General features: G+C 43.8%; 50 protein-coding genes and 1 pseudogene. 9 read left to right on the top strand and 42 right to left on the bottom strand.

The window, feature by feature from the left end; genetic code table 11:
* The 29 genes from BFN00_RS12770 to BFN00_RS12630 form a co-directional block, all read right to left on the bottom strand.
* Positions 1–190 (bottom strand): transposase (locus BFN00_RS12770; RefSeq protein ID WP_143115429.1); only part of this gene is annotated, 190 nt, incomplete at its 3' end.
* A gap of 124 nt (positions 191–314) precedes the next feature.
* Entirely contained in the window at positions 315–995 is a 681-nt protein-coding gene (pyrF, locus tag BFN00_RS12765) for an orotidine-5'-phosphate decarboxylase (RefSeq protein WP_005263339.1), read from the bottom strand.
* Between the two features lie 37 nt (positions 996–1,032).
* The gene (locus tag BFN00_RS12760; protein ID WP_004278852.1) at positions 1,033–1,392 is read right to left on the bottom strand and encodes a lipopolysaccharide assembly protein LapA domain-containing protein; all 360 of its coding nucleotides are present in this window, start codon (positions 1,390–1,392) and stop codon (positions 1,033–1,035) included.
* A gap of 24 nt (positions 1,393–1,416) precedes the next feature.
* Complete coding sequence (locus tag BFN00_RS12755) at positions 1,417–1,722, bottom strand: integration host factor subunit beta (protein WP_004278853.1); 306 nt, start codon at positions 1,720–1,722, stop codon at positions 1,417–1,419.
* A gap of 163 nt (positions 1,723–1,885) precedes the next feature.
* The gene (rpsA, locus tag BFN00_RS12750) at positions 1,886–3,562 is read right to left on the bottom strand and encodes a 30S ribosomal protein S1 (RefSeq protein WP_004278854.1); all 1,677 of its coding nucleotides are present in this window, start codon (positions 3,560–3,562) and stop codon (positions 1,886–1,888) included.
* 110 nt (positions 3,563–3,672) lie between these two features.
* Positions 3,673–4,356, bottom strand: coding sequence for a (d)CMP kinase (gene cmk, locus BFN00_RS12745; protein WP_004278855.1), 684 nt, complete (start codon positions 4,354–4,356; stop codon positions 3,673–3,675).
* Positions 4,357–4,373: 17 nt separating this feature from the next.
* Complete coding sequence (locus tag BFN00_RS12740; RefSeq protein ID WP_005247314.1) at positions 4,374–4,805, bottom strand: SRPBCC family protein; 432 nt, start codon at positions 4,803–4,805, stop codon at positions 4,374–4,376.
* Positions 4,806–4,865: 60 nt separating this feature from the next.
* Positions 4,866–5,381, bottom strand: coding sequence for a tRNA adenosine(34) deaminase TadA (gene tadA / locus BFN00_RS12735; protein WP_005106574.1), 516 nt, complete (start codon positions 5,379–5,381; stop codon positions 4,866–4,868).
* Positions 5,382–5,387: 6 nt separating this feature from the next.
* Complete coding sequence (locus BFN00_RS12730) at positions 5,388–6,509, bottom strand: enoyl-CoA hydratase/isomerase family protein (protein WP_005247315.1); 1,122 nt, start codon at positions 6,507–6,509, stop codon at positions 5,388–5,390.
* Positions 6,506–7,219, bottom strand: coding sequence for a uracil-DNA glycosylase (ung, locus tag BFN00_RS12725; RefSeq protein ID WP_005247316.1), 714 nt, complete (start codon positions 7,217–7,219; stop codon positions 6,506–6,508). Before ung ends, BFN00_RS12730 begins: the two co-directional genes overlap by 4 nt.
* A 46-nt stretch (positions 7,220–7,265) precedes the next feature.
* Positions 7,266–7,862: a 6-pyruvoyl trahydropterin synthase family protein gene (locus BFN00_RS12720; RefSeq protein ID WP_005247318.1), complete on the bottom strand. Its 597-nt coding sequence runs from the start codon at positions 7,860–7,862 to the stop codon at positions 7,266–7,268.
* Between the two features lie 152 nt (positions 7,863–8,014).
* Positions 8,015–8,986, bottom strand: coding sequence for a type II secretion system minor pseudopilin GspK (gene gspK, locus BFN00_RS12715; protein WP_082180572.1), 972 nt, complete (start codon positions 8,984–8,986; stop codon positions 8,015–8,017).
* 6 nt (positions 8,987–8,992) lie between these two features.
* The gene (gene gspJ / locus BFN00_RS12710) at positions 8,993–9,634 is read right to left on the bottom strand and encodes a type II secretion system minor pseudopilin GspJ (RefSeq protein ID WP_071852013.1); all 642 of its coding nucleotides are present in this window, start codon (positions 9,632–9,634) and stop codon (positions 8,993–8,995) included.
* Entirely contained in the window at positions 9,631–10,167 is a 537-nt protein-coding gene (gene gspI, locus BFN00_RS12705) for a type II secretion system minor pseudopilin GspI (RefSeq protein ID WP_502686045.1), read from the bottom strand. Before gspI ends, gspJ begins: the two co-directional genes overlap by 4 nt.
* A 31-nt stretch (positions 10,168–10,198) precedes the next feature.
* Positions 10,199–10,750 carry a type II secretion system protein gene (locus BFN00_RS12700; protein WP_071852008.1) on the bottom strand — a complete coding sequence of 184 codons (552 nt, stop codon included), beginning with the start codon at positions 10,748–10,750 and terminating at the stop codon, positions 10,199–10,201.
* A gap of 9 nt (positions 10,751–10,759) precedes the next feature.
* Positions 10,760–11,374, bottom strand: coding sequence for a TetR/AcrR family transcriptional regulator (locus BFN00_RS12695; RefSeq protein WP_004278873.1), 615 nt, complete (start codon positions 11,372–11,374; stop codon positions 10,760–10,762).
* 41 nt (positions 11,375–11,415) lie between these two features.
* On the bottom strand, positions 11,416–12,189 hold the full coding sequence (locus BFN00_RS12690) for a TatD family hydrolase (RefSeq protein ID WP_005106566.1): 774 nt from the start codon (positions 12,187–12,189) through the stop codon (positions 11,416–11,418).
* 27 nt (positions 12,190–12,216) lie between these two features.
* Positions 12,217–12,558 (bottom strand): PilZ domain-containing protein, encoded by a 342-nt coding sequence (locus BFN00_RS12685; RefSeq protein WP_004278877.1) that lies wholly within the window; start codon positions 12,556–12,558, stop codon positions 12,217–12,219.
* A gap of 15 nt (positions 12,559–12,573) precedes the next feature.
* Entirely contained in the window at positions 12,574–13,554 is a 981-nt protein-coding gene (locus tag BFN00_RS12680; protein WP_071852006.1) for a DNA polymerase III delta subunit-related protein, read from the bottom strand.
* A 14-nt stretch (positions 13,555–13,568) separates the two neighbouring features.
* Positions 13,569–14,330: a 3-deoxy-manno-octulosonate cytidylyltransferase gene (gene kdsB, locus BFN00_RS12675; protein WP_071852003.1), complete on the bottom strand. Its 762-nt coding sequence runs from the start codon at positions 14,328–14,330 to the stop codon at positions 13,569–13,571.
* A gap of 12 nt (positions 14,331–14,342) precedes the next feature.
* Positions 14,343–15,347 carry a tetraacyldisaccharide 4'-kinase gene (lpxK, locus tag BFN00_RS12670; protein ID WP_071852001.1) on the bottom strand — a complete coding sequence of 335 codons (1,005 nt, stop codon included), beginning with the start codon at positions 15,345–15,347 and terminating at the stop codon, positions 14,343–14,345.
* Between the two features lie 3 nt (positions 15,348–15,350).
* Positions 15,351–17,078, bottom strand: coding sequence for a lipid A export permease/ATP-binding protein MsbA (gene msbA / locus BFN00_RS12665; protein ID WP_071852000.1), 1,728 nt, complete (start codon positions 17,076–17,078; stop codon positions 15,351–15,353).
* Positions 17,078–17,500, bottom strand: coding sequence for an ExbD/TolR family protein (locus BFN00_RS12660; protein WP_004278885.1), 423 nt, complete (start codon positions 17,498–17,500; stop codon positions 17,078–17,080). Before BFN00_RS12660 ends, msbA begins: the two co-directional genes overlap by 1 nt.
* A 10-nt stretch (positions 17,501–17,510) precedes the next feature.
* The gene (locus BFN00_RS12655) at positions 17,511–18,149 is read right to left on the bottom strand and encodes a MotA/TolQ/ExbB proton channel family protein (protein WP_004278886.1); all 639 of its coding nucleotides are present in this window, start codon (positions 18,147–18,149) and stop codon (positions 17,511–17,513) included.
* 33 nt (positions 18,150–18,182) lie between these two features.
* Entirely contained in the window at positions 18,183–19,070 is an 888-nt protein-coding gene (locus BFN00_RS12650; RefSeq protein WP_071851999.1) for a ParB/RepB/Spo0J family partition protein, read from the bottom strand.
* A complete protein-coding gene (locus BFN00_RS12645) occupies positions 19,067–19,849 on the bottom strand; it encodes a ParA family protein (RefSeq protein WP_005170377.1) in 783 nt (260 codons plus the stop codon). Before BFN00_RS12645 ends, BFN00_RS12650 begins: the two co-directional genes overlap by 4 nt.
* Before the next feature lie 25 nt (positions 19,850–19,874).
* The gene (gene rsmG, locus BFN00_RS12640) at positions 19,875–20,507 is read right to left on the bottom strand and encodes a 16S rRNA (guanine(527)-N(7))-methyltransferase RsmG (protein ID WP_071851998.1); all 633 of its coding nucleotides are present in this window, start codon (positions 20,505–20,507) and stop codon (positions 19,875–19,877) included.
* Between the two features lie 85 nt (positions 20,508–20,592).
* Positions 20,593–21,282 carry an N-acetylmuramate alpha-1-phosphate uridylyltransferase MurU gene (gene murU, locus BFN00_RS12635; RefSeq protein ID WP_005247326.1) on the bottom strand — a complete coding sequence of 230 codons (690 nt, stop codon included), beginning with the start codon at positions 21,280–21,282 and terminating at the stop codon, positions 20,593–20,595.
* Positions 21,283–22,296 carry an aminoglycoside phosphotransferase family protein gene (locus tag BFN00_RS12630; protein WP_071851996.1) on the bottom strand — a complete coding sequence of 338 codons (1,014 nt, stop codon included), beginning with the start codon at positions 22,294–22,296 and terminating at the stop codon, positions 21,283–21,285. It lies immediately after the preceding gene.
* Positions 22,297–22,417: 121 nt separating this feature from the next.
* On the opposite strand from BFN00_RS12630, the gene BFN00_RS12625 reads away from it, so the two are divergent.
* Both BFN00_RS12625 and BFN00_RS12620 read left to right on the top strand, forming a co-directional pair.
* Positions 22,418–24,871 (top strand): LPS-assembly protein LptD, encoded by a 2,454-nt coding sequence (locus tag BFN00_RS12625; RefSeq protein ID WP_004278895.1) that lies wholly within the window; start codon positions 22,418–22,420, stop codon positions 24,869–24,871.
* Positions 24,871–26,178 (top strand): peptidylprolyl isomerase, encoded by a 1,308-nt coding sequence (locus BFN00_RS12620; RefSeq protein WP_071851994.1) that lies wholly within the window; start codon positions 24,871–24,873, stop codon positions 26,176–26,178. Before BFN00_RS12625 ends, BFN00_RS12620 begins: the two co-directional genes overlap by 1 nt.
* A gap of 119 nt (positions 26,179–26,297) precedes the next feature.
* Here BFN00_RS12620 and hfq read toward each other — a convergent pair whose 3' ends face one another.
* The 4 genes from hfq to tsaE all read right to left on the bottom strand — a co-directional run bounded on the left by hfq (position 26,298) and on the right by tsaE (position 30,305).
* Positions 26,298–26,825: an RNA chaperone Hfq gene (gene hfq / locus BFN00_RS12615; RefSeq protein WP_004278899.1), complete on the bottom strand. Its 528-nt coding sequence runs from the start codon at positions 26,823–26,825 to the stop codon at positions 26,298–26,300.
* A 92-nt stretch (positions 26,826–26,917) separates the two neighbouring features.
* A complete protein-coding gene (miaA, locus tag BFN00_RS12610; RefSeq protein WP_004645483.1) occupies positions 26,918–27,862 on the bottom strand; it encodes a tRNA (adenosine(37)-N6)-dimethylallyltransferase MiaA in 945 nt (314 codons plus the stop codon).
* A gap of 6 nt (positions 27,863–27,868) precedes the next feature.
* Positions 27,869–29,836: a DNA mismatch repair endonuclease MutL gene (gene mutL, locus BFN00_RS12605; RefSeq protein WP_071851993.1), complete on the bottom strand. Its 1,968-nt coding sequence runs from the start codon at positions 29,834–29,836 to the stop codon at positions 27,869–27,871.
* Entirely contained in the window at positions 29,826–30,305 is a 480-nt protein-coding gene (gene tsaE / locus BFN00_RS12600; protein ID WP_071851992.1) for a tRNA (adenosine(37)-N6)-threonylcarbamoyltransferase complex ATPase subunit type 1 TsaE, read from the bottom strand. Before tsaE ends, mutL begins: the two co-directional genes overlap by 11 nt.
* 126 nt (positions 30,306–30,431) lie before the next feature.
* Here tsaE and BFN00_RS12595 point away from each other — a divergent pair, with 126 nt between their 5' ends.
* From BFN00_RS12595 to BFN00_RS12585, 3 genes are all read left to right on the top strand, one after another.
* Positions 30,432–31,340, top strand: a complete 909-nt coding sequence (locus BFN00_RS12595; RefSeq protein ID WP_071851990.1) for a pseudouridine synthase — start codon at positions 30,432–30,434, stop codon at positions 31,338–31,340.
* Positions 31,341–31,454: 114 nt separating this feature from the next.
* Entirely contained in the window at positions 31,455–31,802 is a 348-nt protein-coding gene (locus tag BFN00_RS12590) for a type II toxin-antitoxin system RelB/DinJ family antitoxin (protein WP_071851988.1), read from the top strand.
* Positions 31,803–31,899: 97 nt separating this feature from the next.
* Complete coding sequence (locus BFN00_RS12585) at positions 31,900–32,343, top strand: GNAT family N-acetyltransferase (protein ID WP_005106546.1); 444 nt, start codon at positions 31,900–31,902, stop codon at positions 32,341–32,343.
* 43 nt (positions 32,344–32,386) lie between these two features.
* Here BFN00_RS12585 and BFN00_RS12580 read toward each other — a convergent pair whose 3' ends face one another.
* The gene (locus tag BFN00_RS12580; RefSeq protein WP_071851985.1) at positions 32,387–33,094 is read right to left on the bottom strand and encodes a pseudouridine synthase; all 708 of its coding nucleotides are present in this window, start codon (positions 33,092–33,094) and stop codon (positions 32,387–32,389) included.
* A gap of 140 nt (positions 33,095–33,234) precedes the next feature.
* Between BFN00_RS12580 and BFN00_RS12575 the strand changes: the two genes are divergently transcribed.
* Positions 33,235–33,687 (top strand): DUF441 domain-containing protein, encoded by a 453-nt coding sequence (locus BFN00_RS12575; protein WP_004645490.1) that lies wholly within the window; start codon positions 33,235–33,237, stop codon positions 33,685–33,687.
* 259 nt (positions 33,688–33,946) lie between these two features.
* Here BFN00_RS12575 and BFN00_RS12570 read toward each other — a convergent pair whose 3' ends face one another.
* The 6 genes from BFN00_RS12570 to hrpA all read right to left on the bottom strand — a co-directional run bounded on the left by BFN00_RS12570 (position 33,947) and on the right by hrpA (position 44,167).
* A complete protein-coding gene (locus BFN00_RS12570; protein ID WP_071851983.1) occupies positions 33,947–34,273 on the bottom strand; it encodes a gamma-glutamylcyclotransferase family protein in 327 nt (108 codons plus the stop codon).
* 30 nt (positions 34,274–34,303) lie between these two features.
* Complete coding sequence (locus BFN00_RS12565; protein ID WP_071851981.1) at positions 34,304–36,019, bottom strand: DEAD/DEAH box helicase; 1,716 nt, start codon at positions 36,017–36,019, stop codon at positions 34,304–34,306.
* 90 nt (positions 36,020–36,109) lie between these two features.
* Entirely contained in the window at positions 36,110–38,128 is a 2,019-nt protein-coding gene (locus tag BFN00_RS12560; protein ID WP_071851980.1) for a hypothetical protein, read from the bottom strand.
* 196 nt (positions 38,129–38,324) lie between these two features.
* Entirely contained in the window at positions 38,325–39,077 is a 753-nt protein-coding gene (locus BFN00_RS12555) for a 1-acyl-sn-glycerol-3-phosphate acyltransferase (RefSeq protein WP_071851978.1), read from the bottom strand.
* 26 nt (positions 39,078–39,103) lie between these two features.
* Positions 39,104–40,213: a beta-ketoacyl-ACP synthase III gene (locus BFN00_RS12550; protein WP_071851976.1), complete on the bottom strand. Its 1,110-nt coding sequence runs from the start codon at positions 40,211–40,213 to the stop codon at positions 39,104–39,106.
* A gap of 30 nt (positions 40,214–40,243) precedes the next feature.
* Positions 40,244–44,167, bottom strand: a complete 3,924-nt coding sequence (gene hrpA, locus BFN00_RS12545; RefSeq protein ID WP_171260802.1) for an ATP-dependent RNA helicase HrpA — start codon at positions 44,165–44,167, stop codon at positions 40,244–40,246.
* Positions 44,168–44,656: 489 nt separating this feature from the next.
* Between hrpA and ahpC the strand changes: the two genes are divergently transcribed.
* Both ahpC and BFN00_RS12530 read left to right on the top strand, forming a co-directional pair.
* A complete protein-coding gene (gene ahpC, locus BFN00_RS12540) occupies positions 44,657–45,220 on the top strand; it encodes an alkyl hydroperoxide reductase subunit C (RefSeq protein WP_004278916.1) in 564 nt (187 codons plus the stop codon).
* A gap of 292 nt (positions 45,221–45,512) precedes the next feature.
* Positions 45,513–45,719: a KTSC domain-containing protein gene (locus BFN00_RS12530; RefSeq protein WP_004645498.1), complete on the top strand. Its 207-nt coding sequence runs from the start codon at positions 45,513–45,515 to the stop codon at positions 45,717–45,719.
* Positions 45,720–45,730: 11 nt separating this feature from the next.
* Here the strand turns inward: BFN00_RS12530 and BFN00_RS12525 are convergent, their stop codons facing one another.
* Both BFN00_RS12525 and BFN00_RS12520 read right to left on the bottom strand, forming a co-directional pair.
* Complete coding sequence (locus BFN00_RS12525) at positions 45,731–46,321, bottom strand: O-methyltransferase (protein WP_071851972.1); 591 nt, start codon at positions 46,319–46,321, stop codon at positions 45,731–45,733.
* Between the two features lie 24 nt (positions 46,322–46,345).
* The gene (locus BFN00_RS12520; RefSeq protein WP_034438283.1) at positions 46,346–46,564 is read right to left on the bottom strand and encodes a DUF1653 domain-containing protein; all 219 of its coding nucleotides are present in this window, start codon (positions 46,562–46,564) and stop codon (positions 46,346–46,348) included.
* Positions 46,565–46,797: 233 nt separating this feature from the next.
* Here BFN00_RS12520 and BFN00_RS12515 point away from each other — a divergent pair.
* A pseudogene (locus BFN00_RS12515) lies at positions 46,798–47,313 on the top strand (alkyl hydroperoxide reductase subunit F); the annotation flags it as partial.

Raw genomic sequence — 47,313 nt, 5'->3', positions numbered from 1 at the left:
TAAAACGTTTGAAAATAGAGTTTGAATGACCAAAACAGGAAGGAATATCTCGCCACGGACAGCCTGTTCTAATTCTATAGAGAATAGCTTCAATAAAATTGCGTAAATTTGAGTTGTGGTGAATGGATAAATTACGCAGAATAACTTTCAACTTTTGCCAGTGTTGATCTGTCAGCATGGTACGAGGCATAGCGAATAGTAACATTGGGTTTGGCGATTTGATTTTACTACTTCGCTATTTTTTTAAACTAAAAGTGTCAACACACCCTAAAAAAAGCCTTTCGACTGAAAGGCTTTTTGTCATTCAAACCGTATTAAAGCGTTGCCAAAATATCTTTTAAGGTTTGGCGCATATTTTTAGACTGGGTAATCGGGCGACCAATTACCAGATGTGTTGAGCCATCTATCATTGCCTGTTTCGGTGTCACAATACGTTTCTGGTCATCTGCATTCGACCCTTCTGGACGAATGCCGGGTGTCACCAATGCAAAGTCTTTTCCAATCGTTTCACGCAACATTTTCGCTTCTTGAGCTGAGCAGACGACACCATCTAGACCACTATCTTTTGTCAGTTGTGCCAGACGTTTTACATGCTCATTTGGTTCAATATCCAGACCAATATCTTTCAAGTCTTCACGGCCCATTGACGTCAATACAGTTACTGCAATCAACTGAGTCTTATAATTACCCGCTTGCAAACGCTCTACACAGGTTTCCATCATCTTGCGGCCACCTGAGGCATGCACATTCACCATCCACACACCCAAATCTGCTGCCGCGCATACAGCCTGTGCTGTTGTATTTGGAATATCATGAAATTTCAGATCCAGAAATACATCAAAGCCTTTATCTTGAAGTGCTTTGACAATGATTGGACCTTCATGGGTAAATAACTCTTTACCAACTTTTAGTCGACACAAGGCAGGATCTAACTGTTCTGCAATGGCTAAGGCATCAAATTGGCTTTTGGCATCTAGTGCGACGATGATACTCAAGAGATTACCCCTTCATATAGGCAAAAAAATAAGCCCATTATAATGGGCTTTGATTTTCATTGGTAATATCTAATACAGTTTTTTCATGCCGGGTATGGGCTGCTGCTTCAGCGGCCATTAACTTGGCTGTATTCAACTGTTCCTTACGTAGATGTTCAATGTCTTTACGCAGTCGTTTTATTTCCCAATTCGTCTGAAAAACCCGGAAGATCTGAACGCCCAATAACAGGCCCAAAACGACACCTAAAGATAACGTGAGGAGAAGTAATAATCCCAGGCGCATTGCGGGAACTTGAGTAAATAACAAGTCCACTGACAATTCGGTACCGTTTTGCAAAACCAAAGCTAATGAATAACCAAACAGTACCAATAAAAGAATGACCAGAACGTAACGCATGAACACCCCGCAAAATATTTACAATTATTTTTGTGCAGACTCGTTCACAGCGTCACGAAGTGCCTTGCCTGGTTTAAAGTGCGGAACTGCTTTTGCAGCCACTTCTACAGATTTACCAGTTTTAGGGTTACGACCTACACGCGGTTCACGGTGATGCAATGCAAAACTACCAAATCCACGAATCTCGATACGGTTGTCAGTTGATAATGCTTCTATCATTTGATCGATCATAATTTTAACGGCTTCTTCCACTAAAGGCTCAGCCAAATGCGGATTTTTTAACGCAATACGCTCTATTAAGTCAGACTTATTAAGTGCTTCAGTAGTCATCTGCGACCTCTTTAATTATCAAGCTACTTGGGATCTATTTCCCGATAATAACCTGTTTAAATACAAAACGGTAGCGCAATAATTAAATACTACGCTACCGTTTACAGTATTTGTATAAAAAGTATTAGTTAACTTACATTAACAATACAATTCAAACGCTTACTTAGTTGCCCATTTGAGCTTTGATCAGGTCACCAATCGTCTTAGGACCATTGTCTTGACCAGCAGGAGCTGTTTTCAAGTTAGCAACTGCTTCTTTCTCTTCAGCTTCGTCTTTCGCTTTGATAGACAAGTTGATTGCGCGAGATTTACGATCTACGTTGATGATCTTCGCTTCAACTTCTTGACCAACTTCAAGGAACTTAGTTGCATCTTCAACGCGGTCGCGGTTGATCTCAGATGCTTTCAGAGTCGCTTCAACTTCGTCAGCTAACTTAACAGTAGCGCCTTTAGCGTCAACTGCAGTTACAGTACCTTTAACCAACGCACCGCGTTCGTTAGCAGCAAGGAAGTCATTGAACGGATCGTTGTTCATTTGCTTGATGCCAAGGCTGATACGGTTGCCTTCAGCGTCTACAGAAAGGATAACCGCTTCAACAGTGTCGCCTTTCTTGTAACGACGAATCGCTTCTTCGCCTTGTTCGTTCCAAGAAATATCAGACAAGTGAACTAGACCGTCGATACCGCCTGGTAAACCGATGAAGATACCGAAGTCAGTGATAGATTTGATCGTACCAGAAACTTTTTCGCCTTTGTCGTGGTCTTTAGCAAACTCTTCCCATGGGTTAGCACGAGTTTGTTTGATACCAAGAGAAATACGACGACGTTCTTCATCAACTTCAAGAACCATAACATCAACTTCGTCACCAATCTGAACAACTTTAGATGGGTGGATGTTTTTGTTCGTGTGATCCATTTCTGAAACGTGTACTAAACCTTCAACGCCTTCAGCGATTTCAGCGAAACAACCATAGTCAGTCAGGTTAGTTACGCGCGCTTTAACGATTGAACCTTTAGGGTAACGGTTCATGATCGCTAACCATGGATCTTCGCCAAGTTGTTTAAGACCTAGAGAAACACGGTTACGTTCGCGGTCGAATTTAAGTACTTTAACAGTAACTTCTTGACCAACTTCAACAACTTCTGAAGGGTGCTTGATACGTTTCCAAGCCATGTCAGTGATGTGAAGAAGACCATCAATACCGCCAAGGTCAACGAATGCGCCGTAGTCAGTAAGATTTTTGATAGTACCAGTAACTGTTTGACCTTCTTCAAGCTGAGCAAGAAGAGCTTCACGGTCAGCTGAAGATTCAGCTTCCATAACAGCACGACGTGAAACAACAACGTTGTTACGTTTAGCGTCAAGTTTGATTACTTTGAATTCTAACTCTTTGCCTTCTAGGTGAGTAGTATCACGAATAGGACGAGTATCAACTAAAGAACCTGGAAGGAACGCACGTACTGGACCGATGTCAACAGTGAAACCACCTTTAACTTTACCAGAGATAACACCAGTAACGATTTCGCCGTCTTCAAAGATTTTTTCAAGTTTAGTCCAAGTTTCTGCGCGTTTAGCTTTTTCGCGAGAAAGAACTGTTTGACCCATACCGTTGTCAAGTGCTTCAACAACTACGTCTACAGTGTCGCCAACTTGAACTTCAAGTTCGCGCTGTTCATTTAAGAACTCAGCACGGTCAACAACGCCTTCAGATTTAAGGCCAGTGTCAACAGTTACCCAATCAGAGTCAATGCTTACTACAACGCCCTGGATAACTGCACCCTTTTCAACGTTGAGGTTTAATTCGCTTGCTTCAAAGAGGGCTGCAAAAGATTCGGTCATGATATTTCCGATAAAGTCAGCGGTCTTGGATCAGACAAGGCCGGTTTAATTAAGCATCTACATAGTCCATATAAAACTGATCAAGCTATGCGTTTGCTGATAAAATTGGGTTAATTTGCTAACTGCTGATCCACATAAGTGGTCATCAGCTGGAATACTTCATCGATATTCAAATCTGAACTATCAATAATGTAAGCATCATCCGCAGGCTTGAGTGGAGCGACGGCGCGTTCCGTATCTCGTTTATCGCGAGCGATGATATTAGCTAAAATGTCGCTTATTTTAACATCCAGTCCCATGCCCTGCAACTGCTTTACACGTCTTTGCGCGCGTGATTCAGCCGAGGCCGTCAAATATATTTTTGCCTGAGCATTCGGGAAGATACTTGTCGCCATATCACGTCCGTCTGCTACCAGACCAGGCGCCTGTGCAAAGGCATGCTGACGTGAAACCATCGCTGTTCTAAGCTCAGGAATTGCTGCAACTTTTGAAGCAAACTCTCCTACCCGTTCAGTTCGAATAGTTTGGGACACATCTTCACCATCCAGCCACACCTGCACCCCGGTGTCGGTACTGACAAACTGGATATCTAAATTTGTTGCGATTTGTACGCATTCTGGCAATTTCGTGTCTAGCGAATCCAGCAAATCATGGTGATGCAATGACAAACCCAAAAGGCGGTAGAGCGCGCCAGAATCCAATAAGTGAAACTGATAATGTGCAGCCAGTTTCGCTGCTAACGTGCCCTTGCCAGACCCACTTGGACCATCAATGGTAATAATTTGAACTGTCATTGCTTTCCCGTTGTTGTTTAAACAGATTTTGCGAGTTTTGTCAGGCCTAGTTTAATCGCTGCCTGTAACTGTGCAAGGATTAATTTACTCACAAAAGGCGCACGTGCCTGCAATTCAATCGTATAAGTTACTAACGTTTTGTCATCAGCCAGTGCTTCAAATTCAATAATGCCTAAATGATGCTTGATCAATGGATTTTTAATAATCTGATATTCGATGCGATTATTTGGCTCGAACAAGGTAATTTGTTCTTTCAGCGGCTTCACTGGCCCCATACCCATTGCACGTACTGAACCGAGTCCATCAGGATATTCAGCATCCGCAGAATCCTTGATTCGTTCGACCTGCATCGGTGCGAAGGCAATATTATAGGTGGCATGCTTGGACATCAAATTGAAGACATCATCAAGGGCTGCTGGGAATTCTTTTTTTACTTGGATGCTGTTCATTATTGTTCCTGAAGATTGCAGATATTTGAAAGTGGGAAAATTTTAGCGGATAAAGTAAATTTACTTCTGCGTATTTAATAACTTTTCTTGTAACTTGAATTGTCGTTTCTGCTCGCGACGCAACTTAAAAAATGCACTGAGCTGTTCAGAGCATTGCTGCTGCATGCAGCCTGCCTGGAAAGAAAATACGTGATTATAATAACCGGTTTCAAACAGTTGACGCGCACTCACCAGTGAACCTGCTTTCGCTTCAAATGCGCCAAATACTACCCGTGAAACCCGTGAATGCACCAGCGCACCAACACACATGGTGCACGGCTCTAAAGTCACATAAAGCACTGCATCATCAGGTAAACGATAATTCTGGATGTTTTGACAGGCATCACGTAGTGCAACAATTTCAGCATGCGCAGTCGGATCATTCAACGAGATGGGCGCATTAAATCCCTGACCAATGATCTGATTCTGACTGACGATAATTGCCCCGACGGGGATTTCTCCCTGTGCAGCAGCAAGTGCAGCCTGCTCGTAAGCACGCTGCATCCAGTATTCATCTGTAAATTGTGTTTCGGACATTGAGGCTTAAATCACACCATAATGCTTGAGCAGCTCATTCCAGCTTTCAATAGTCGTAACTGGAGGATTTCCAGACAGGATACCTTTTAAGCTCATATCTACACCTTTTTTCCACTCAGGACTAAGGTCTTTATCGACCAGACGCGCTCGCACTCCCTCGACAAAATCATGATGACGGATTTTCCAGTCAGAAATTTGAACTTCCAGCTCGAAAACTTCATTCCAGGAATGTACCTGCTTACCCCATTGCCATAATAGCCAGGTCAAGGCTGCGGTAGTCGGCGAACCTTTTTTCAGGTTTTCACTGGCCTGACGCAACCAGTCACTACGCGCATCACTCAGGCCAATAATCGACTCATAATCATGCTCAAAGTTGATACCACGGCAAACACTATGAATCACATCCAAGGAGTTTTGCAGCGGTCCTGGGCCGACTGGACGGTGCATACTATTCAGGGTATCATCAATGGCACGAAAGTCACCTGCAGGATAATGCTCCCAGTCGATATTAATGACTTTATCCAAAACTGAATCACGCTGTGCATCACAAATATGCGTTGCCCAGCCAATCCCATAAGCGCCCGCAGCGGTCATGATCGAACCGGTCAAGCCAGTAAATAGACCAATCGCACCACGATCTGCTAAGAAGCGGGTTGCACCCACGTCTGGATACAAACCGATATTAATTTCAGGCATCGCCAAACGCGAATACGGCGTCACTAAACGGAAAGGCGCTGCCATAAACAGGCCCAAGCCACCACCCATCACATAACCTTCACCCCAGACTAAAACGGGTTTGGCATAATTATGCAATAACAGATCGAGTGCATATTCTTGTTCAAAAAACTTATTGGCAGCCGCCACTTCATCATTAATCACTAACTGACGCAGTTTACGCACATCCCCACCCGCACAGAACGCTTTCGGTGTGGTTGAATCGAGCCAGATGGCTTTTACGCTGTCATCATGATGAAAGTCCTGAAATACTTCCAAGAGTGCGGAAGCGATCGACTCATCCAGCGCATGCAAAGATTTCGGGCGATTTAAACGAACGATACGCCAACCATTGTGCGCTTCTTCAACAATCAAATCCGGATGATAATGTTTAGTAAGGGGAGAATATTTCATGCGTCCAGCTGCCAATCTATAGGCTCAATGCCATGTTGTTTGAGGTAGTTATTCGATTTTGAAAATACTTTACAACCAAAAAAACCACCACGGTTTGCGGCCAAAGGCGATGGATGTGCTGCCTTTAACACGAGATGCTTGTCTTGATTAATGCGCTGTCCTTTACGCTGTGCGTATGCGCCCCAAAGAATAAAGACAATATGTTCACGCTGTTCATTTAATACATCAATGACGTGATCGGTAAATTCTTCCCAACCACGCTTTTGATGCGAAGTCGGCTGACCTGCTTCGACGGTCAGTACTGCATTTAACAGAAGTACACCCTGCTCTGCCCAATGCGTCAAGTCACCATGCTTCGGTCTTTCAACCCCGACATCAGCATGTAACTCATGAAAAATATTACGCAAAGATGGTGGTAATGCAACCCCCTTTTGCACGGAAAAGCTTAATCCATGCGCCTGATTTGGGCCATGATAAGGATCTTGCCCTAAAATCACCACTTTTACCCGATCTAGCGGTGTGGTATTCAAAGCATTAAAAATCAGATGATTGGGAGGATAAATGATTTTATCTGCTTTTTTTTCTTCAACGAGAAATGCTTTTAATTCATCCATTTTCGGACTGAGCAAAAATTCACTCAATCCATATTTCCAGCTTTCATCCAGCTGAACTTTATTCAGCTTGGCCAGTTGCTGTTCATTTAAAGACATTCTTCAATCCTAAATCTATGTCAATGGATTTAAAGTCACGCAGACTTTAAATCTGTACCTGTAAATCTACTGTAGGGTTATGAAATGGTGTGCCCTGTTTGAGCTTGGCAAACATGTCCGGATCTGTCCATTCAGCTTGCACTTGTTCAGAGAACTCAAGTTGCTCCAGACTCAAAATTCCCATCTGTTCATTTTGAATATCTTCTAAAAAGCTTTGTGCATAGCCGGTATCGGTTTCATGCACAATCACAGAATAGACTTCGACATCGCCTTCACCATTTTGTGTCACCGTCGATGCCAGCACCTGCTGTGCCAGAAAGAAGAAAATACGAGAAAACTGTTCTGCTGATGGCGATACCGGCAAAGACACCCAGCGCGCACTAAAATCCTTGCAGGCCTGAATATATTCCGGATCGTCATTTTGCCAGAAGCAGATAGCATGATCGAAAGAATCAAAGAAATCCTTAATCACACTTTTAAGCAGACCAAAGTCATAGACCATTTGACCATGATCTAGCTTCGAGGCTTTTAGCAATAACTCGACTTTATAACTATGGCCATGGATCGAACGCTTACAGCGATCTGACGTGCAGTTACGCACAATATGAGCATTCTCAAACTTAAATAACTTACGAATTAACATATGCCGTAATGTCGTCAAAAAATAGGTGAATTAATTTTGATTATAAAGCAAAAGTAAAGCTTTGAGGATTAATTTTGCTGTTTAGCATGATAGGAAAAAGGCATCAGCCCGGCATTTTCGCTTATACAGCCTGTACAATTCATGAGCTAAAATTAAAATGGTGCCATGCTACGGTAGGCCACATAAACCTGTTTGTCCTGACGGACTAGATCACTGCTAAATTGGCGCTTGCGCTCACTTAAAACCACTTCAATCCGAGCTTTAAAATAATTGGATTGCACCCCGAGCTGACTATTTAACAGATTGCGCTTGCCCGCCTCCACTTGGGCGAAAGGCTCAAGTGACCATAGCTCAGAAACATTAGAGAAGTGCTCCAGATTGGCCTGTCGCTGATCCAGCAATTGCTGCACGGCATTTACGTCCAGTTTTTCATCCATACTGGCCAAAAGAAAAGCTGAAGCTGTATTGATATTCACTGGACTCTCCTGCAGCGGCGCTGCAGTTAAATAAGGTTCAACCAGCTTGTATTTATTCTCTTCAAAACCGCGTACCAGCTTTAACTCTTCGATACTATGAAATTTGGCATTCGGTGGCAAAGCAGCATTGGGTATACCCTGATAATAATTTGACTCAGCGCCCATAGCCCCACTGGTCAACTCATCCTGATCCTGCCAGTCAATGACTGCTTCACTGAGCTGTTCCGGCAAACCGGCACGTTTTAGAATCAGCTCGAACAATGCCTTGGCATTTTCATTCACCGTACCTTCGGCGGTGATCAGGCTATTTAAATTAAACTTTCCCGATTCATCCTGCACAATTCCGGAGACATAACCGTCATCTACCGGAAAAGCCGGCATGGGTTGCGCCCAGGTTTCCTGCAGATGGTCGACCTCTGCAGCATTTTCAGCATCATCGACCAGCAATTCAGAAAAAAAGGCCTCGGCACTTTTGGCATACATAAGGGACTGGTTTTGTCGCATCAAATAGGCAGTGCTTTCAGCAGTTGCAGCCTGACGTTGGGCAATCGTAGCCGCCAAAATAGTCGCTAGCGCTACCATCACCAGAATGGTAATCAGTGCAATGCCCTGCTGCTGCTTGATCATGATCGCTTTATTCATTTTCATTTCTTATTATTCTGCGCTGGGTTGACCGGTGTTCTGAGTATCAAGCAAAAAGTCAGTATTTAATAAACTAAACATCCATTCATAACTGACGCCATTCACGGTTAAATTGATTTTAATCCCTTTAGGCAAACGCTGTTTATGCTCTAACTGATTCAGATCAGCAGAAGTATCCGGCCATTGCGTGAGTTCATTCGGATTAAGTACGACGATCTGGAATTGTTCCACTTCCGACAATAAAACACTGGATTCGGGCTGATCTTGACCTGTCTGATTTAGATTCCGGTATTTCAAGCGATAAAGTTTCTGCTCATCGGCTCGATACTGATATTCAATGCGTTCATCTGGGGAAATCCCCTCTTCCAAAGGGTCAGTTACCCCGGTTTTACTGAAATTAAAGCGTCCGTTCTGCAGCACCAGAGCCGGCTGAATATCCCCATTGATGTTGGCCGTTAAGGGTACTGCCTGTACGGTATCTCGCAGAATCTGCTGATAGGTTTGCTGTAACTGACCTAAACGCTGTTCATGAATCACATTCTGATCTTTGGTTTTGACAATATAATCAAAAACTTTCCAACCTAAGGCAGACAGCACCGCAAAGATCGCAATTGCGACCATTAATTCAACCAGGGTAAATCCTTTAGGCTTCATGGAGTATTGTTCATGCGATGATTAAAGAACATCAGGCTGCTAATCCCAGATTCAACTTGACCACTGTCCTGATTAACCAGACTAATCTGCAATTCGATTCGCTGCACATTCGGACTGACCGTCGGCTCACTGCGTTTATCAATCTGCCAGGTTTCACCTTGCTGGGTCAGCTGTTTAGAAGCCGTACCCTCCATCCATTCCTTATTGATTTCCATTTGTGCCACTTCATTTAAAGCAACAAACTGTGCTTTGGTACGTAGAATGGCATTCGAGGTCGACTGGGTATACTGCATTGCGACTTTGGTCAAAGTCATGGCTGCGGTCGCAAAAATTGCCAAGGCCACCATAACTTCCAACAAAGTAAAACCTGAGGCACGATTAAGTCGAGTAACACTCGACCGTGCCGCAAGTCCGAAAGCTATGCTTGAGGAGCAGCGATAAACGAAACAACGTTTCGTCCGAGCGCAAGATGACGAACTCTGTTTGGAGTACACACGATGAAGTCGATCAATACCAGACTTAAGCTTTATGATCGCACCAAATCCAGTATTCTGCTTGAAATATCTAGATTTCATTGATTTTACCCAGATGATCAATCTCAATCGCAGCACCCACTTCACGGTCTTCTAAAAAGAACTGAATCCGCACCGGCTTGACTTCACCATTGCCGAGCCAGATCAATTGAGGTGAATTTGCCTGAGTCAGGTCACGGTTTTGCGCCCTGGCATAACGCTGCTGTTCCAGTGCCTGAATCTGAAAGGAAACATGATCAGGTAAATTACGCAATTTAAAATCTGCATAACTTTGCCATTTTTCATTTTGCAGGTTCGGTTCATTCTGCGCTGCTGAACGATATTCTATAATACCATAGCGAAATGGCGTGACATCTGTCGCGGATTGAACGTCAAGCGCAAGTATTCTGGACTGATCATTGGCCTCACGTAGCACCCGTTGCAAGTCCACCAATAAAATTTCCCGCGCCTGCATCGCTTTGCGCTGATCGACACCACTGGTATTGAGCAGCACTAGTGATGCCATAATTCCCATAATCACAATCACCACCATCAATTCGATTAAGGTAAAGCCACGAACTGCACTGTGAGGTGATCTGATCATAGGACAACCTTAGACAAACTGGTCGGCAGAATGCACCTGCTTGGGCAAAGCCAGCGCCTGATCGATATAGGCCACACGCAAGGTATCGCGTGAACCCAAATAACGCTGATAGAAACTGGAATTAAGAATTGCAGCTGCACCATGGGTCAGCGACCAGATCGAAGCCAGATAATCGCGTACCGACATGCGGCTGTTGATCGATGCCAGATAAGTTTCTGTCATACGGATAATCAGGCGTAAGCGCTGTTTGCGCACCTGATAAAGTTCGCTAAACAGGTGCTGGATTCCAACCCCAGTCGTCGACAGGCGTTCTTCAATTTGATGAAACAGCACAGTACGTTCAGGATGATGCAAATGATGCAGCATAAAGAAGGCCAGATGTTCAGGAAAGGCTTTATCGCTATCCTGAATCATTTCCAGCAACATGCGCTCATTACGGATAATCAGCAGCATGTACAGCTCATCTTTACTCTGAAAATGTTTATAAAGTGTCCCTTTGGCCAGATCAAGCTCGGCAGCCAGCGCATCTAGCGTCATTCCTGCTTCACCATTTTCCAACAGGAGCTGTTCTGCAACTTGAAAAATCAAGGTTTCTCTTGCTCGAAACTGAGCCTGACGATCCATCTTCACCCTATAAACTCTCTTTGTACTTTATATAACTTTATTTACTTTAAATTCAGAAGATTTTCAAAGTTCTGCTTTGTGATAAAAGCCATTTCTTCTAGCGACTTATCATATACATCGCAAAGCGCTTTGGCTACATAAGGAACGTATTTAGGCTCATTAGATTTGCCACGATACGGCATTGGCGCAAGATAAGGACTATCGGTTTCAATCAGCACACGATCCAGCGGAACCTGCTTGGCGACATCACGCAGATCCTGCGCATTTTTAAAGGAAACAATGCCGGAAAATGACACATAATAGCCGCAGTCCAGTACCGCTTTGGCGGTTTCCCAGTCTTCGGTAAAACAATGCAAAATCCCGTGAGTCGATTTTTCCGCGCGGATAATATCAACGGTATCATGCTTGGCGGAACGGGTATGAACAACTACAGGTTTTTTGGTGATTTGTGACGCATGAATATGCCGGGCGAAACAGGCCTTTTGCTCTGCAATAAAATCGGTACTGTGATAATAATCAAGACCGGTTTCACCGAGCGCCCAGACTTTCTCCGGTTGCGCCAGTTCGACCAGATATTCAGTCGTGGCACGCGCCATGGTTGCAGCATCTTCGCAAGGATGTACGCCAACGGTATATCCGACATCTGCATGACGCGCGGCAATTTTGGCCAGCTCGATATGATCATCTAGATCGACCGAGATACTCATGAATTTGGAAACACCGGCTTCACGAGCCTGAGCCAATGCTTGGTCCAGATCACCATGATATGGTGTCAAATCAAGCAGGGTTAAATGACAATGAGTATCTACAAACACGATGCGTTCCTACCAAGGGTAAATTAACTACATAGTGTAACTTTTACGTCCTTCAGATTTAAGACCCGCAACCAGACGATCTGCTTCATTTTTGAAATAAACGCCTTTTTCACCGCTTAACTGGATGCCAAAGCCTTGTGGCTTGATGCCATTCTGCTTTTGCGAGACCCAGATGACTTTACCAGTTAAAGGAATTTTCTGGGTCTGGTCAGGCAAAGTCGTCAATACAAAAACCTCTTCGCCCAGTTTGACCGGCTGCTTGGAAGGAATAAAAAGCCCACCACCCACAACATAAGGCATATAGCTGGCAAACAGTGTTTCAATGTCAGGAATATTGGCCTGAATAATACCGCCCATACGTGGTTGCATGTGATTTCCCCTTAATTAAAGATTCATCAGTTTGATAAACAATTCATCAATAACCAGATTGCTTTGGACATTCTGTTCGAGATATTGCTTGGCTTGCTGAAAATCCTCATAAATTTTAAAAAGTACTTCTAATGAATATTGTTCGGCAAGTACATTGAATTCAAGGTCAATGTTTTTCACCGTCTGATTTAGCTTGACACAAATTAAATCGGACAACAAGTATTCAAACATTTGAGCAAATTCACCAAAACTCAGGCTTTTATTCCATTTGGTCGCAATTGCCAGTGGCATATTTTTTTGCATAACCAGTTTTTGCCAGTCTTGCAGAAATTCCTGACGCAGTGGCAGCCAGGCACTTTGTGCAACCTCTAATGCCTGTAATGGCATCTGATTGGACAGGTTCATCAGCAACTGTTGTTGGCTAGCACCTGCATCTGGGAGCTGATTCTGGACATAATCGCTAAATTGTTCTGCGGAAATCCGGTCCAAAGCAAAATGCTGCAAACGACTGCGTATAGTCGCGGGCAATTTTAAATAATGATTCGCCAGTAAAATAATGACCGTATTATCACCGGGTTCTTCCAGTGTTTTGAGTAAGGCATTGGCAGAGGCAATATTCAAGGCTTCTGCCGGCTCAATCACAATCACGCGCCAGCCATCTACAGTCTGTTGCACAAAAGGCAGCAGATCGCGAATCTTCTCGATCTTGATTTTGGCATTCTGTTTTTTATTGTCGTCATCGGTACTGATATGCACATAGTTGGGATGGGTGTCTGCCTTTAACCATTGACAGCTACTGCATTCACCACATGGCCCGGCAGGCTGACGATTCAGGCATAACACCCAAGCCAGAAACTGTTGGGTAAACGCTTCTTTACCACAGCCTTTTTTTCCATAAAACAATAAACCATGTCCAAGCTTAGGAAAGCGCCCGGTCAGGGTTTCCCAAACCTGTTGCTGCCATGGATAGATATGTGCATTGACATCAAAAGGCATGTATTTGACTCTTCTTAGGCAAAATGGGAAAGATCCATCTGATTCAGGCGATCCAGATCTTCCTGGGTATCTACACCTGGCGGCAAATTGGCTTCAGCCACCGCAATGGCAATACGATGTCCATTTTCCAGTACCCGTAACTGTTCTAGAGATTCCAGTTTCTCCAGCACACCCATGTCCCAAGTCACATATTCTTGCAGCAGTTTCACCCGATAGGCATATAGGCCTAAATGACGGTACGCCTGATTATGCAATTTTGGTTCAGCCAGTTTCACGCCATCACGGTCATAAGGAATGGTAGCACGGCTAAAATACAGTGCCTGCTGTTGTTTCGACATGACGACTTTTACAATGCTGTCACGTTTGAATTCATCTAATTGATAGATCGGCTCACATAGCGTCGACATGGAAGATTCAGGCTGATCTTCTAGAAGTTGAGCAACCTGTTTTACCAGTTGCGCCGGCAGTAAAGGTTCATCCCCCTGTACATTGACAATAATGTCATCACTGGCCCAGCCTTTAATTCGAGCCACTTCACTCAAGCGGTCTGTGCCGGAAGGATGATCCGCTGAGGTAATCACCACATCAATGCCTTCAGTACGGCAAACGGCAGCAATACGTTCATCATCAGTTGCCACACACAGATCGTCAAAACCTTGCACTTTTTTGGCTTGGTCCACTACCCGCAGAATCATGGGACGACCATGAATTTCCAGCAACGGTTTACCCGGTAAACGTGAACTGGCGAAACGTGCAGGAATAACAATGTGTTTCATAATGAATGAGCCTTAAGAAATTTGAATGCCGTATTGTTGTAACTGTTGCTGCAAGACTATATAGCAGGCTAGCGATAGGACTGCATCGACTGGCACTACCCAGATATCCTGTTTAAAATCTGGATATTGTTTAAGTAGCGCCATAATTTTTACTGCGTCTTTTTCAGTAGTAATGATCGGATTACTATCATCAAACTGTAAATCCTCAATGTCATAGTCATGATGATCTGGAAACTCATGACACTGAAATTGTTCTATGCCTAAATTTTGCAAGGTCTGATAAAACCGCTGTGGAAAGCCAATGCCGACTACCGCATAAAAAGCCGCTTGAGGATTAAAGATTTTAGTGTTGTCCTGATTGAGCAAATAAGGCTGTGATGCAGCCAGATGCATATGCAGTTCAGAGCTTGGATTAGCCGAATGCTCAATTACGGTTCCCGCTTTCAAACGGGCCACTGGTTCACGTAGATAACCTTCTGGAAGCAGTTTCTGATTACCCAGACCGCGATTATTATCCAGCACAATCCACTCAATCTGGCGATTCAAGGCCCAATGCTGCAGGCCATCATCACAGATAATCAGATCCAGTTCATGTTTGTGCAGCAATAACTCGATACTTTTCTGCCGGTTGGGACCAACTGCCATCGGCACGCCTGTTGCCTGTACAATCAAGGCAGGCTCATCTCCGACAATCTCCGGCAAGGTATTAAAGTCGACATAGGCAGGAAATGGACCTTGGCCGCCATAGCCTCGACTGATCACGCCTACCCGAACATTTTTCTCGGTTAAATAATCCACCAGATGAATCAACAAAGGTGTTTTACCGCTACCACCGACTGTGATGTTACCAATTACCATAACGGGAATTGGTGCACTATAACTTTTTTTAATGCCTTTTTGATAAAGCCAGTGATTGCTGACAAAACCCAGGCGATACAACCATGACAAAGGACGCAGCACCACCAGCCACTTTGCCTGTGCATTCCAAGCATCCTGAATGATTTGTGCCAGTGCCATAAGTTACTGTTCCTCAAAGTTACGCTGATGCAACTGATAATAAGCACCATGTAGCGCAATCAGTTCGGCATGACTGCCCTGCTCAACAATACGGCCCTGATCCATGACAACAATACGATCCGCGTTTTCAATCGTCGATAGACGATGTGCAATTACGATGGTGGTACGGTCCTGCATGGCTTTATCAAAGGCACGCTGAATAAAGTATTCCGACTCGTTATCCAGCGCACTGGTCGCTTCATCCAGAATCAGAATAGAGGCATTTTTCAAAATTGCTCGCGCGATGGCGATGCGCTGACGCTGGCCACCAGACAGGTTTAAACCCTGAGCACCCAGCTGAGTATTATAACCTTGCGGTAGTGCCATAATAAAATCATGCGCATAGGCTGCCTTTGCTGCCGCGATAATATCTTCATCGGAAGCACCTTCGAGCTGACCATAAGCAATATTTTCCCGCACGGTACGATTAAACAGTACTACTTGCTGGTTCACCATGGCAATCTGGGTTCGCAAGGCGGTAATTTCAAAATCTTCAATCGGTTTCTGATCCAGCAGAATCTGCCCCGAAGTCGCATCCTGATAACGCACCAGCAGATTCACCAGAGAACTTTTTCCTGCACCAGAACGTCCTACCAGCGCTACTGTTTCACCGGCCTTGACCTGTAAATTAAATTCATGAATGGCATGATGGCCATCATCATAAATCAAGTTAACATCTTTAAACTCGATATCGCCTTTTAGGCTATCAGTCAACGTCCCGGTATTTTTTTCCTCAGGCATATCCAGCAATTCAAATACTGAATGTGCTGCGGCCATACCCCGTTGAATCTTTTCATTGATATCCGTCAAGGCTTTGATTGGTCTTGCCAGCATACCCGCCGCAGTAATATAAGCAACAAATTCACCGGCAGAGGTGTCACCCAAGATTTGTGGGCGCAAGGCAATAAACATCACGATACTCAGTGAAATGGACATGATCAACTGAACGACAGGACTATTCAACTGTTGCACAGCGACCATTTTCAAGCCACGACGCAAGTTTTCAAGCGAGTTCTGTTTAAAGCGTTCCTGCTCAGAACTTTGCCCGCCAAAACCCTTGACGATCAGGTTGGCATTCACCGTTTCCTGCACTACATGGTTCACATCACCCATGGTGTCTTGTACTTGTTGCGATAATTTACGCATCCGTCTTGCAGCTTTACTGATAATAAAACCTATGACGGGTGCAAAAATCAGGATACACATGGTCAGACGCCAGTTGGTATACAACAGGTAGCCTAATAATGCCAGGGTGATCAAACCTTGTTGCAACAAGGTTCTTAGGGCTTCAGTTGAAGCAGCGGTTAGCTGTTCAACGTTATACATGATTTTGGCAGTAATATGCCCGCTGGTATTGTCCAGATAATACTGGGAAGGTAAACGCAGCAATTTTGCAAAAACTTCCTGACGGATATTGAATACCAGATTCCGGGAAATCACGGCAGTAAAATAACCACCCATGAACAAACCCAGTCCCCGGAAGAACATGAGTATGACCACCAAAAATGGGAAAAGTGAAGTGAAACTCTGGTCTTTATTTTGAATCGCCTCAATAATATATTCTAGTAATTTAGCGACAGAGACTTCCGTAGCGGCATTAATAGAAAAACCCAGCAGGACAAGCAATGCAATGCCCCAAAACGGTTTTAAATAACTTAAAAGGCGAAGATAGACCTTAAAATCGTGCTTCACTAATAACCTCGGGTGGGTACTTTGGTACTGATATTAATATTTACAAAGCCGAGCTGCCCGGCCACATCCATGACACGAATCACGTCCTGATGGCTGGCTTTTGCGTCAGCTGCAATGACAAACATTAAATCACGGCGTTCATTAGAAATCTGTTTAATTGCAGTATTTAAATCCGCGACTTCCTTACTGGCCAAGGATTGACCATTGACTGCGTAATGACCATTGGCATCCACAATCACTTCAACTTTCTGATCATAGCTTTTAGGCGGTACACCTTGCGCATCCGGCAAGGTCAGATTCATTCGGCTCATTTGGCTAAATGTCGTCGACAAAAGTAAAAAGACCAGAATAAACAGCAGACAATCAATCATCGGTGTCAGATTAATATGTACATCTTCCACCTGGTTGCGTTTGAATTTCATCATCCGCCTCCTAGCTGGCTTTTTGCATGTCTTGATCTATGTCTGCATGATTACGATAAAAAAGATCCGCATGAAACAAAGTCGCTTGCTGCTCAAGTTCAGCCACATATTCCTGAACAAGACGCTGAAAATAACGGTGAGCAAACAGTGCAGGAATTGCAATCAGCATACCGGCTGCCGTGGTAATTAAAGCCTTGGAAATACCGGGCATCATCAAGACCGGATCACTTCCAGTTCCCACATCGATCATCAGGAAAGACTCAATAATCCCAAGTACGGTCCCCAACAAACCGAGTAAAGGCGCAACTGCACTCAACGTGCCCAGAAAATTAATATTTTTTTCCAGATAACCGATTTCCTGTGACGCCACCACTTCCATCTGCGCGCGAGCATACTGCTCACCCTGCGGCTTACTAGTATAGCCCGCAGCCAATACCCGGCCCAAAGTGCTTTGCTTTAAGGCCGCACTTTGATTCATTTTTTGCATGACTTGTGCTGTATTTTGCGAAGGCCCCATCAACAGGATCGACGGAAGTACTACGTTCTTTTTCAGGCGGATCAGGCGCTCGATCGAAATCGCCAGCATAAAGATAGAACACAAGACCAGGGGCAGCATGAGCCAACCACCTGCTTTAACCAATTCCCACATCTAATTTATTCCCCAATAAAAAAAATATATAAATTATTCATCTTCTAAAATAGAAAGAATGCCATCAAGTTCTTCTAAAGAGTGATAGCTAATAACCAGTTTCCCTTTACCTTGCTTGTTATAGTCAATTTTAACATCTGCACTGAAACGCTCTGAAAGGCGCTGGGTCAATTGCTGAATATCTGGTGCTACCGCTTCTTTTACTTTTTCTTGTTTAGGTGTATTGAAATCACGGACTAACTGCTCGGTTTGACGCACAGACAGACTTTTTTCAATTACGATATCTGCAACTTTGAGCTGATCTTTAGCTTTTAAGGTTAAGATCGCACGTGCATGCCCCATATCCAGCAAACCTTGTTGCATAAAGTCTTTCACTTCTTCAGCCAAGCTGAGCAAACGAAGCAGGTTACTCACTGTCGTACGCGCTTTACCAACGGTATCTGCAATCTCCTGATGGCTTAAACCAAATTCTTCATGGAAACGCTGTAAGGCCAGCGCCTGATCAATCGGATTCAGATCCTGACGTTGGATGTTTTCAATCAGAGCCAATGCAATCGCGACCTGATCCTGAAGTTCGCGCACAATCGCAGGAATTTCAGTCAGACCTGCCAACTGCGCTGCACGCCAACGACGTTCACCGGCAATAATTTCATAAGGATAGCGTTCGTCATCGACCGGACGAATCACAATCGGCTGCATAATGCCGTGTTTTTCAATCGATGCCGCCAGCTCTTGCAAGTCTTGCTCGTTGATATAACGGCGCGGCTGGTATTCACCACGCTTGAGCAGGTTCACATCAATCTGTTTGAGCTGACCATGATCAAGACCTTGGGCTTCCATCTGTAATTTTTCTTTTTGAATTGAGCCTAGCAAGGCATCCAAGCCACGACCTTTAGCGAGTCCACGTTTCTTGACGGTCATGCTTTACTTCCTTTTTTCACTTTGCTTTTCTTTAATACTTCAGCTGCCAGATTTAAGTAAGCAACTGCACCCTTTGAGCTTTTTTCAAAATAAATCACCGGCAAACCGTGTGCTGGTGCTTCAGCCAGACGAATATTGCGTGGAATCACGGTGTCATACAGTTTTTTACCGAAATATTGTTCTAATTCTTCAGAGACATCACGGGTCAAGGCATTACGCGCATCATACATGGTACGTAATACACCGACTATTTGCAGGTCTGGATTCAATGCTTGCTGAATCCGATCGATGGTCTGGGTCAAATCAGCCAGACCTTCCAGTGCATAATATTCACACTGCATCGGAATCAGCACACCATCAACCGCTGCCAAAGCATTCACTGTAATCAGGCTCAGACTTGGCGCACAATCAACAATAATATAATCAAATGACTTTTCGACTTCTTGCAATGCATCACGCAAGATGAATTCACGTCCTTCTTGATCTGCAATTGCCAGCTCAACCCCAGCCAGATCACGGTTGGCACCCAGAACCTTATAACCGACTTCTGCCTTGGCGATCGCCGTCTCAATAGGCACTTCACCCAGCAATACATCGGTGACCGAATACAGCAGGTCATTCTTTTGAATGCCCGACCCCATGGTTGCATTGCCTTGCGAATCCATATCGACCAGCAAAACGCGTTTTTTTAACACAGCTAAAGATGCTGCCAAATTTACTGCGGTTGTGGTTTTACCAACACCACCTTTTTGGTTTGCAATCGCAATAATTTGTGCCATGTTGCCCCCAATCCCTTTAAAATTCTTAAATACGTTTTAATAGCAGTAAATGACGCTGTTCGTCTAAGCGCGGAACTTTAAGTTCAATAATCTCACAACTAAATTCATTTTTTAAAGCAGTGACTTCATCTTCAGGAATTAAGCCTTTCATCGAGGCAATAATGGTCTGTTCATGCATATACGGTTTAGAGGCATCCACAAAGTCAGTCAGAGATGCAAATGCACGACTGGTAATCACATCGAATTGACCCAGCTCATGAATACTGTCTTCATTTTCTACACGCGTTTGCACGGCAATGACATTTTTAAGTTTCAGATCGGCAATAAACTGCTTCAGGAAACGGATTTTTTTACCGTTTGAATCGAGTAATACACATTCACGCTCGGGCTGACATAAAGCAATGATCATGCCCGGCATACCACCACCTGTGCCGATATCCAGCAACCTGCCCGCAGGCAAGTCCTTTAAAATACTTAAACTGTCGAGCAGATGCTTGACCAGCATTTCCTTAGGATCACGGATTGCAGTCAAATTGTATGCTTTGTTCCACAACACCAAAGCATCCTGATACTTGAGTAATAAATTTAAAGCTTCATCAGATAGCTCTAAACCCAAAGCCTGGCTACCCTGCTTTAGTTCTTGAAAAAACATGTGCATAAACAATCTACGCTCGAAAAAGTTAGGTGGAAGTATACCGTTTTCTCTATATTGGCACAGTAGGCAGTGCTTAGCGAATATTCACTTAAGCAAACTTCCCTTCACGGATCGCCGTATCCAGTGCCGTTAAACGCTCCGGGGTTCCCACATCAACCCAAATTCCTGCCAGTTTAGAAGCTGCAACCTGCTGATTCTGCATTGCTGCTTTTAGCAACGGAGCCAAAGGACGTTTGCCAGTCTCTAAGACTTGGAACATCTTCGGATCAAGTACGGATACACCACTAAAAGTCAGGTTCTCACCTCCGACTTGCTGATCAAAGGTATAAGCTTTACCTTCTGCAAGCGTGAAATCACCCTCTGGGTGTTGTTCAGGGTTCTGCACAAGTACGAGATGCGCCAAATTATCCTTTAGATCAATATCCAGTAAAGGTGCAAAATCCATCGTGGTCCAGACATCACCATTTAACAGAATAAAAGGTTCATCACCGAGTAGCGGCAAGGCATTAATGATTCCACCAGCGGTTTCCAGACCTTCACCCTCATGTGACCAAAGGATGTTAATGCCAAATCGTGAACCATCGCCCAAAGCTTCTGCGAGTTTTTCACCGAGCCAAGCCGTATTGATGACAATTTCAGTAACACCGATCGCAGCCAGTTTCTCTATATGCCAGACAATTAAGGGCTTGCCCCCAACTTCCAGCAAAGGCTTTGGCGTATGCAGCGTTAGCGGCCGCATACGATTACCGAGTCCTGCGGCCAAAATCATCGCTTTCATTCAGGCAGCCACCTCATATGAGCCATATTTAGCTTCAAATGCAGGCATCACTCTGTCACGCATAAACTGCATGAATGGCTCTAGTTCTGCATAAGCCTTAGATTCTTCAAGCAGATACCACATCACACGTGGTAAGTCCTTGAGATAACCTGACTTGCCATCACGTTCAAACAGACGCACAAAAATACCTAAAATCTTGATATGACGCTGAATCGCCATCATGTCGGCGTCTTTTTTAAACTGTTCAAAGTCACGCTCTTCTTTAGCAGATGCTGGCAACAAGTCATAAAAGTTTTTGAACCAGCGATACACACGATCGGCATTCCACTGTACATAGGCATCACGGGTAATCGAGATCAAGTCATAAGTATCCGCACCAATCACAGCATCCTGAAAATCAATCACACCGAGTTCGGTTTCATTGTCGATTTTCATCAAGTTACGACTATGGAAATCCCGATGCACGATCACCTGTGGCTGTGCCAATGCGGCATTCGCCAAAATCGCAAAAGTGCGTTTGATCAAGGCGCTTTCTGATTCAGTCAGTTGAACCTTTAACGCTGGTAACATCCAGTCAGTCAGCAATTCCATTTCCGAGATCAGTTTTTCATAAGAATATGCCGGGAAATGCCCTTCTCCAGCAATCGATTGTAGTTGAATGAGCTGCTTAAAGCTTTGCTCATAATAGGCATCTACAGTCTCGTCATTCAGCAGATTCGACAGCAGCACATCACCAAAGTCTTCGAGCAGTAAAAAGCCATTTTCCAGGTCTTTTGCCACGATATGCGGAACGCGCACGCCATGTACATCAAAAAACTCATCTATCGTCACAAAAGGCACACAATCTTCTTTTTCTGGTGGTGCATCCATCAGCATAAATGTTTTATTATTCAGTTTGATTCGTGCATAACGACGGAAGCTGGCATCACCTGCTAAAAAATGAGTTTCAAATTGATCTGAACCGAGTACAGAGGCAATCCAAGATTGTATCAATTGTTCGCGTTGTGTATTCATTTGCAATTAATTCTAATACAGGCTGAGTTTTTAAAGTGCTAAGTGTAGCTACTTATCAACTTTTTCTCTATGATGCGACAATAATTAATTGCGATAAAAGCATGATTGGTTAATGAGACAAATGAAGCATCACTTTAAAATAAATCCTCTAGCGACTGCGATCTTAACCCTTTTATGTGGCAGCTCAGCCTCCGGCTATGCTGCATCAAATGTCTCGTCCGATGTAAATGCAGAACAACTCAAACAGCGCATAAATGAGACCTATCCAGGTGAAGCATTCTTTTCGCAATACTATGTCGACAAATCCTCAGCTGAAGCACAGCAGCGGCAGGAAAAATACTTAAGTTCGGCTTATTGTGAAGGCACCTGGGTGACCCCGATTGCCCCAGATGCAGCAACCGTTGCGCCAGATCAGGCTACATCCACCATTACTGCAGATTATGGACACTACAATCCAGCAGGTGACTCTTATTTAGAAGGCAATGTCATCATTGACCAGCAAGGTCGCCAGATTCGTGCTGAACGCGTAACGATTGATCAAACCCAAACCTATGCCAAAGCAGAAGGTCGGGTACAACTTGCTCAGGGTGGCCTGCTCTCGCAAAGTGATGATATTAATTATAATTTAAAGACCCAAGAAGGCGACCTAAATAACAGCTTCTATATTGCCGAGCAGCAACATGCGCATGGTCGGGCAGAAAAGATCGCCAGAACCTCGACCGAGACGGTAGAACTGGAAAATGCGACCTATACCACCTGTCCACCTGAGCAAAAACCGACCTGGAAAATCCAGGCAGAAAAGATCAAGCTGAACCAGGAAACTGGACGTGGTGAAACCCGCAATACCAAGCTATATGTTAAAGATGTTCCGGTCTTGGCAGTTCCCTATTTCAACTTCCCGATTGATGACCGCCGCACTACCGGTATTCTGACGCCGACATTTGGCTTTACCAATGATGGTGGTCTGGAACTAGGTGTTCCAGTTTACCTGAATTTAGCACCACAATATGATGCGACAATTACGCCGCGTTATATTGGCGATCGTGGGGTAATGCTGGATGGCGAGTTCCGTTATCTGACTGAGAATTATGGTGAAGGCCGTATTTGGGGAGGTTATTTACCTTCCGATGAAAGCTATAGCGACGAAGACCGTAAAAGCCTGCATTTCTTACATAACTGGCAGATCAATAATCAGCTTTCCACCAACCTTGAATATAACTACGCTTCAGACAAAGATTACTTTGCCGATCTGGACAATAACCCGAACTCTAAAACTGACCTGAACTTACGCCGTGCCTGGGAAGTCAATTATAAAAATGGTATTCCTGGCTTAAAGGCACAATTCAAAGTCGAAGACTTCCAAACCCTAGATCCAACTGTACTGGATGAAGACCGTCCTTATGCACGTTTGCCACAGCTTTTAGTCAATTACAAAACTGGCAATCCATTGGGATTACAACTTGAGTTTAATAACGACACAGCATATTTCCAGAAGGATCTGAGAAATTTCGCTGATACTGACCCAACGGGTGAGAAGGTATATCAACCGAGTGGTACACGGATCTATAATGACTTTTCCGTGCGTTATAATCATTTTACCCCGTGGTCATTCTTCATTCCTCAGGCGACTGTACGCAACATCAATACTTTCTATGATGAAAAAACCCAAAGCCGTAGCGCGTCTAGTGAAAATAATTCAATTGTGGTGCCACAATTCACGCTGGACACCGGCTTAATTTTTGAAAAAGAAGGTACGTATCTACAGACCTTAACGCCTCGTCTGTTCTATGCGTATTCACCTTATGAGAACCAGCAGAATCAGCCAAACTTTGATTCAGTCGTCGCTTCGATTAATTATGATCAACTTTTCAGTGCGCGTCGCTTTTATGGTAATGACCGCCTGGAAGACAATAACTTTGCCTCCTTAGGTCTGAGCTATAGCCTATTTAATGAAGAAGGTCTGGAGCGCCTGCGTGCCAGCGTTGGACAGAGCTTTTTCTTTGAAGATCGCCGTGTAACGTTGGAAAATGATGCAGATGAATTCGACCGTGAAAGTCATACTGGCCCTGTAATTCAACTGACCAGCCAGCTGTCAAATAATGTTCACGTTAATCTGAACTCAAGCTGGATGTCGAATGGATCGAATGCCCAACGAGATTTGCAGGTTTATTATACCGGTGAGCAAGGCAATCTTTATAACCTAGGCTATTTCTATCGCAAAGATATTCCGAACCGTCAAAAGAGCTATGATCATGTGGTGGGTTCATTTATCCAGCCGATTGCCAACAACTGGCGTCTGGTTGGACATGCCCAGTTTGACCTCGACAATAGTGTCGCACGGGAATATTTACTTGGCGTGAACTATGAGTCATGCTGTTGGGGAGTTTCTGTTTACGGTCGCTCATATTACAATGACTTAGACGACGTTAATGATTCAAGCGTCAAAGCCAAACGCGCCATTATGGCCGAAGTCAGCCTGAAAGGCTTAGGTGGGTTAAGCAGCAAACTCACCTCATTACTAGAAAATCGTATTCTAGGTTTTAACAATATCAATCAAACTTGGACAGAACGTTAATGAAGACAAAACAGTTAAAACAAATTTTTAAAGCAACCGCACTTGCGCTATGCCTTTCTTCAGCGATGACGACTTTTGCTGTTGCCCAACCTAAAGATGAAGTTGTAGCTGTAGTCGACAATAGTATCATTCTACGTAGTGACTTGGCTCAAGGTGTAGCCGAAATCTCACATCAGCTGCAAAAACAGAAAAAGGCAGTTCCACCACAACAATATCTTGAGCAACAAGCTTTAGAGCAACTGATTATTCGTCAGGCACAGCTTGAACAAGTTAAACGTTATAATATTCGTCCAGATGAAAAAGCTTTAAATGAAGCCGTCCTGAAAGTTGCCCGTGATTCTGGTTCACCGAGTCTGGAAGCATTCCAGCAGAAACTGGATGCCATGGCGCCCAATACCTATGCTTCTTTACGTAACCGTATCGCTGAAGATTTAGCACTGAATCGTTTACGTCAACAAATCGTGACTTCACGTATTCAAATTACAGATCAAGATGTTAAAAACTTCCTAAATACCCCGCAAGGTCAAGCTTTGCTTGGCAGTCAGGTCCATGTACTGCATTTACGGGTAAGCGGTGAAAATGCTGAACAAATTGCAACACAGGTAAAGCAAGAATTAAATAGCAGCAATGACATTCAGGCGATCATCAAAAAGTACAGCACTGGCGGCGTTAAAGTCGAAGCTGCTGATATGGGTGTGAGAAACCTGTCAGAAATTCCAGCAGAACTGGCTGCACGCGTGACTACCCTGCAACCAGGTCAAACTTCTGAACTGATTCCTGTCGCTGATGGTGTACATGTTCTGAAGCTCTTGGAACGTAAAGGTGGCGAACAGAAAGCCCTTGTTCCTCAATATTTAACACGACACATTCTGATTCAACCGTCTGAAGTGGTCAGTCCTGAAAATGCCAAACAAATGATTGATAGTCTGTATAACCGCCTCAAACAAGGTGAAGATTTTACTGTTTTAGCTTCAACGTTCTCCAATGATACTGGCTCGGCTCGTGATGGCGGAAGTCTTGGCTGGGTTAGCCCAGGGGTAATGGTACCTGAATTTGAACAGCAGATGAAAAGCACCCCAGTAGGTCAGTTCAGTAAACCATTTCAATCCCAGTTTGGCTGGCATATTCTGCAAGTGAGTGAAACACGCCAACAAGATATGACACAGGAATATCAGGAACGTATGGCTCGCCAATTGCTCGGTGAACGTCAATTTGATGCCGAATTAGATAGCTGGTTACGTGAAACGCGCAATAATGCTTATGTAGAAATCAAAGATCCTCAACTAGATCCTAAACGTAACCGTTAAGCCTTACCATAATCCTAAAAAGCCAACAACATCTCGTTGGCTTTTTATTTAAAAAACTTAAAACGTACAGATATAAAAAAACCTCTCATATAGAGAGGTTTTTTAATTTTCAAACTCGATTAACGATTGTTTTCATCGTCTGAAGAGTCTTCAAATTTAGTGTCGTTGTCAAATCCAGTGCCTTGACCACCAAAGCCAGCACCTTGACCACCGAAGCCACCTTGACCACCGAAGCCGGCACCTTGACCACCAAAGCCGCCTTGACCACCAAAGCCACCGCCTTGACCGCCGAAGCCACCTTGACCACCGAAGCCGCCGCCTTGACCGCCAAAACCACCTTGACCACCGAAGCCGCCAGCACCTTGACCGCCACCAAAGCCACCTGCAGCACCTTGACCACCGAAGCCCGCACCTTGTGGACCAGCAGGCGCGCCAGCAGGACGTGGATTACGTGCAGGTACTACAGTTGAAATTGCATGCTTATAAACCATTTGGCTTACTGTATTTTTTAATAAAACCACGTATTGGTCAAAAGATTCGATATGACCTTGTAATTTAATACCGTTTACTAGGAAGATAGATACTGGGATACGTTCCTTACGGAGAGAATTCAAGAATGGATCTTGTAAAGTTTGACCTTTAGACATGTTATAACTCCAAAAAAAATTAAAAATCAGCGCAAAAACTATCTCTATTTTTCAATTAAAAATTATAAAAAAGATAGTCCCTAAATTTTGCTTTATCCGTGACAGTTTCGCAAGTCTTCTTGAGCCTGCTGTAGCGTAAAATATGTTGTAAATTTATGCTTTTCTTGCAAAGACCTTAACCACGTATATTGACGTTTTGCAAGTTGTCGTGTCGCAAATAAAGCTTTATCCTCCATTTCCCGTTGCTTTTCCTTGGTTTTATCAGCATTTTTTAAGAATTCCATAGCCTGACGATAACCCACTGAACGCATGGAAGGTAAATTTTCATTAAAATCGTATTTTTCAATTAAATTCACAACTTCATTTAAAAAACCGCTTTTCCACATAATTTCCAGACGTTGTTCAATACGCCCATGTAATTCTAACCGATCTGGCATCAGTGCATAATTATGGAAACTGTAACGATATGGTAAGTTTTTAGGTTGTTCTGCCTGTAGTTTTGTAATCGGCTCACCAGTCAATTTAAAAACTTCCAAGGCTCGAATAATGCGCTGCTTGTCGCTAACCTTGAATTTTTCACCGGCAATCGGATCGACTGCACATAATTCTGCATAAACCGCTTCCCAGCCCTCCTGCTCACCCTTGGCTTCAATCTCTGCCCGGATAGCATAGTCTGCACTTGGTAGGTTATCTGACAAACCTTCAAGCAAGGCCTTAAAATACAGCATGGTTCCGCCAACCAGAATCGGGGTTTTACCACGCACATGAATATCATCAATCAGGCGGCAAGCATCTTCGACAAAGTTGGCTGCAGAATACACTTCAAGTGGACTAATAATATCAATCAGATGATGCGGATAGCGCGCCAGTTCCTCTTTAGAAGGTTTGGCTGTACCAATGTCCATTTCCCGATAAACCAGTGCAGAATCGACCGAAATCAGCTCAAATCCCCCTTGCTCATACAGTTCACATGCCAAAGCGGTTTTACCACTTGCAGTTGGCCCCATTAAATTGATGACCGGCAATTGATTGGACATGTAAAACTACTCTCCTCGAGCAAAAAGTTTATCTAGTTGAGCCAATGGAAAGGCGCGCCAAGTCGGACGACCATGATTACATTGACTGGCAAATTCGGTTTGTTCCATCTGCCGTAATAAAGCATTCATTTCAGACAAACTTAGGATACGATGCGCTCGCACTGCACCATGACAGGCCATTCCCGCCAAAATTTGGTCACGCTTCTGCAATAGGCTTTGTGCTTGATCCCCCGGATCTAAATCATTCAATAATTCAGGAATCAGGGCATCGAAATCGGCCTTGTGTAGAATAGCGGGGACGCCGCGCACAATCACTTGCTCATCACCATACTGATCAATTTCCAGACCCAAACGTGCCAACTGCTCTTTCAGCTCTTCGACACGCATCGCCTGCATCCGGCTAATGTTTACGACCTTTGGAATCAGCAGTTGCTGTGATGTCCAGAATTCAGGTTTATCCCAAGCCGATTTCATTTGCTGCAAGACAATACGCTCATGCGCCGCATGCATATCCACAATAATCAGACCTTCGGTATTTTGCGCCAGAATATAAATGCCATGTAACTGGGCAATAGCAATGCCCAATGGATGCTCATCCACTTTAGTGTTTACATGTGTCTGAAAAGACTGCTCAGGGCTGAATATTTCGGTTTCCGAACTTTCTCTGAGCGGTGCTAAATAACTTTGCAAGGCATTATTCAGCTGCTGTGAACCAGAATAAGATTTACGGTAATCTTGGGAATAATGCACTGTTTGTGGACCTGAAGATGCAAAATCGGTCAGCACATCTGAAGTTTCATTTTCACTTAAGGCAGATGTCGTTCTCACCACCTGTGGCTGAGAATGCGCAGTCTGATGCAGGCTGAACTGTTCCTGATAACGCGGTTGCGGGGCTGTCAAACCAGGCTGTTGATCCTGTTTCATCGCCTCGGCCAGATCCGCAGTCGCAGTCTGGAATTGTGCCAGCGTTTCTTTGGCATAATGCCGCACAAACTCGTGTACTTCACGTTGATTCAGGAAGCGAATTTCATGCTTGGTCGGATGGACGTTCACATCGATATTTTCAGGATCAACTTCCAAAAATAGTAAATAGGCCGCATGCTGATGACCATGCAAAATACCGTCATAGGCCATACGCAACGCATGGGAAATAGTTTTGTCTTTGACAATCCGGCCATTCACATAAACATACTGCAAATCAGCCTGTGCACGTGCATCTGAAGGATGACCAAGCCAGCCAGACAAACGCATGTTGATACTGTCTGCATCCATCCAGTAGGCATTTTCAGTAAACTGGCGGCCAAGTAGCTGTTGAACGCGCTGGAAACGTAAAGTGCCACTATCTGCTACAGGTAAATTCAGTTTGATGCTTTCATTATGTTCTAGCACAAAACGGATATCAAAATGCGTTAACGCCATACGGCGCACGATTTCTTCGATATGACCAAATTCAGTGCCCGGTTTTTTCAGGAATTTACGCCGCGCAGGCACATTAAAAAATAAATCCTGAACCCGGATATGCGTCCCTTTTGAAGCCGCGACTGCTTGAATCTCCTGATGATCAAAAGCCGTGCCATTGACTTCTACCTGATAACCAATGCCCTCGTCATTTTGACTGCTGATCATGGTCAGGCGTGAAACTGCTGCTATCGACGCCAGTGCTTCGCCACGAAAGCCCAGACTGCTGATTGCATACAGTTCATCAGCGCTCTGGATCTTGCTGGTGGCATGGCGCATCACTGCCAGCGGCAAATCCTCATGATGAATTCCGCGTCCATTGTCGATGATTTCAATTAAAGTACTACCGCCCTGTTCGACCCGAATGATCAGCTCTGTCGCACCCGCATCAATCGAGTTTTCCAGTAATTCCTTGACCACAGAAGCCGGACGTTCAATCACCTCACCTGCGGCAATCTGGTTGGCAAGTGCAGGATCAAGGGCACGAATACGGCGCAGACTTAAATCATTCAACATGTGAGAATTGGCGCTCCAGAGCTTCTCGTAAGGCAAGATTCGATGAAATCAGGCTTGCAGTACGGCTAAGTTCATCTTCAGATTTTAAAATTTCAATAATCAAGTCAGCTTGCGGAATTTCATCGCCACCTTTGGATGGCCATTCAAATAAAAATAGCGCATTCGGTGTTTCCAGATAATCCCGGATTCCCATCAGTTCCAGTTCATACGGATCATTCAGACGATACAAGTCAAAATGAAAAATATCCTGACCATTAATTTGATAGGGTTCGACCAGTGTATAAGTTGGACTTTTCACTGAACCTTTATGACCCAGCTGTTGCAAATAATAACGCGTTAAGGTCGTTTTTCCTGCCCCTAGGTCACCAATCAGATACACGACCCCCGCAGGGAAATTTTCGGCCAGAACCTTGGCCAGTTTTTGGGTATCGTCTTCATGATTTAAAGTGACATTAAATGAATAAGGCATATTACTCACGACATGATGCAAAAGAATAAATATGATAGCATCGCCACGCTTTAAAAGCCTATTCACCTGTGTGAGAAACTGTGTTTTTTCACAGCATCTGTCCCTTAAGAGGTTAATCTGCCTGCCATGCAACCAACTGTTGAATTTAACCCGCCCATGCTGAATGGGGTCAGTGCCAGTAAAGTGTTTTTGCCAGCCAGTCCGGATGCACCCCTGACAGTTCTTGCTTATTTATGCGCGCAATTTGCGCATATTACAGCAGATGAATGGCAGTCCCGTTTCAACGAGGGTCTGATCTATGATGCTCAGGGCAATCAATTAACTCCAGAAAGTCCATTTCAGGCCAATAGCCACTGTTTCTATTATCGCTTTTTGGCATATGAAGTGCATGTTCCTTTTCAACATCAGATTTTATTTGAAAATGAGCATTTCATGGTGGTCGATAAACCGCATTTTTTGACTATGAGTCCGACCGGACAATATTTGCAGGAAACGTTATTGGTTCGTCTTAAAAAACAAACCGGCAATGAGCATTTGACGCCCATTCACCGGCTGGATCGTGAAACGGCAGGTGTAGTTCTGATTTCCAAATGCGTGGAATCGCGTGGCCTGTATCAGCAGTTATTTGCTACACGGCAGGTGAAGAAAACTTATCATGCGATTGCAGCTTATCAACCTGATTTAAAATTTCCATTGATCACGCGATTAAGAATGGAAAAGGGACAGCCTTTTTATACCATGCACGTGCTAGACGGAACGCCGAATAGCGAGACGGCGATTGATCTGCTGGAACATAATACAGAATGGGCCAAATATGAGCTAAAACCACATACTGGCAAGCAGCATCAATTACGGGTGCACTTGAATTACTTGGGTATTCCGATTCAGCACGATCCCTTTTATCCACAGGTAGCGCACAAGGCGGAAGATGATTTTTCTGCACCTTTAAGTTTATTAGCCAAACATATTCAATTTGTCGATCCGATCACGCAAAAAAGCATGAATTTCAGCTCGCAACTTGAATTGACACTGTAAATCGCTTGTCATTACAGATTATTTTCTAAAATCGGTCGCTTTAAGATTGAATTTCAAACGTAATTGATTAGAATAAAGGCGAAAAGTTAAGTAATTTAAAGCTTTAAAAATATTATGAGAAAAACTGAAGTTTATCAAATTCGCTTGGACTCGCAAGAGAAGAAACAAGCCTTTGCGGTATTTAAGCAATTGGGGATTACGCCAGCTCAGGCCGTGCGTCTTTTTTTCAAGCAGGTGGTGATTACCAAATCGATCCCCTTCTCGATTGAAAACCAGAATATCAATCTGGAACAGCTGATCCGCTTGCGCAAGCTGAAACAAAATGAAGCTAAAACCGAGCAAACTTCGCTTTCTAATTCTGCCCTAAATCTACTAGATGATCAGGAGATCCAGCTGGATGATGATCATCTTGATTTATTTGAAGAACTGAATGCTATTTTGGGTGAAAGCGACAAAATTTAACATTGTTGCATTTCCGAACAATTTCTAAAGCCTGCCACTCATAAACTTCGCTATGCTTGATGCTGATAATCAATAAAAAATTAGCATGGAGTATGCAATGCTCGTACGACGCGCCCAGTCAGCAGACCTGAATCAGCTGGCGATATTATTTGATGAATATCGACAGTTTTATGGTACGTCTTCCAATCCTGAACTCTCTTACCAATTTTTAAAACAGCGTTTTGAAGATGGGCAGACTGTTATTTTTATTAATACCAAAGATGATACCTTTACCGGTTTTATCATCCTGTATCTGGGTTTTTCTTCGGTGGCCTGCTCGACCTATTATATTCTGGATGATGTCTATATCACTCCAGTTTTTCGGCGTCAGGGCGCAGCCAAACAACTGATTGATACCGCGATTTTATTTGCCAAACATGAACAGGCCTTAAGAATCACCCTGGAAACCCAAAAGAATAATTATCAATCGCATAAATTGTACGAATCCATGGGATTTATCAAGGATGATGAATTTCAGACCTATCACTGTTTTCTGAAATAAGTCCTAATTTTTTTAATCACATTTCAAGCGAATAAAAAATTTATTATTCCGAGCGAAATTTGGCCTGCGCCGCCTGTTCCGCATTTAAATACAGCCATTCTCCTTCAGCCAGTTCAGACAAGGCCAAAGCACCTATTTGTGCACGGTGTAACTGTTCAACTTTATTGCCTACGGCAGCTAGCATGCGCTTTACCTGATGATAGACGCCTTGATGAATGGTCATTTGCAGACGGTTCTCAGCCAATCGAGTCACTTCAGTAGCTGCAAAAATCCCTTTTTCATTTCTCAATTCGACACCTTGCTCTAGTTGCTGAATCTGTTCATCCGTGACTGGATCCGCAGTTTGCATCTGATAAACTTTGGCGACATGCTTTTTCGGATGGGTGAGCGCTTGCAGGAACTGTCCATCATCGGTCAGGAGTAGCAGTCCGGTGGTATCCTGATCCAGACGTCCCACACACTGAATTCCCCGATTCAACAGAATGTCATCAAACAGGTCAAACACACTAAAATGATGCGTCGCCTGATGCGAACACTCGTAGCCTTGTGGCTTGTTTAAGGCGATATAGACTTTTTCCCGATAGGTATGACTTTTCCCATAAACCTCGAAATTTAAGTTATTCAAATCCAGTTTATGTTTGGGATTGTCAATCACTTCATCTTGAATTGAAACAGCACCATTTTTAATCAGTTGCTGACAATGCTTGCGAGAGCCGAAACCTTGTGACTGCAACATTTTTTCCAACAGCATCTGTTTATACCTGTATCGAGTGAAGACCTGTGCATTCTATCCTGAAACAGTCCTGAATTTGGTTTCTTCCGCTGTTTTCTAGGTATCATGCGTTGAAAAGCTCTACAATAGCTTTATTTTTCATTCTTTCTCTCCCGCTTATGTCGCAACTTGATCTGAATCTGATTGTTCTTTTGGTTTTACTGGCTTGCGGTATTTTCAGTCACAATAGTGCCGTCACCATTGCTGCAGCGGTGTTAATCGTTTTAAAAATCACGCCTCTCAGCAGTTTATTGCCTTATGTACAGGCGCACGGTTTAAATATCGGCATTATTATTCTGACCATTGGCGTTCTGACACCGATTGCCAGTGGCAAAATTTCAGGAGAAAGTATTCTCAAATCTTTCCTGAGCTGGAAGTCTCTCCTGGCAATCGCCATTGGCGTCTTTGTCGCTTGGCTGGGCGGACGTGGAGTGAAGCTGATGTCGAATCAGCCAGATGTGGTAGCCGGACTGTTATTAGGCACAGTGGCAGGTGTAGCAGTATTACGCGGTGTTCCAGTAGGTCCTTTAATTGCGGCTGGGATTTTATCCTTATTGATTAGTACACAATAATGTTCAAATCATTAGCGCACTTCACCAGTATGCAACGATTTCTCAAACATACATCACATGACCGGAAATATGCAGATCGCCCGTTGATTATCTTACGCTAAGCTCTAAAACAGTGCTTCAGGCTTGCTCAGAAGATCCTATCAAATCAACGGAATATTTATTAATTCGATCTTTCAAAATTCAAGCAAAGGAAAGTGAATGATTTTTAAAAGCGGTGACCTGATAAAAATCAGAAATTCAATAAATGACACCTACCAGTCTAATCTTTCAAAGCATAGACCAAACTTTCTACCATCTGACCATTTTCCAAATATACTTTAACCGGAATACGTTGATATTCATCGCCTTCAAATACATCCAGCTCATTCCAATATTTAGGGAGATTCTCGGATATGAATACATAACCGGTAACAGTCTCTCCCGAATCACTGAGCTGAATACCCGGACTGCCCAGCTCAGCACCCCAACCGCGCTGCTGCAAATGCCCACGAATATAACCGGCTTTCCAGCTTCCCCCAATCCGTTCCATCACATGGGCATTGGGTTGCTGCGGACGAAGCGTGCCGTATACGAATAAACTGTGCATCTTAAGAACTCTTAAACATCATTTTGATGATTACTCTACAAATAGTAGTGCTAGACGCACCTGGTCATAAGCCATTTTAGGCGTAGTCAATTCCACAATCGGACGCAGCTTAATAGAACCGTCATCATTAAAATGTTCCGAATTTTGACGCTTGGTCAAGCGTTTATAAATCTTGCGCACCTGCTCCACGACCTCTTCACCCGGATGTGCCAGCGAGATATCCAGCCCCTGCTCTTTATGCAAACGCCCCAAATGATTGATGATGGTTGCCGGGGTCAAACCACGTTCAGTCGCGATATCGGCAATTTCATAACCTTCTTCAAACAGTTCACGCGTTTCGTCTAGCGTTGCAGCGGCATAGCTTTGCTTACCCCCATTCTTGGAAATTTTCTTCTCATTGCGCTGGATTTCAACTTCATTCAAAGTCCCGCCACAATGTCGGATAAAGGCCTTATGCTGTGCCGTCAAATCGACATTTTCAAAATTCGCTTCGGCTTCATCAGAAAGTTCCTGAAAACGGCGATCGGCTTTAATCGCCAGACTATCGAGCTCCAAAGCCTGTTCATTAAAGCCTTTTAAACGTAAGCCATTTAAGCTTTTTAAACGGGACAAGGCGACATAGCCCTGGCCTTTTTCAAAGGTATGACTCAGATCAATCTCAGCAGCTTCCAGGGTCATGCCTTGTGATTTATGAATGGTAATTGCCCAAGCCAGACGCAATGGAATCTGCTGGAAACTGGCAATGGTTTTACCGGCCTCATTGTCTACCGACCAGGTTTCAGGCTCAACCACCAGTGTAGTACCATCGGTCAATTTGACTTTAGGCAGCACACCATATTCATCATCCTCTTCAAAACTGATGACTTCGCCCAGACTGCCATTGATATAACCCATATCAAAGTTGTTTTTTACAAACATGACTTTGGCATGTTTTTTCAGGGTTAAAGCTTCAGGCGCTCGCACTGACGATTTTAAGGTTTCGATCAGCTTTTCATTGCCATCGCATTGTGCATCAAACTGACGCGGATCATTGTCAATTTCATTTAGATGCTTAAAGTTAATACTGTCTACATCCATATTATGCGTATACAGGCGCGTATAGGTATCGCCGATTTCTTGATGTCGGGTTGCCTGTAAAGCCGTACGATGTTCATGGCTAATCGCCTGTGCACGAATCGCGTTCAGGATGTCATTCAGATAATCATTGCCCTGACGATGCTGCTCGGTCAGGTAACAGACGCGAAACTTGGCTTCAACCCACGCATCTGACATAAAGCAGAATTTGTCCCGGTTGCGCTCATCATTTTTACCAACTGGTGGCAACTGGAAAAAGTCACCCGCCACAATCACCTGAATACCGCCAAAGGCTTCATCGCTGTCTTTGAAATATTTCAGCACCTGATTCACCAGATTCAGCTGCTTGGCATGCAACATGGAAATTTCATCAATAATCAGGACTTGGGCATTTTCCAGATGTTCTTTTAAGTATTTGCGCTCTTTCATCCGCTTTAAGTCTTCTTCAGACAAAAAGTCTTTAATACCAATGCCTGCCCAGGTATGAATGGTCATACCGTTCATATGTGTGGCTGCAATACCAGTAGATGCAGTAATGGCAACGGCGACCTTACGTGCCTTTAAATAATTAATATATTGATTCAGCGTATAGGTTTTTCCTGCACCGGCAGAACCGGTTAAAAAGACATTTTCTCCTGCTTTGAGTAACTTAAGGGCAGTTTCCTGTTTCATAAGAGCAATACCGTAAAAGAACGGCTATAGCCTAACGATTTTTAGCGGAAAAGTTAAGCGTCATGGAGGAAAACAAGCTGTATTGAACTGTCAGGCCTGCAAGTTGAGCCAGTTAATAAAATGCATGGCGATATTGCTGTATTCAGCTTCTGCTTTCTGGTTGTTCGGATATTCCAGCTGATCAAAAATCACCTGCCCATTCACCAATTGACACCCCAAGATCAAGGGTAGGCGCACAGCCGGATGAGACATGCGAAAGGCCACATACTGCCCTTCCACAATTTGCTGGGCATAGCTTGCCGCCAGACAGTTCCTGAAAATTTTAGATTCCTCTAAAATCCGCTCCAAAGTTTTAAGCTCTTCAAAACGCCAGTTGAAATACAGTAAAAATGAAACCTGAGTGATTGGTGTCCAGTTCACCAGTGCAAACTGTTTTTTCAGCTTGGCGATCATTTCCTGCTTTTGAATCTGATCATGCCAGACGACCGCCTGATTAAACAAACTGGTCCAGCTCAGGTTTTTCGGTATTTCTGTATGACTGGAAAAATACTCTACTAGATAGTCACGCACATAACTGTCAAAAAGCGACTCACGTACATGCCCGCTTTGCAAATAAAACAGCTGCCTGAACTCAGTAAAAGGAATGCGATAGCGGTGCAGAACATTATAGAAATCACGGTTCTGCTGGCTTTGAGGCTGAATATACACCAGAACCTCATCTGGTAAATGCGCCGTAATTTTATATAAATGCTGCATATAAGCCTGCATCATCCGGCTCAAGTTCAGGTAAACCTTTTTGGTCAGCTGATCATCCATTTTGACTACATTGCGCAGCAGCTCCATCCATTCGTCCAGATACAGAATTGACGGACTAATCGCAATCCGCTGATCCTCGATCGATTGGCGTGTGCCTTTTAATACCACCGCCTGATTATGCTGGTGCTGAAACCAGTCATGCTGGATCGCATATTCATGCATGCTATGAATAAACAGTCGCGCCGAGACATATTGAAAATATTGTAAGGTCGCCAGAATAATCTGCGGATGAATATGATGGCTGTCTACAAAACTTAGGGCCGTTACTGCGACCCGCACACTGCTATGCTGGATATTATTACTGATCCAGTCCAGTACCTCGGCCGATTGCTTAAAGATCCAGTTCACGGCACGATGACAGTCAAAAAGTGGCAATCGGGCTACTTTTTTCTGCCATAAATACGGATGATTTTCCAGGAAATTCCGTTTGGATAATAAATCATCCCGATGCCACACGTCCCGGTTCATCAGACGGACAAAACCGAGCAAGTTGCTCTGCTCCTCAGCATGCCGATACAGCAAACAGATATCATCAGTATGATCATTCAGTTCATGCAGATTAAAGCGCTCTTCAAAAGACAGTGACATAATCCGGAACATCGCCGGAGGCAAAAACTGCGCGGCGCTAAAACAGAACTCATCCAGACTGTCCATCAATGACTGGATCGACAGGAATTCAGCCTGCTGTAGACACTCCAAAGAAAAAGCCTGTTGCAAGCTTTCAAGAATCTGCTCTGGAATTTCGTTTCCATGCTGCACAAAGTTTTGCATGATGGGTGTTATGTATAGTCCGGCTTTAATCAGCTGCTGGTCGATAATCTCAGCCTGAACAACCGACATCTGTCGCAAAAATTCGAACACCCGTTCCGGGCCATTAACCCAGGCATAGACCTGAGCCAGGATAAGTTGACGTAACTGTTTGGCTTTGTCGCGTAAATACAGCGAATGCTGTGGTTTTAAATCCCCGGTCAGGAAATAGATATCCTGTAAAAAGAATTCCTCTAGCGCTTCTGCTTTGTATTTCTGGAAATAAAAATGTGTATCGACCAAAGCAGGTGCAGTTCCAGAGTCTAGTGCACGTGGAGCATGAAACTGGATATGAAACTGGATATGAAACAGGCCATCCACCAATTCAATCCGGTGTTGATCCTGCTGAATTTTTATTAAATTTTGTGCATTCAGATGACCAATCATCGCCATCTGGTCAAGATAAAGCTGGTTCAGCTCTGGAGAAATCCGTAAACATTGTTGTGCCAATAACCTTAAAGATGCTACCAAGCTTTCCTGTTCCATACGTGCACCTCGGTCATCTTAGAATCATCTTATTTTTATATTGGATCATGCTGAGTCCTTGATCGCCAATCAGTGAACACTTAAAAATACATTATGGCATCACTTGCACTATAAAACCGTCCATGCATCCACATTGCTAAAAATAAAACATCTCAATAGATCATAGCCTAGATTTTACAGGAAGAATTTTTCTTTTTTAGTCTTGCTGACGTAGCACCTTAAGCTCGACCAAGCCAGTATAAATATGTTGCTGCAAGCTGTGCCGAAATGCGATCAGCTCTTCCTGAGTCTGAACCTGAGCAATCGATTGTCGCGGCATAAACTGAAAATAAAATGGCAGGCGTTTTGGGAATAATCGTTTAGGCAAAGATGGAATCACATCGCCCTGACGTAGTAATTTGTTGAGTTGTGGTACTTTGAGGAGTTTTTGAAAATATTTATGCTGGATGATCTTATTGGCATCAAAGCCGATCTCATAGACTTCATCCCCACCGAGCGCGGCAAAAGGGACAATATCATAGTTGAATTCCTGAGCCAGCTTTAAAAATCCGTAACGCTGCTTCCAGATCAATTGATACTGTTCACCCTGACGTTTGAGTACTTCGCGCCCCCCTCCCGGAAAGACCAGAATAGAATAACCCTGCTGCATCACAGCACGTACATAATGCTGGATGCCATCGACTGCCCCAAACTTCTTCACGGCGTCACGCCATAAGGGCACATAAAAATGGCTATGATCCGCAATACTGACCACAGCCACTTTATGTTCGTTATAAAGGTAATCAATCAGCATCGGCGAATCAAAGATCCCGTACATGGAATGATTACCGACATACATTGCAGGCCGACTGGCATCAATATATTCAGCCCCTAAAAAGGTAGGGGTAAAATATAATTTGGATAAGGCACTTAAGCGTCTAATCCATTGCCCATCATGTTTGACCTGCAAGTTGTCTGCTCCCTATTGACTCCGGATTATGCCACGCGCTTTTGAACCAGAATCGAACCTACCGAATAACCCGCACCAAATGAACATAACACGCCGTATTCACCATCTTCAACTTCATGTGCAGTACGGTGCAAGGCAATGATCACCCCAGCAGAAGAAGTGTTGGCAAACTCATTCAGAATGATCGGTACCAAACCAGGTTTGGCATTTTCTTTACCAACGACCAGTTTCAGGATCAGTTCATTCATGCTGGCATTGGCCTGGTGTAACCAGAAGCGTTTAACACCTGTCGGCTCAATCTGATTCTTTTCCAGTTGCGCAGTAATCATTTTCGCAACCAGTGGACAGACTTCTTTAAATACCTTACGACCATCCTGACGGAAACGTTTGTCGTCAATGTCAGCATTTTCAGAGATATTCAAGAAACCAAAGTTATTGCGGATGTTATTCGAGAACTGGGTAAATAGCTCAGAATCAAGAATTTCAAAACCGGTTTTGCTGTCAGTATTTTCAATAATTGAAGCGGTTGCCACATCACCAAAAATAAAGTGACAGTCACGTGAACGGAAATCGGTATGTGCAGAGGTAATTTCCACATTCACCAATAACACACGGCGCGCGCCTGCTTTGATCGCATCATAAGCCTGTTTCAGACCAAATGTTGCTGCAGAACACGCTACGTTCATGTCATAGGCATAGCCTTTGATACCTAGAGCGGTTTGAATCTCGATGGCTACGGCAGGATAAGCACGTTGCAAATTCGAGCATGACAGGATCACGATATCAATATCTTCGGCAGTCACACCGGCATTTTCCATCGCCTGCTTGGCTGCGATTACACCCCATTCTGCTTGCAATGAAATTTCATCATCTGCACGTTCACGTAAATTTGGACGTAAGCGTTTTGGATCAAGAATACCTGATTTTTCTACAACATACCGGCGTTGTACGCCAGACGCTTTTTCAATAAACTCTGCGCTAGAACCACGACGCGCTTCAACTTCGCCTGCAGCGATTTTATCAGCATTTTCGTGATTAAACAGTTCCACATAAGCATTTAAACTTTCAACTAATTCTTCATTGGTGATGACATGTTCCGGATGGAATAAGCCCGTACCCGTAATGCGGATGCCCATGTAAAATTCCTTATCTGAATTACCTATATCTTAACTGATTCCAAGACGATCCCATACTTTTTGCAAGCGAGTTGGAGACACGGGTGCTTTTGTTTTCATCGGTTGTGAAAACAATGAGATTCTTAACTCCTCGACCATGAAATACAATTCTTTCAGACGAGGGTCATCTTTAAACTTGAATAATTTTTCCATCCATTGATCAATTTGGTCAATGGCGGAATTGTCCCTTTGTAGATTATTGGGCAAGCGCTCTAAACGCAAGATCAAGGCTTTCAAATAACGTGGAAATTCGCTCCATACATCGGAAGGTTTACGATATACAAAGTCAGAAAGGCTCATTAAATCAAGCTGATCTTCAATATCATTGATATTTTTTTCAAACACAGAATGGTCTAAAACCAATAATTTCCGGCGGATTTCCTGCCACTGGATATAAATATCCGTGATCTCTTTCAGGGCAACCTGGCCATAAGTCAGGAAAGATTTTTTTACATCTTCAACTATCTTTTGGAACTCTTGCGCATTGACAGGCAGCTCATTAATGGACATATGTAGTGTGGCATAAACTAACATTTGTTCCAGTTGTCCCTTGTCACCGAGTGGTGAATAAGCCAGCGCTAGAGGTTTGGAAATCTGTTTTTTCAACTGGCGGGTTAAGTCTCCGAGTTGCATATGCACCAGTCGGATCACCCCTTCACGATGTTTTTTGACCGCTTCAGCCTGATCATTGAAAGTCTGAATCACTACACCCGATTCATCTTTCTGCTCCAAGGCAGCAAAAGCTTTGGTCGGAACCAGCGCCTGATATTGCTTGACCACGACACCGGTGACTTTTTGCGAGGCTTCAAATACAAAGCTTTCCGGGAAGGTTTTAAATTCACCTTTAAGCTGTTTAACCGGACTATGCGTTTCAGTGCGGCAACGTGCTTTCAGCTCAGCAAGATCACGCCCCTGCTCAATAACACGGCCTTTTTCATCAATAACTTTGATAAATGGCAACAGATATTGGTCTACCCGGTCAAAACTGAAATCTTTCTCAGTGATTTGATCGCCTCGCAGCTGAAATGCCAAGAAACTAAAAATATGTTTCTGTAAATCCTGCGCATCTACTTTTGCCATGAGTTTTCGTGCAGTATCCGGAATCGGCACCAGATTACGGCGCTTATCCTTCGGCAAAGCTTTTAGCAATGCTTCAATCAGATCCAGACGCCAGCCCGGAATTCCCCATGACCAGATCCCTTCATCGACCTGTGCCAAGGCTTGCAGTGGAATTTTAACTGTCGCGCCATCTTCATCATGACTCGGGTCAAAACGATAGGTTGCAGCCAGACACAGACTACCATTCTGCAAATAGTCTGGGAATTGTTGTGTGGTTGGACGGTCATTCAGCCACAGCGCATCATCATCAACAAATAAATAATGCGGATTCTGGGGCTCTACTGTGGCACGCCAGTCTTCAAAAGTACGACGGCTAGCCACTTCAGGCGGCACTTTCGAGGCATAGAATTGGTAAATGGTTTCTTCATCAACCACCAGATCACGACGGCGCAGCTTGTCTTCTACTCGCTCGACTTCTTCCAGTTTAAGCAAGTTATGCTTTAAAAATGGTGGAGTAATCCCTAGATGACCGGTAGTTAAAGCATCCCGCAAGAAAATTTCATGCGCGGCCGCCTGATCTACTTTTTCATAATTAATCTGACGTTTCGGCTCAATAATCAGACCAAACAGGGAAATCTGGTCATAGGCATTCACTACACCAGCTTTTTTCGACCAGTGCGGTTCAAAATAATGATGTTTGAGCAGGTCACGCGCGGCCAGCAGAATCCATTCCGGTTCAATCTTGGCAAGGGTACGCAAATACACCTGGGAAGTCTCGACCATTTCAAAGGCCATCACCCACGGCGTATTGGTCTTGTGCAAGGTAGAAGCCGGGAAAATCCGAGCTTTTTGCTGACGTACTGCCATAAAGACATTACGCTCATCGGTCTTATTGGCGATAAACGATAACAGACCGGTCAACAAGGCACGGTGCAGATTCTCATAACTGGCTTTCTTTTCATTAAATGACAGTTTTAAACCCTTAGCCAACTCCACCAGCTGCTCATGAGTTTTCTTCCATTCACGTAAACGCAGCCAGCTCAGGAAGTGATTACGCGCAAAAGTACGGCGCTTATTTTCACTCATGCTTTCGCGATTATTGTGTAGCGTTTCCCAAAGCTTGATATAGAACAGGAAATCAGAATCGGCTTCACGGAATAGTGCATGTTTCTGATCCGCCTGCATCTGCTTGTCCGCAGGGCGTTCACGTGGGTCCTGAACTGCAAGTGCGGCCACAATCACCAGCACTTCATTCAGCACGCCAAAATGTGCACCACCAAGAATCATGCGGGCCAGACGTGGATCGATCGGCATTTTCGCCATTTGCTGACCGATCTTGGTTAAGCCACTGCTTTGAAGTCTCCCTTTCTCAAAGGGAGATTTAGAGGGATTTGCTTGATCATCTTCAGTTTTAGGAGAATTTTTCTCAGCCATTGCCCCCAGTTCAATGAGGAGCTTGCGGCCATCATTGACCAAACGATGATCTGGTGGTTCGATGAAATCAAAATCTTCGAGTGAACCCAAGCCCAGACTTTGCATCTGCAAAATTACAGATGCCAGGTTGGTTCGCTTTATTTCTGGTTCGGTAAACTCAGGACGGCTCAGGAAGTCTTCCTCAGAATACAGACGTATACAGACACCCGGCGCAATACGACCACAACGACCTTTACGCTGGTTCGCGGCTGCCTGAGAAACGGCTTCAATTGGTAGACGTTGCACCCGTGAACGATAGTTATAACGCGAAATACGGGCAAAACCGCTATCAATCACATACCGGATATTCGGAACGGTTAAAGCTGTTTCTGCTACGTTGGTGGCAATAATAATGCGTCGCCCGCCACCAGAAGGATTAAAGATTTTCTGCTGTTCGGCCAGCGCCAGACGCGCATATAAAGTTAATACTTCCGTATGGCGTGGCCCATGTTTGATCAGGGTTTCCTGTAACTCGCGAATTTCCTGCTCGGTACTGGCAAAAATCAGGATATCGGCATGTTCGGGATGACCTTTTTCCTGTGCATCCTGAAAGCATTCTTCGACTGCTTTGACCACAGCGCGAGGCAGGTTTTCTTCAAAATCATCAAACTCATCATCATCACTACCGCCAATGCTCATTTCCGAGATCGGGCGATAACGCAGCTCTACCGGGAAGCTGCGGCCTTCCACTTCAAAAATTGGTGCACCATTAAAGTAACTGCTAAAACGGTTTACATCCAGGGTTGCTGAAGTAATGATGACTTTCAGATCGGGACGACGTGGCAATAGCTGCTTCAGATAACCCATAATGAAGTCGATATTCAGCGAACGTTCATGCGCTTCATCAATAATAATCGTGTCATATTTGGTCAGGTATCGGTCATGCGTCAGTTCGGCCAGTAAAATACCGTCTGTCATCAAACGCACAATTGAGTCTTGCGAACCCTGTTCCGTAAAACGTACTTTAAAGGAAATTGATTCACCGAGTTTTTCGCCAACTTCTTCGGCAATACGCTGTGATACGCTGCGGGCTGCCAGTCGACGCGGCTGGGTATGTCCGATCATTCCGGTCAGGCCACGTCCAGCCAGCATAGCAATTTGCGGTAACTGGGTGGTTTTACCAGAACCGGTTTCACCAGCTACAATAATAACCTGATGCTTTTGAATCGCGGTAATCAGCTTGTCAGCATACTGGGTTACCGGCAGATCCTGATTTAGCTTGATGTTCGGAAGACGCTCAAGCCGTTGCCGTACTTTCAGATTGGATTTTTCAAATAATTCCTGATACTGCTTAGCATCTGCGTCTTTCCCTTTTTTCAGTCGATTTAAACGGTGACGGTCACGCGCCATTATCCATTGATCTACATTTAAATGACTCTGCACAGAGAAAACACCCACATCAAAAAACCGGAAAGGTTTATTTTACTTGGTTCATTAGATTTCAGATAGTCGTAGTTCTGTTAAGTGCCGGACAAATTAGCTTTGGCTGCCTGATTTCTCTCAATTCCGCACTATAAACCTGTCAAAATATCTAAATGACACGCATAAGTTTCCCTGATTAGATTTAATCATAAGTCCAAGTTTGGAATTGATATTTAAATTATTTTGTGGAAATTATGCTTTTTTCCGAATTGACCCTTGAATTTTTTGGTTTCAACATCATGTTTGCTAGCACGAGGAAAAAGAGATAATTTTGTCATCAGGCCATCATCTTGATGCTGCTCAATGAACAAAGCGATTTTGCCAAAGTGGCGCGTTTTTACTTAATTCGGTTTTTCCGATGTTTGTAATGTAAAAATACCATTTTAGCATCAACCAAAATTTCGATACTCTTATTCAAAATCAAAGACTACCTCAATCATGGAGACAATGATGAGCTTAATTAATACTGAAGTTAAACCATTTAAAGCAACTGCATTCCAAAACGGCAAATTCATTGAAGTTACTGAAGCTGACCTGAAAGGCAAATGGTCTGTTGTATTCTTCTACCCAGCTGACTTCACTTTCGTTTGCCCGACTGAACTTGGTGACCTTGCTGACAACTACGCTGAATTCCAAAAACTAGGCGTTGAAATCTACTCAGTTTCTACTGACACGCATTTCACTCACAAAGCTTGGCACGATTCTTCAGAAGAAATCAAAAAAATCCAGTATGTAATGGTTGGTGATGCAAACTGGACTCTTGCTAAAAACTTTGACGTATTAATCGAAGCTGACGGCCTTGCTGATCGTGGTACTTTCGTGATCGATCCAGAAGGTAAAATCCAAATCGTTGAAATCAACGCTGGTGGTATCGGCCGTGACGCTCAAGAACTTCTTCGTAAAGTTAAAGCAGCTCAGTATGTACACGCTCACCCAGGCGAAGTTTGCCCAGCTAAATGGAAAGAAGGCGATGCAACTCTTGCTCCTTCAATCGACCTAGTGGGTAAAATCTAATTTTAATTAGATTGAACTGATTCAAAAAAACCACGCTTTTTAGCGTGGTTTTTTATGGTTTGAACTTTTATGTCAGTGCAATACTGGATTTTATTTTTTTAAATTATTTTGTTAGGACTTTAAATATTGCAGTCCTATTTCTTTCTTGATCCATCATATAAAAATTCAGGCATATCTTTTGCTTCGCTTTCTCATAATCCTTACCGATTCTTACAATTGAGCTATACATCTGCAGAGCCATATGGCATAAGTTCAAATGATAAGATAAGAAATATTCAGTGGAGGAACGCATATGCAAAAACTGCTTACCGTGATTTCTTGGAAATACAATCCCTCAAGCCGCCACCTGAAAATTGTATACAGTAATGGTCATGCCGAGCTGTATCATCCCGTACCTGAATTTATTTATGACAACCTGTTAAGACGCCAAGACAAAGCCGCATTCGTAGAAAAGTATCTCGAATATAATTTACATTTTAATAAAATTTGCATGGATTGAAGTGAATCCATTTAACGAAATCCCACCATCAGCAAACCTGCGCCTATGGGTACACTACTCATGATAAAACGTGGGTCTTGCTGAATTAAGGCAATAAACTCTTCGACTTCTGCTGCATGTGAAATGACATTATCAACTACCAGTAACCCGCCCTTTGCTTTAAGTAATCGACTCAAATGTGGCCAGTAACTGACATAATCATCGCGTTCAGCATCTAACAGGATAAAATCAAATATTTCCTGTTCTGCCTCCAGATAAACTTGAGCATCAATCACTTTAAAATTGATTAAGTCTGCAAGATCTATTTCTGTCGCATATTGCTTTGCCTGAGTAACCCGTTCTGCATCAACTTCAAGTGTTGTAATCATGGCTTGAGTCTGCCGAGCCGCTTCTGCCAGCCATAAGGTGGAATAACCAGTAGAGGTGCCAATTTCCAGAATATTTTTGGATTGTTGTGCACGAATCAGCATAGACAAAAATTGACCGGATTCTGGCTCTATATTCCGGTATCGGTGCAGGCGATCTGCCTGCTTAAGATCATGCCTATGAAATTTTTCATATAATTCTTGCATGAATATTTCAAATTCATCTGAGTTTTGCATCACTCTTCCCTGAGTCTGTTGGGCTTAAAGTGCCTGAATCAATTTAAAACGCTCCACTTCACGATCATCGTTGGTGGTAATGGTTTCAGTGAACATCGTTAAAGGACGTACCCAAATTGAATAATCCCCATAAAGACATTGATAAACTACCAGCTTTTCTTCAGTTTCACTGTGCGTGGCGACATGGAACACCTGATAAAGCTGTCCCTTATAATGTTGATAAATACCGCGTCGTAATTCCATCATTCAAGTCTCAAATATCTTGTTTTAATCTTAGCTGAAAATCCTTATTCTTGCTCTAAACTACTTGAAAATTAATCTTTCACCCCCATATAGAACTTTGAAATTAATGATGAATTTTTCAATAAATCTGCAAATCCGATCAACAAGATAAAAACAAACTGTTTTACCTATTTATTCAATTCATTTAATATCTTATTATCAAATAAACATTTACTCCTTTGGAGACGTTAGCAATGTTAGACCAAAATACTTCAGCTCAACTTAAAACCTTATTAGAACGCCTGGAAGGCCCGATTGAACTGGTCGCGACTTTAGATGGCTCTGACAAATCAGCCAAAATCCAGGAACTGGTTGCCGAAGTGGCTGCACTGTCTGACCTGGTCACTGCACGCTTTGACGGGACCAATGCACGTGCGCCAAGTTTCGGGATTGCCAAACAAGGTGAGGAACCGCGTGTGTTCTTTGCAGGCTTGCCAATGGGCCATGAGTTCACCTCACTGATCCTGGCATTGTTGCAAACCTCAGGTTATGCACCGAAAGTTTCAGATGAAGTTCTGGCGAATATCAAGAGCCTAGGTGTTCAATCTAATTTCGATGTATTTGTATCCTTAAGCTGCCATAACTGTCCGGATGTGGTTCAGGCACTCAACCTGATTGCCATTTATAACCCGGGCACTACTGCCACCATGATTGATGGGGCTTTCTTCCAGGAAGACTGTCTCTTATACACATCTCCGAGCCCACGAGAC

The sequence above is a fragment of the Acinetobacter sp. AR2-3 genome (assembly GCF_001878775.1).
Lineage (GTDB): Bacteria > Pseudomonadota > Gammaproteobacteria > Pseudomonadales > Moraxellaceae > Acinetobacter > Acinetobacter lwoffii_D.
This window is presented reverse-complemented; position numbering and strand designations above follow the sequence as displayed.

Excerpts from the sequence above, each read along its gene's own strand:
- BFN00_RS12630 (WP_071851996.1), bottom strand. The coding sequence starts at position 22,296 with ATGAATACACAACGCGAACAATTGATACAATCTTGGATTGCCTCTGTA.
- BFN00_RS12720 (WP_005247318.1), bottom strand. The coding sequence starts at position 7,862 with ATGTTAATTCGTAAGTTATTTAAGTTTGAGAATGCTCATATTGTGCGT.
- miaA (WP_004645483.1), bottom strand. The coding sequence starts at position 27,862 with ATGTCCAATCAATTGCCGGTCATCAATTTAATGGGGCCAACTGCAAGT.
- BFN00_RS12525 (WP_071851972.1), bottom strand. The coding sequence starts at position 46,321 with ATGCAAAACTCAGATGAATTTGAAATATTCATGCAAGAATTATATGAA.
- BFN00_RS12660 (WP_004278885.1), bottom strand. The coding sequence starts at position 17,500 with ATGAAATTCAAACGCAACCAGGTGGAAGATGTACATATTAATCTGACA.
- BFN00_RS12595 (WP_071851990.1), top strand. The coding sequence starts at position 30,432 with ATGCAACCAACTGTTGAATTTAACCCGCCCATGCTGAATGGGGTCAGT.
- cmk (WP_004278855.1), bottom strand. The coding sequence starts at position 4,356 with ATGACAGTTCAAATTATTACCATTGATGGTCCAAGTGGGTCTGGCAAG.
- BFN00_RS12680 (WP_071852006.1), bottom strand. The coding sequence starts at position 13,554 with ATGCCTTTTGATGTCAATGCACATATCTATCCATGGCAGCAACAGGTT.
- mutL (WP_071851993.1), bottom strand. The coding sequence starts at position 29,836 with ATGTTGAATGATTTAAGTCTGCGCCGTATTCGTGCCCTTGATCCTGCA.
- BFN00_RS12565 (WP_071851981.1), bottom strand. The coding sequence starts at position 36,019 with ATGAAACAGGAAACTGCCCTTAAGTTACTCAAAGCAGGAGAAAATGTC.
- BFN00_RS12570 (WP_071851983.1), bottom strand. The coding sequence starts at position 34,273 with ATGCACAGTTTATTCGTATACGGCACGCTTCGTCCGCAGCAACCCAAT.
- BFN00_RS12520 (WP_034438283.1), bottom strand. The coding sequence starts at position 46,564 with ATGGAATTACGACGCGGTATTTATCAACATTATAAGGGACAGCTTTAT.
- BFN00_RS12655 (WP_004278886.1), bottom strand. The coding sequence starts at position 18,149 with ATGTGGGAATTGGTTAAAGCAGGTGGTTGGCTCATGCTGCCCCTGGTC.
- BFN00_RS12695 (WP_004278873.1), bottom strand. The coding sequence starts at position 11,374 with ATGGATCGTCAGGCTCAGTTTCGAGCAAGAGAAACCTTGATTTTTCAA.
- BFN00_RS12575 (WP_004645490.1), top strand. The coding sequence starts at position 33,235 with ATGTCGCAACTTGATCTGAATCTGATTGTTCTTTTGGTTTTACTGGCT.
- ahpC (WP_004278916.1), top strand. The coding sequence starts at position 44,657 with ATGAGCTTAATTAATACTGAAGTTAAACCATTTAAAGCAACTGCATTC.
- rpsA (WP_004278854.1), bottom strand. The coding sequence starts at position 3,562 with ATGACCGAATCTTTTGCAGCCCTCTTTGAAGCAAGCGAATTAAACCTC.
- ung (WP_005247316.1), bottom strand. The coding sequence starts at position 7,219 with ATGTCTTTAAATGAACAGCAACTGGCCAAGCTGAATAAAGTTCAGCTG.
- BFN00_RS12620 (WP_071851994.1), top strand. The coding sequence starts at position 24,871 with ATGAAGACAAAACAGTTAAAACAAATTTTTAAAGCAACCGCACTTGCG.
- BFN00_RS12685 (WP_004278877.1), bottom strand. The coding sequence starts at position 12,558 with ATGCAACCACGTATGGGCGGTATTATTCAGGCCAATATTCCTGACATT.
- BFN00_RS12550 (WP_071851976.1), bottom strand. The coding sequence starts at position 40,213 with ATGGGCATCCGCATTACGGGTACGGGCTTATTCCATCCGGAACATGTC.
- tsaE (WP_071851992.1), bottom strand. The coding sequence starts at position 30,305 with ATGCCTTATTCATTTAATGTCACTTTAAATCATGAAGACGATACCCAA.
- BFN00_RS12590 (WP_071851988.1), top strand. The coding sequence starts at position 31,455 with ATGAGAAAAACTGAAGTTTATCAAATTCGCTTGGACTCGCAAGAGAAG.
- murU (WP_005247326.1), bottom strand. The coding sequence starts at position 21,282 with ATGAAAGCGATGATTTTGGCCGCAGGACTCGGTAATCGTATGCGGCCG.
- rsmG (WP_071851998.1), bottom strand. The coding sequence starts at position 20,507 with ATGCACATGTTTTTTCAAGAACTAAAGCAGGGTAGCCAGGCTTTGGGT.
- BFN00_RS12755 (WP_004278853.1), bottom strand. The coding sequence starts at position 1,722 with ATGACTACTGAAGCACTTAATAAGTCTGACTTAATAGAGCGTATTGCG.
- tadA (WP_005106574.1), bottom strand. The coding sequence starts at position 5,381 with ATGTCCGAAACACAATTTACAGATGAATACTGGATGCAGCGTGCTTAC.
- BFN00_RS12560 (WP_071851980.1), bottom strand. The coding sequence starts at position 38,128 with ATGGAACAGGAAAGCTTGGTAGCATCTTTAAGGTTATTGGCACAACAA.
- BFN00_RS12700 (WP_071852008.1), bottom strand. The coding sequence starts at position 10,750 with ATGATCAGATCACCTCACAGTGCAGTTCGTGGCTTTACCTTAATCGAA.
- BFN00_RS12585 (WP_005106546.1), top strand. The coding sequence starts at position 31,900 with ATGCTCGTACGACGCGCCCAGTCAGCAGACCTGAATCAGCTGGCGATA.
- lpxK (WP_071852001.1), bottom strand. The coding sequence starts at position 15,347 with ATGGCACTGGCACAAATCATTCAGGATGCTTGGAATGCACAGGCAAAG.
- BFN00_RS12760 (WP_004278852.1), bottom strand. The coding sequence starts at position 1,392 with ATGCGTTACGTTCTGGTCATTCTTTTATTGGTACTGTTTGGTTATTCA.
- BFN00_RS12650 (WP_071851999.1), bottom strand. The coding sequence starts at position 19,070 with ATGACCGTCAAGAAACGTGGACTCGCTAAAGGTCGTGGCTTGGATGCC.
- BFN00_RS12530 (WP_004645498.1), top strand. The coding sequence starts at position 45,513 with ATGCAAAAACTGCTTACCGTGATTTCTTGGAAATACAATCCCTCAAGC.
- BFN00_RS12580 (WP_071851985.1), bottom strand. The coding sequence starts at position 33,094 with ATGCTGTTGGAAAAAATGTTGCAGTCACAAGGTTTCGGCTCTCGCAAG.
- BFN00_RS12645 (WP_005170377.1), bottom strand. The coding sequence starts at position 19,849 with ATGGCACAAATTATTGCGATTGCAAACCAAAAAGGTGGTGTTGGTAAA.
- kdsB (WP_071852003.1), bottom strand. The coding sequence starts at position 14,330 with ATGAAACACATTGTTATTCCTGCACGTTTCGCCAGTTCACGTTTACCG.
- BFN00_RS12625 (WP_004278895.1), top strand. The coding sequence starts at position 22,418 with ATGAAGCATCACTTTAAAATAAATCCTCTAGCGACTGCGATCTTAACC.
- gspJ (WP_071852013.1), bottom strand. The coding sequence starts at position 9,634 with ATGAAGCCTAAAGGATTTACCCTGGTTGAATTAATGGTCGCAATTGCG.
- BFN00_RS12730 (WP_005247315.1), bottom strand. The coding sequence starts at position 6,509 with ATGAAATATTCTCCCCTTACTAAACATTATCATCCGGATTTGATTGTT.
- hfq (WP_004278899.1), bottom strand. The coding sequence starts at position 26,825 with ATGTCTAAAGGTCAAACTTTACAAGATCCATTCTTGAATTCTCTCCGT.
- BFN00_RS12740 (WP_005247314.1), bottom strand. The coding sequence starts at position 4,805 with ATGAACAGCATCCAAGTAAAAAAAGAATTCCCAGCAGCCCTTGATGAT.
- gspK (WP_082180572.1), bottom strand. The coding sequence starts at position 8,986 with ATGAAAATGAATAAAGCGATCATGATCAAGCAGCAGCAGGGCATTGCA.